Genomic DNA, 57144 nt, shown 5'->3' with positions numbered 1-57144 from the left:
ACTGGCGGCTGATCAGCCATGCGGTCGGCACCAGCGCCGCCACGCCCAATGCGCGCTTGAGCACCGCACGCCGCCCAGGTTGCGGGCGGTCGAGGCTGGCCATTGCCAGGGCCTGGGGCAAACTGCTGAAACGCTGGCGCAGGGATTGGGCTTTCTGCCAGGTCTGTTCGTGCTGCGGATGGCTGTCGCGCCAGTGCTGCAAGGCGGCGTGATCGCGCTCGGTGGCCGCACCGGACTCCAGCAGCGCCAGCCATTGGGCGGCAGCGCGGGCGACGTCGCGGCTCACAGGTCCACCAGCAGGCAGTGCTCGTAGGCCTGGGCCATGTAGCGTTTTACAGTGCGCTCTGAAACCTCCAGCCGCTCGGCAATCTCGCGATAGCCCAGGCCCTCCAGTTGGCTCCACAGAAAAGCCCGCCGCACCAGCACCGGTAAACCATCGAGCAACTCGTCCAGGGCTTGCAGGGTTTCCAGCATAAGCCAGCGCTGTTCGGGGGACGGCACGCAGGCTTCAGGCAAGTGCGCCAGGGCGCTCAAATACGCTTGTTCCAGGCTGCGGCGCTGATGAAAGTTGACCAACAGGCGCTTGCCCACCGTCACCAGGTACGCCCGTGGCTCCTGCATCTGCGCAATGGGCTGGGCACTGGCGAGTACACGCAGGAACGTGTCCTGGCTCAGGTCCGCCGCATCCCAGGCATTGCCCAGGCGCCGGCGCAGCCAGCTTTCCAGCCAGCTGCGATGGTCACGGTACAAGCTCGACAGCGTCAGTTCAGGGGCGTGCGTCGGGACAACAGCATCATTCATGGCAAGCAACCTGCACGGCGCGAGTGAGTCTCAAATGAGATTCATTCTATTTAATATCCTGCCGCGACACCATGATCTTTACAACATTGCGTTTAGAGCATCGCCGCTTTCTGCCGCAGCAAGTCCATAAACAAGCCCAATTCCCGACTCACCCCCTCGCCCTTGCGCAACAACATGCCGAAAGGTGCCAGGCGCACATCCAGGGCCACCGGCAGCGCCACCACCAAGCCCATTTTCAGGTAATCGCGCAGCGCGCTTTCGGACAGCACCATCACCGCGTCGGTCAGCTGTATCAACTGCTGCATCGAATACACCGAGCTGCATTCGATGATGTCCGCCGGGCTGGGCAGTGCCAGGTCCTGCAGGGCCTGGTCGATGCCGATACGCGCCGGGCTGGTCTGCGGTTGCAGGATCCACGGCCAGTCACGCACCAACTCGGCAAGCGATAGCTGCTCACGCTGCGCCAATGGATGGCCTGCATGCACCACCACCAGCAAGCGTTCGTTGCCCAAGGGTTCGAAGCTGTAATGCTCGCTGTCGGTGGCCGCGTTGCGCCGGGAGATCGCCAAGTCGATGCGCCCTTGTTCAAGCAATTGGATCACTTGGTCGCTGGTGTCGCCCATGATGCGGATACGCAGTTGCGGGTTGAGCGATTTGATCTGCGCGATCGAGTCCATCACCAGATCCGGCGCGGCGCCCATGATGGTGCCGATGGACAAGTAGCCATAGCCGCCCTGCTGGCGCGCCATCAAATCCTCGGCGCAGCGGTCCAGGCCGCTCAGGGCCGATTCGGCAAAACGGATCAACTCCTGGCCCAGCGCCGTCGGCCGCATGCCCCGTGGCAGGCGTTCGAACAGGTCGCAGGCAAACATGTCTTCGATTTCGCGCAGCATGCGCGTGGCCGCCGGCTGTGACATGTTCAGCGCTTGCGAGGCACGGTGCAGGTTCTGGCTGGTACTGAGCGCCACCAGCATATGCAGATGCTTGTAGCGCAGGCGGTTGAACAGGCTGCGGGAGATGACGGGACTACTCATGCGGCTCCTTGTTATCGATACCCTGAGGTTATCACTTGTAAGCGAGATTCGATTTGTAGCGCATTGCTCGCCCGCCGTACAGTCCGGCCCATAAGAACAAAACGACGGACTGCATTATGAAAACCCTGCCCGCGCCCCTGCTCGCCAAGATTTCCTGGCGGCTGCTGCCGTTCCTGCTGCTGATGTACATCATGGCCTTTCTCGACCGCGCCAATGTCGGGTTCGCCAAGCAAGCCTTCCAGGCCGACACCGGTTTGAGCGATGCCGCGTTTGCCTTTGGCGCCGGTGTGTTCTTTGTCGGCTACGCGCTGCTGGAAGTGCCAAGCAACCTGATCTTGCACCGCGTCGGCGCCCGTCTGTGGATGTGCCGCATCATGGTCAGCTGGGGCTTGATCTCAGCGGCGATGGTGTTCGCCCATAACGAAACCAGCTTCTACGTGCTGCGTTTTTTGCTCGGTGTGGCCGAGGCTGGTTTCTTCCCCGGCGTGATCCTCTACCTCACCTACTGGTTCCCCCAGGCCGTGCGTGGCAAGGCTATGGGTTTCTTCTACTTCGGAGCGCCCCTGGCATTCATCTTCGGCAGCCCGCTGTCCGGCCTGCTGCTGGAGATGGACGGTTTCGGCGGCATTCACGGCTGGCAATGGCTGTTCGCCGTGGAAGGCTTGATGGCCACCGCTGTGGGGGTCTGGGCCTATTGGTACCTGGACAACCGCCCCGCCGACGCCAAGTGGCTGAGCGCAGATGAGCGCGAGCAGATCCAGACCTTGCTAGACAGCGAAGACCAACACAAAACCTCCCATGGCCGTAGCCTGCTGAATGTGCTGTGCCAGCCGTCGGTGCTGTACCTGTGCCTGGTGTACCTGCTGATCCAGGCCAGTGTGTACGGCGTGGTGTTTTACCTGCCCAGCCAAGTGGCTGGCCTGCTCGGCACCAAGGTCGGCCTGATGGTCGGGCTGGTCTCGGCGATTCCGTGGGTCTGCGCATTGTTTGCCGCCTGGTGGATCCCCGGCTATTGCGACCGCACTGGCGAACGCCGCCGCACCGCCTGCCTGACCTTATTGATGGCCGCCGCCGGCATCGCCTGCTCGGTGACGTTCGCCAACCCGCTGCTGGGCATGCTCGCCCTGTGTTTTGCCGCCTCGGGCTTTATCGCGGCGCAGCCGGTGTTCTGGACCTTTCCGTCCAGCTACCTGGCCGGCAGTGCTGCCGCTGCGGGCATTGCGCTGATCAACTCCTTCGGTGCCCTCGGCGGCTTTATCGCGCCGGTCATCAAGCACTGGGCCGAAGGCGCCTTCCATTCCCCGGCAGCCGGTCTGTACCTGCTGTCCGCCACCACGGTACTGGCTGCGTTGCTGGTACTGGGCATCCATTCACCCGGCCGCACTGCATCGAACACGCCGGCCACTGTTTAACGCAAGGAGTCTTACCATGGGTCATCTCACCATCAAACACGTGCGCGCCTTTGTACTGCGAGGCGGCGGCGCCGATTACCACGATCAGGCCGACGGCCATTGGATCGACGATCACATCTCGACCCCCATGAGCAAATACCCCGAGTACCGCCAGAGCCGCCGCAGCTTCGGCATCAACGTGCTCGGTACCCTGGTGGTGGAGATCGAAGCCAGCGACGGCACCATCGGGTTTGCCGTGACCACCGGCGGCGAACCGGCGGCGTATATCGTCGAAAAACACCTGGCGCGCTTTATCGAAGGCGCCCGCGTCACCGATATCGAAAAGATCTGGGACCAGATGTACCAGTCCACCCTCTACTACGGCCGCAAAGGCCTGGTGATCAACACCATTTCCGGCGTTGACCTGGCGCTGTGGGATTTGCTCGGCAAGATCCGCCAGGAACCCGTGCACCAGTTGCTCGGCGGTGCGGTGCGTGACGAATTGCAGTTCTACGCCACCGGCGCCCGCCCGGACCTGGCCCAGAAGATGGGCTTTATCGGCGGCAAGATGCCCCTGCACCACGGCCCCAGCGAAGGCGAAGAAGGCCTGCGCAAAAACCTTGAAGAACTGGCCACCATGCGCGAACGGGTCGGCCCGGACTTCTGGCTGATGCTCGATTGCTGGATGAGCCTGGACCTCAACTACGCCACCAAACTGGCGATCGGCGCCCATGAACACGGGCTCAAGTGGATCGAAGAAGCCCTGAGCCCGGACGATTACTGGGGCTACGCGGCCCTGCGCAACAACGTGCCCAAAGGCATGCTGGTGACCACCGGCGAACACGAAGCCACGCGCTGGGGTTTCCGCATGCTCCTGGAAATGGGTTGCTGCGACATTATCCAGCCGGATGTCGGCTGGTGCGGCGGCCTTACCGAACTGGTGAAAATCTCGGCCCTGGCCGATGCCCACAACGCGATGGTCGTGCCCCACGGCTCGTCGGTGTACAGCTACCACTTTGTCGCCACGCGCCAAAACAGCCCGTTCGCCGAATTCCTGATGATGGCGCCCAAGGCCGATGAAGTGGTGCCGATGTTCCACCCGCAACTGCTCGGCGAACCCGTGCCGGTCAATGGCCGCATGCGTCTGTCGGCACTCGACAAACCCGGCTTCGGCGTTGACCTGAACCCGGATTGCCAACTGCACCGTCCATATAACCGCTAAGGGAACCTGCCATGAACATGCCCCGCAATGGCTTCAAGGCCGCCCTGGCGCAAGACGCCACCCAATACGGTATCTGGGCCGGTTTCGCCACCGGCTACGCCGCCGAGATCGTCGCCGGCCTCGGTTACGACTGGATGCTGATCGACGGCGAACACGCGCCCAACACCGTGCCCAGCGTACTCAACCAATTGCAGACAGTGGCGCCCTACGCCACCGCGCCGGTGGTGCGTGCGGTGAATGGCGACGCCAGCCTGATCAAGCAACTGCTCGACGTCGGTGCCCAGACACTGATGATCCCCATGGTCGAAACCGCCGAACAGGCCCAGGCCCTGGTGCGCGCCATGCGTTACCCGCCCCACGGCATTCGTGGCGTCGGCGGCGGTTTGACCCGCGCCACCCGCTGGGACGGTGTGGCGAACTACCTGCATACCGCCCATCAAGAGCTGTGCCTGATCGTGCAGGTGGAGTCGCGCCTGGGTGTGGAAAACGTCGCGGCGATTGCCGCCGTCGAAGGCGTGGATGCGGTATTCATCGGCCCCGCCGACCTGTCCATCGGCCTTGGCCACGCGGGCAACCCCGGCCACCCCGAGGTGCAGGAGCGCATCAAGTACGCGGTGGACGCTACCCTCGCCGCCGGCAAAGTCAGCGGCATCCTGGCGCCCAACGAAGACGACGCACGCCGCTACCAGGCCTGGGGTTGCCGCTTTATCGCCGTGGCCATCGACATTAGCCTGCTGCGCCAAAGCGCCCTGGCCACCCTCGCCCGCTATCGCCCGGTTGCCGACGCCACAGCGCCGTCGCGCACTTACTAAGGAGCTGCTCATGTCATCCGTTCCCGTGTACCAGAACTTCATCAACGGCCGCTTCGTCCCCAGCGAAGCCCATCTCGATGTGCTCAACCCGGCCACCGGCGCCTTGCTCTCCAAGGTGCCCGCCTCCACCGCCGCTGACGTCGACCAGGCCCTCGCCGCTGCGCGCGGTGCGCAAAAAGAGTGGGCACGCAAACCGGCCATCGAACGCGCCGGGCACTTGCGCCGCATCGCCGCCAAGCTGCGGGAAAACGTCGCGCACCTGGCGCGCACCATCACCCTGGAACAGGGCAAGGTCAGCGGGCTGGCCGAAGTCGAAGTGAATTTCACCGCCGACTACCTCGACTACATGGCCGAATGGGCGCGCCGCATCGAAGGCGAGATCATCACCAGCGACCGCCCCAACGAAAACATCTTTCTGTTCCGCAAACCCTTGGGCGTCGTGGCCGGTATCCTGCCGTGGAACTTCCCGTTCTTCTTGATTGCGCGCAAATTGGCGCCGGCGCTGCTCACCGGCAATACCATCGTGATCAAGCCCAGCGAAGAAACCCCAAACAACTGCTTTGAATTCGCCAAGCTGGTCGCCGAGACCGACCTGCCCGCTGGTGTATTCAACGTGGTGTGTGGTGACGGCCAGGTCGGCGGTGCACTCACCGCCCACAAAGGCGTGGACATGATCAGCTTCACCGGCAGCGTCGCCACCGGCTCACGCATCATGGCCGCCGCTGCGCCGAACATCACCAAGCTCAATCTGGAGCTGGGCGGCAAGGCGCCGGCCATTGTGCTGGCGGATGCCGACCTGGAACTGGCCATCAAAGCCATTCGCGACTCGCGCATCATCAACACCGGGCAAGTGTGCAACTGCGCCGAGCGGGTGTACGTGGAGCGCAAGGTTGCCGACCAATTTATCGAGCGCATCAGCGCGGCCATGTCGGCCACGCGCTACGGCGACCCGCTGGCCATGGCCGGTGCGGAAATGGGTCCGCTGATCAACCGCCAGGGCCTGGACAACGTCAACCGCAAGGTGCGCACCGCGCTGAGCCAGGGCGCGACGCTGGTCAGCGGCGGGCAGATCGCCGACCTGGGCGCGGGCTTTCACTTCCAGCCCACGGTATTGGCCGGCTGCCGCGCCGACATGGAGATCATGCGCGAAGAGATCTTCGGCCCGGTGTTGCCGATCCAGATTGTCGACGACCTCGACGAAGCCATCGCCCTGGCCAATGACTGCGACTACGGCCTGACCTCGTCGATCTACACCCGCGACTTGGGCAAGGCGATGCACGCGGTGCGTGAGATCGACTTTGGCGAAACCTACGTCAACCGCGAAAACTTCGAGGCCATGCAGGGTTTCCACGCTGGCGTGCGTAAATCCGGGATCGGTGGCGCCGACGGTAAGCACGGCCTTTACGAGTACACCCATACCCATGTGGTGTACCTGCAAAGCTGAGGTGGTGAAATGGGCCGGTGCGCGGTAGCGTGCGGGCCCTTCCTGACAGAGTCCCACAAGGATTGCGTAATGCCCCAGACGCTCTATACCGGCCCTATCATCGACAGTCATGTGCACCTGTTCGACCCGCGCCGCCCCCAGGGTATCCCGTGGCCCGAGCCGGGCAATCGCTTGCATGCCGCGCATTTGCCCAACGATTACTGGGCCGTCGCCAGCCCGCACAATGTGGTCGGCGCCATCGCGGTGGAAGCCAGCCCGTGGCGGGACGACAACCGTTGGTTGCTTGAGACCCTGCGCAGCGACCCACGCATGCTGGGCTTTGTCGGCAACCTGGACCCGCTGCACGCCGACTTCGCCGCCGACCTCGATGCCTTGGCGCAAGCGCCGCTGTTCCTCGGCCTGCGCTACGGCAACCTGTGGGACCGCGACCTGCTGCTCGACCAGACGCGCCCCGGCTTTATCGACGGTTTGCGCCAACTGGCCGCCTGCGGTCGCAGCCTGGACAGTGCCAACCCGAACCCGCGCTTGATCAAGGGTTTGTTGACACTCAGCGATGCCTTGCCCGAGCTGCGCATTATCGTCGACCACTTGCCCAACGCCCACGTACCAGCCGGTGAAGAGGCCGCTTACCACGCCGACCTGCTGCGCCTGGCAGAGCGGCCCAATGTGTTCGCCAAACTGGCGGAAATCCCCCAGGTCGGCCCGCACGGCCTGATCGTCGATACGGCGTTCTACAACGACCGCCTGGCCGTGTTGTGGGAAGCCTTTGGCGATGAGCGCTGCTTCTTCGGCAGCGACTGGCCCAACAGCGATCACCTCGCTGATTTCGCCTGCACCCTGGGGCTCGTGAAACGCTGCATGGCAGGCAAACCCGAGGCCGTGCAAGCGCAGTTTTTCCTGCACAACGCAGTGCGTATCTACACCCCGACTCATGGAGCGCAGTGATGCAGACCCGTGCCTTTCGCATGAACCTCAACCCCGCGCAGGCGGATGAATATCGCCGGCGTCACGACGAGATCTGGCCCGAACTGGCCCAGGTATTGTTGGACGCGGGCGTGGTGGACTATCGGATTTTTCTCGACGAACCCGCCAACGCACTGTTCGCCGTGCTCACCCATGAAGACGCCCACGGCCTGGATGAACTGCCTGGCACGGCGCTGATGCAACGTTGGTGGGCCTACATGCAGGACATCATGCCCAGCCATGCCGATGCCTCGCCGATCAGTGTCGACTTGCTGCCCATGTTCCATCTGTCCCGCCCCTGAATTAACCGATGCACAACAACAATAAAAAGGATTCGACTACGTGGAAATCATTCTCCTTGGTGTGATTCTGCACTTCATCGGCGGCTTCGCCTCCGGCAGTTTCTACATCCCTTACAAGAAGGTCCGCGGCTGGGCCTGGGAAAGTTATTGGATCACCGGCGGCCTGGTGTCCTGGCTGATCGTGCCGTTGATCGCGGCGCAACTGACGGTGCCGGGCTGGGTGGACATCCTGCGCAATGCCGACACCAGCACCCTGCTCTGGACCTATCTGTTCGGCGTGTTGTGGGGCATCGGCGGGCTGACCTTCGGCCTGACCATGCGCTACCTCGGCCTGTCATTGGGCATGTCGCTGATCATGGGCCTTACCTCCGCCCTCGGCGCCCTGATGCCGGCGCTGTACCGCGACCTGTTCACCGATGCCACCGAAGGCACCCTGACCTCGATGCTGGCCTCTCAGGGCGGGCATTGGGTGCTGTGGGGCGTGGCGGTGTCGCTGGTGGGTATTGCGGTGTGCGGCAAGGCCGGGTTGATCAAGGAACGGGAAGTGTCCGAAGCCGTGAAGTTCGCCAGTGTCAGCGAGTTTTCCCTGGGCAAGGGCATGCTGGTGGCGGTGATTTCCGGGGTGCTGAGTGCGTGTTTCAGCTACGGCATTTCCGCCGGCCGCCCGCTCGCCGCTGCGGCGGTGGAGCATGGCGCCAACAGCCTGTTCCAGAACAACGTGACCTTCATGGTGATCATGTGGGGCGGCCTGACCACCAACGGCATCTGGTGCCTGTGGCTGAACTGGCGCAACCGTACGTTCCATAACTACACCGATCGCAGCACGCCGCTGTTGGGCAACTACCTGCTGGTGGCCATCGCCGGCACGCTGTGGTTCTTGCAGTTCTTTTTCTACGGCATGGGCGAAAGCCGCTTGCAGAACGACGCCAGTTCCTGGGTGCTGCACATGTCATTCATCATCATTGTGTCCAACTGCTGGGGCCTGTATTTCCGAGAATGGCACGGCACCAGCGCCGCCAACAAGGGCGTGCTGGTGGCCGGCATCGCGGTGATCCTCGGCGCTATCGCCATGGTCGGCTACGGCAATTACCTCGGCTGATGCCGCTTATTTTTGAAGGAGTGTTTTTATGTTGCTTGCAGACAAAACCGTGATCATCACCGGCGCCTCCCGTGGCATCGGCCGCGCCGCCGCCCGTGAATGTGCACGCCAGGGCGCGCGCGTGGTGATCGGCCACAGTGGCAGCGGCCAGGGCACCGAGGCGGCGCATTCGCTGATCGAAGAGATCAAGGCCTTCGGTGGCCAGGCCATCGAAGTGGGTGGCGATGCCGCCGACCCGGACACCGGCGACAAGCTGGTGGCCGGCGCGGTCAAGGCGTTCGGCAGTGTCGACGTGTTCGTCAACAACGCTGGGATCTGCCCGTTCCATTCGTTCCTCGACATGCCCCGCGAGGTCTACCTGAAAACCGTCAACACCAACCTCAACGGCGCCTACTTCGCCGTGCAGGCGGCGGCCAACCAGATGAAAAACCAGGGCCGCGGCGGCGCGATCATCGCGGTCAGCTCCATCAGCGCCCTGGTAGGCGGCGGCATGCAAACCCATTACACGCCAACCAAGGCCGGGTTGCATTCGTTGATGCAGTCCTGCGCCATTGCACTGGGGCCGTATGGCATTCGTTGCAACTCGGTACTGCCAGGCACCATCGCCACCGACATCAACAAGGACGACCTGGCCGACGAGGAAAAACTCGCCTACATGACCTCGCGCACGCCGTTGGGGCGTTTGGGTGAGCCGGATGATGTGGCTGGGCCGATTGTGTTCCTGGCCTCGGACATGGCGCGCTATATCACCGGCGCGTCGTTGCTCGTCGATGGTGGCCTCTACGTAAACCTGCAGTAACCCCCGCTCACCCTCAATCACCACAGTTCCATTGTGGGAGGGGCTTGCCCCCCGATAGCAGAGTGTCAGTCAGCACAGTTGTGGCTGATACACCGCCATCGGGGCAAGCCCCCTCCCACAGGGGATCTGTGTGTGCCTGTGATTTGTGCAGTACCTAATAAAAACAACAATCCAAGGAGCTTTTCATGCGCATCACCTATCCCCTGGCCCTGCTGTGCAGCGTCCTGTCCCCCTGCGCCTTCAGCGCCCCCGCCATGCTCGGCGACTGGAACGGCCTGCGTACGCAGTTGGCCGAGCAAGGCTACGACTTCACCCTCAAATACGTCGGCGAAGTCGGCTCCAATCTTGGCGGCGGCTACAACTCCCACACCACGGCGCGCTGGAGCGACCAGTTGATCCTCGGCGTGAATATGGACCTGCAAAAACTGCTGGGCTGGCAGGACGCGACCTTTCGCATCGGCATCGGCGAGCGCCATGGCAAGGACATCACCAATGACCGCGTGCACCAGCCCAATGCCACCGGGCTGACCTCCACCATGGAAGTATTCGGCGGCGGCAATGCCTGGCGACTGTCGCAGTTGTGGTATGAACAGAAATTCTTCGAACGCAAGTTCGCGCTGAAACTGGGGCGGTTCGGCCACGGCGAAGACTTCGATCAGTTCCCCTGCGAGTTCCAGAACGTCACCCTGTGCGGCTCCCAGGAAGGCAACTGGAACGGCGTGTGGAACAGCTTCCCGATCAGCCAGTGGGCGGTGCGTGCCAAATACCAGTTCACCGATGAGTTCGCCATGCAGGTCGGCGCCTACGACAAAAACCCTGGCAACGCCGAAGCCAGCAATGGCTTCAAGCCGTTTATCAGCGGTTCCCAAGGCACCAGTTTCCCCATCGAAGCCATCTGGAAAGGCCAGATCCAAGGCCTGAATTCGGAGTACCACGCCGGTTACTACTACGCCAACGCCGATACCAAGGACATGCTCAAGGATGCCGACGGCAACTACGCCGCCAGCTCGCAAAAGCCTTACCGGATGTACTCCAGCAACAGCGGCTGGTGGTTGTCGGGCCAGCAACAGCTGACCACGGTCGACGGCAATAACAAACGTGGGCTCAATGTGTTCGCCAACCTGACGGTGAATGACCCGGACAAAAGCGTGATCAAAAACCTGATCCAGGTCGGCCTGATCTACCGTGGCCCGTTCGATTCACGTCCAGACGACACCTTCGGTCTCGGCGCCTCGAAGTTGCAGGTCAGCGACCGCTATACCCGCAATACGCAAATGCTCAATGCGGCCAATGGTGTAAGCGACATCGATGACCCGCTGTACGTGCCTGAACAACGCCGCGAATACAGCTACGAGATCAACTATGGCGTGCAGGCGACCCAATGGCTGATGGTGCGGCCCAACCTGCAATACGTGAAATACCCTGGCGGGCTCACGCAAACCAACGGCGCGGTGGTCGGTGGCGTGCAGTTCATTGCCGATTTCTAGCCCTGTGCGCCTGCGCAGCCTGTCAAAGACCGCGCTTGCGCAGCCACTGTAGAAAGCCCTTCTTGACCGGCACCACGGGTGCGTCCTGGGTCAGGGCCTGGGCCGCGTGCAGGCGGAAGTCCAGCAGGGTTTTCATGGCGTCGGCGATGTCGTGTCGTGCATCCAGGCACGGCGTCAGGTACGCCTTCTCAATGCGGTACAGCGTGCAGAACGTCTTGGCGGTGAAGTCCGCCAAGGCGGCCTGCTCGGTCAGAATCCCCGCTTCGCCGATCACCTCGCCGGGGCCCATGCGTCCCGCTTCGAAGGTGTGACCGCCCTTGATCAGCATCACCGAGACCACACCCGACTCGACGATAAATAGATGATCGCTGACCTCTCCCGCCGGCAAGATCATCTCGCCGGGGCGGTAGGTGTGCAGGGTCATGTTCTGGCTGAAGGTGTCTTTTTCCTCCTGGCGCAAGGTGGAGAAAATCGACGAACTGTCCAACAGCGCCCGCGCCGGGGACGTGGGCACTGGCGTCGCGGTTTCGACGGCAGACAACAGGCTCACACCAGCGGCTTGCAGGTGCCGGAACGCCAGGTCATAAAGCTGGTTGCGCACCTCGCGCTTGAGGGGCATGGCCGGCACGAACCCACTGATTTCGTATTCCACGCCGCCACTGGCCGAGGTCTTGAACGCCACGCTCGGCGCCGGCTTGGCCAGCAACGGCCGGCAGCCCTGCATCGCGCGCTCCAGCGCTTCAATCACGGTTTGCGGCCGCGCATGGGGGCTGACCTGCAGGCTGACCGCCAGGCCGAACATATCCGCCGGGCGCGAAAAATTGATGATCTTGGCCTTGGCCGCCAGGGAGTTGGGAATCACCGCCATGCTGCCCTGGGAGGTTTGCAGCCGCGTGGCGCGCCAGTCGATATCGGTGACCCGGCCTTCGGTGCCGTCGATGGAAATCCAGTCATCCAACTGATAAGGCTTGGTGGTATTGAGCACGATCCCGGAGAACACATCGCTCAAGGTGCTTTGCAGCGCTAGGCCGACAATGATCGCCACCGCACCGGACGTCGCGAGCACGCCTTTGACTGGCAGGTCGAGCACGTAGGCCAGCGCCGCGATGATCGCAATCAGGAAAATCACCGCGCCCATCAAATCCTGCAACAACCGCCCGGTATGCCCGACCCGCTGCATCATTAACGCCCCGAGCAACACCGTCAGCGTACGCGCCGCGAACAGCCACCACCCGATCTGCAACGCCGTGGCGGCCATGTGCAATGCGGTGTTGTCGGCGTAGGGCGCGACGAGCATGGGGTTCATACCGTCGTTGAACAGCACGGCGCTGAACACCGCAAAGATCACCAACCGCGCCGCGAGTTTCCAGTTGGCCAGGTTGGCGGAGATAAGCCGCCATACGGCGATGTCGATGAGTATCAGCGCCAGGGCGCACAACATTGGGTGATCGGAGATAAATGAGGGCATCCAGGCGACTCCAGGGCGAATGACGGGAAGATCGCATGAAATGGGGGTTGCGGGTATAGGGCAGGAAAAATATTCGGGTGATTACACAGAGATTCAAATTATCTCCCAGGCAAAGTTCTTTAGTTCAAGAGTGTCACGAAAAACTTTCTTCAGACAGTTCTGAATAGGCATCCAGGTACATCTCAAATATCTCGGAGGCACCTAAAAGCCAACCTTCAACACCCTAACAACCAAAGATATGACAAGAAATGTACTACACGCTTTTAGGACGCAATAAATTTGAAAAATCTACAATCGGTACGAAGCTTATAACAATTTTAACAGGAGGCTAATTCATGACCCTTGCGAAAGACATTGTCATTATTGGCGCAGGTCATATGGGATATGCAATCGCCTTAGGCTTAAGGCGATCATCCCAAACTCTATCCATCGCAGCTGTCGACCTCAGCCACACTTACGATAAAGAAATGAAAAACGCAGGAATTAAGGTAATCAGTAACCTGCCAAACCATTCAACCTCAAAAATTACGATCTTGGCCATTCCCCCCCAAGCTTTTGCGACGTTCGCAGAAAGCAATTTGCAGCATAAGCTGCTTACCGACATGACGGTTTCCGTTATGGCGGGGGTCAATCTTTCCGAGCTGGCGAACCATTTAAAAACCTTACAAGTCTGCAGAGCAATTCCAAATCTTCCATCGGCCATCAACGAGGGCATGTCCGTATTGGCATACACCCCACACACCACTCAAAGAAATAGGTCTCTGGTTAATGGGCTGTTCTCCAAGCTCGGCAGATTACTCATCGTACAAGAAGAATCCCTCATTGATCATGCCACAGCTCTGGTCGGTGGGGGGCCGGCTTATGTAGCCTACTTTGCACAAGCTCTTATTGAGTATGCTTTGTTGGCGGGCTTTGATGAACGTGCCGCACGCGCCATCGTAGTCCAAACTCTGCGCGGCTCCTCCGCTCTGCTTGACGCCCACCAAGAGACACCAGAAAAACTGTGTGAAAAAGTCATGACGCAAAACGGCACAACCGAACAAGCGATAAAACTATTTAACAACAAAAAAATGAAAGCAGTAATCATAGAGGGTCTTGAACACGCCTGCGCGCGCTCAAAAGAACTGGGAAGGAGACTTTAGATATGCAAGGTTTAATTGATCACGGCATAGCTGGACAGTTTCACTTGAAGATCGATCACCAGAATTGTCTCGAAGGCGTCTATAGCGTTTACTTCGGACTAGGTCAAAGCGTAAACCTAACTCATGCACCTGGAGTATTCAACGTCAGCCTCGCAGGCGTAAGACTTGGAAGCTACCTACTGCAATCATCCTATTTAAGGGATTCAGATCGTAGCTTTTTGGATATCGGCACAGGAAGTGGCGTCCATGCTTTCTTGGCACGTAAGCTTGGCGGTAACGATATTACCGCTACTGACGTCTGCGAAAAATCAATCGCGCAGGCCAGGACAAACGAACACATCAATTTTAAACAGCATGCTATCTCCTTTCTTGCAAGTGACCTATTCGATGGCATTCCTGAAAAACAATTCCATACGGTAGTTTTTAATCCTCCTGGCTGGAGAACGCCATCTCAATCATTTATCCGGCGATTGGTCGCATCTACTCAGACAGGCCAATTACCCCTGCGTGCTATGTTTTTTGGCGAGGAGGTTATTAGTCGTTTTCTTGAGGACCTTCCGAGATACCTTGCACCTACGGGCGTGGCAATTGTTGGGCTAAATTCGCTAATGGGAATACGGGACGTGCTGCACAGGTACGATCAAAAATACAACAAAAAACCTCCACTCGCCTATAAGTTAGTTGAACGACATACGTTCCCGCTCATTCACTACAGCGCCCAATGGAAAGCCCTAGACAGATACTTGAAGCTCGAATTTGAAAACTGGAACAATCTAGATCTAGCCGCCTACTCCACCGATCAAAACGGAAATATTTATTGGTCATATGAAATAATAGAATTTTCACATCGTAAGACGTGACCAATTATGAACTCATTCCAAACACCCATCTCGACACATGCCCTTCCAATAATTTTGTCTGGGCTGGCAAATATCTTTCTAGGATTATCGTCCCTTTACTGGAGATCACTCAGTGATGTTTCGCCCATCACATTGATCGCTTATCGAATTTTCCTATCAACTGCCATTCTCGCTGTGTTCGTATGTATTTTTCGAAAAATAAGTCAGATAAAAAAAATTACGAAAAATTCGATTGGCTTGCATTGTATTGCTTCGTTACTCATCGCAGCGAACTGGGGAACCTTCATCTGGGCTTCTATAAATGAAAACTTTCTAGAAAGCGGACTTGGCTATTTAATTGCCCCTTTCTTTTGCATTGCAATCGGATTAGTAATTTACCATGAAAAAATCAGCCCCCAAAAAGCCGTCACACTACTAATAACATTCAGCTCCATCATTGCCCTGATTATATCATCCAAGAATTTAAACCACTTTACGTATCTCATGATTTCTGGAACATGGGGAGCTTACATTTACATAAAAAAATACACCTCTTTAGACGCTGTAAGCGGGCTATTTATAGAAACGCTATTCCTAGCACTATGCCTAACACTAGCCAAGTTAGTATTCAGCATTCCAATTATGTATCCCAACGAACTCGACAACCCATCAAACATACTAATTTTTTTAGCAGGCGCAGTCTCCACCACACCGTTATTAATGCTATCTTACTCAGCAGGGAAAATACCACTGTCCTTAACAGGGCTGATACAATTTATACTACCTATAACGCTAATATCAATCTCAATATATACACAAAAACAACAAATATCAGACGCACCGCTCGCACCCACCTTCATAATCATTGGCATATTAATCATTCTGGGGATTTACGACACAGCAAATAACCAATCAGCTAAAAAGAGAGCCAACAAATGAAATCTCATTATGACGTTATCGTTATCGGCCTTGGAATTATGGGTGCAGCGGCTCTATGGAGAGTCGCACCAAAATGCACTAAATCATTAGGAATAGACGCCTCCAGCCCCACCCATGACTATGGTTCATCCCATGGGGCCTCCAGAATATTTCGGCGCGCCTACTGGGAGGGAAATAAATACCTTCAACTGCTTAACCATGCTGATTTATTGTGGAACGAACTGGAGCACGTTACTCAGAAACATCTATTGTTTCACACAGGGGGCGTTTTCGTCGGAACTCAATCCAGTCGCATAGTGGACGGAAGCATTCAAACTGCTAAACAAGGAGGAATTGGACATGAAGTCTGGAACAGTTCAGAGGCTAGAAAATGGATGCCGACATTCAACATGCCGGAGGAGATGCAGGCCGTATACGAGCCTGGCGCGTATGCAATTTCGGCCACCGACGCGAGGTTAGCAATGTTGGATGAGGCCGTTCTCAATGGCGCAAAAACCGAATTCGGTGACACTGTCGTAAAGCTCGAGAATCATGGCACGGGTGTGCGTGTGACGTCCAAGAGCGGACGTGTTTACTTTGCTGGCTCTGCAGTCATCACTACAGGGCCTTGGATGGCCAGCAACCTTATGCCTGAGATCTCTAGCCTCTTGGAGCCGCGTAGAGTCCCCATTTATTGGTTCAAACCAAAAACGGGTTCCGAAACTCTATTTTCCCAAGAGCAATTCCCCATTTTTCTTTACGAGCGAGAAGATGGCGGCCTTCTCTACGGCGCCCCATCAATTGTTAGTAGCGAGCCCGGTGTAAAAATTGGCTTTCATAACAGGCAGCAAATCCCATCGCTTCCCGACTGGAAAAATACCCGTGTGCAACGGCGCCATATAAAGGAAATAGCCCCAATTATTGACTCTCTATTCCCGAGGCTTGAGCCTATTCCGACACAAGCAAAGAACTGTTTCTATACGATGAGCCCTGATGATTCTTTCTTGATAGGAAAATCTAAAGCTATGAACTCAACTTATTTTGCATCTGCTTGCTCAGGACACGGTTTTAAGTTTGCACCGGCTATTGGTGATGCGTTGGCCAATATGGCTACTGGTCGACAGGCAAACTTTTCACTTTCAGCTTTTTCAGTCGATAGATTTAACACAACTATGAATAGTTGATAAAGCAAGGACGTTGACGCGACTCCAGCGCGAATGACTGCATGAAATGGAGCTGGCGGGTATAGCAACGCTAACTTTTGTAGTGAGCAGGCTTGCCCTGCGCTGGGGCGCGAAGCGGCCCTAAACCGGCTGTGTGGTTTTATCTGAAGAAACGCGGTGAAAGTAGTGGGGCTGCTGCGCAGCCCGGCGCGGGGCAAGCCCGTTCACTACAATAGGCACGCGGAATTTGGGAGATCGCCGGTCAGGCGTGCATCCGCCCGAATTGACCCGACTGAAAATCCGCAAACGCCTGGTGAATCTCCTGCTCGGTGTTCATCACAAACGGGCCATGGCCAACGATGGGCTCGTCGATCGGCTCGCCGCTGAGCAGCAGCACCATAGCATCGTCGTTTGCCTCCAGGACCAGTTGCGTGCCGTCGCGCTCGAACAGTGCCAATTGGCCTTGGCGCGCCACTTCCTCGCCGTTGACCAGCACGGTGCCGCGCAGGATCACCAGGGCAGTGTTGCGCCCGGCGTGCAGGTCCAGGGTCACTGGCTTTGCGGCGTTGAGGCGCAGGTCCCACACGTCAATCGGTGTGAAGGTGCGCGCAGGGCCTTTGGCGCCGGCGAACTCTCCGGCGATCAGGCGCAGGTGCCCGGCTTCATCGGCCAACGGCAGCACGGGAATATCACCGTCGACAATGGTCTGGTAACCGGCGTCGGCCATTTTGTCCTTGGCCGGCAAGTTGACCCACAGCTGAACCATCTCCATCGCGCCGCCTTTGCGGGCAAACGCTTGGGAGTGGAACTCCTCGTGGAGAATGCCTTTTGCGGCCGTCATCCATTGCACATCGCCTGGGCCGATGGTGCCGCCAGCGCCGGTGGAGTCGCGGTGTTCGACTTCGCCGTCGTAGACGATGGTGACGGTTTCAAACCCTCGATGGGGGTGCTGGCCGACGCCGCGTCGTTGTTCGGTCGGGGTAAATTCGGCCGGGCCCGCGTGGTCCAGCAGCAGGAAGGGGCTGATGTGTTTGCCCAGGTTGTCGTAGGAAAACAGTGTGCGCACCGGGAAACCGTCGCCGACCCAATGGGCGCGAGGGCTGGTGTAGATGCCGATGAGTTTTTTCATGGTGGTCCTCCAAAGTGCATACACCTTAAAACCGATATCAATCGAGCGCTAGACGGCTAAAACACCTTAGAGCGTCCTACTGATAGAACGACAAGCCAGCACTTAGCCATAAAACCGCGTTAATGATAATGACTCGTAGTAATATCCGCCCTCTCCCGCTCAACCTTCCGAGGGCTGCAATGCCGTTTGCCCCTGCGCCTGTCGCACCGCGTGTGCTGGTGGTGGATGACCACCGCAAAATCCGCGAACCCTTGGCCACTTACCTGCGTCGACACACCTTCGATGTGCGCACCGCCGAAGACGCGACCGGTATGTGGCAATTGCTCAAGACCCAGGCGTTCGACGTCGTAGTGCTCGACGTGCTGCTGCCGGACGGCGACGGTTTCGAGCTGTGCAACCAGTTGCATCGGCGCAGCAATACCCCTGTGATCCTGTTGACCGCCCGCGATACCGCCGCCGACCGTATCCGTGGCCTGGACCTGGGCGCAGACGACTACGTGACCAAGCCCTTCGAGCCCCGCGAATTGGTGGCACGCATCAACAGTGTGCTGCGCCGCCAAGGCCGCAACACCGGGCCTGCCGCACCCAGCAGTGGCGCGCGCGCCTATCGGTTTGCCGGTTGGCAATTCAGCGTGGCCAACGCCATCTTGCAGCGCGAGGCCTGCCCGCCGATCCAGCTCAGCACAGCGGAAAGCCGCTTGTTGCAGGTATTCCTTACCCACCCCAACACCTTGCTGCCCCGCGAACGTTTGATCGACCTTACCGCCGCTGCCGACAGCGACGTGAGCGACCGCGCCATCGACCGCCAGGTGAGCCGCTTGCGCCGCAAACTGGCCCAGGACAATACGGCGCCAGACCTGCTGCGCACCATCTGGGGTGGCGGCTACCTTCTGGCGGCCGACGTCAACGAATGCGCGCCCTGAGCCGGCTGTGGCCGCGCACCCTGGCGCGTCAGTTGAGCCTGTTGCTGCTGCTGGCATTGCTCGCCTCCAATGCCATCGCGATGCTGTTTTTGCAACGCACCGGCAGCCTGATCCACCCGCTGTCACGCAGTTTCAGCCTGGAGCGCCTGGGGATTGCGCACCACACGGCAATCGACCTGACGCCGACGGAAACCGAGCACCTGCTGGCCGGGATGAGCCACGACGACACACGCTTCTGGATCGCCCCAACGCCAGAGGTAGCGCCGTTTGAACTGCGCCCGGAAGAACAGCGGCTGGCCAACGAACTGCGCCGCCAATTACACCTGGATGACGCGGCCGCCATCGGTATGCAGTTGGAACGCATCAGCGGCGCCGACGCCCGCACCCACGTGTTCAGCCCCGCCGGTTGGGCACCGTTGCGCCTGCGCACCAGCGTGCCGCTGCCCAACGGCACCTACCTCAATGCCGTGCAATACCCCGCCGGCGCGTATGAATGGGGCCGTGTCCTGGCCTACAGCCTGCCGGTGACGACGCTGCCGGTGCTGCTGATCGTGATGTTTTTCATCGCCCGCGTGGTGCGCCCGATCAAGACCCTGGCCCAGGCCACGGAGCGCGTCAGCCGTGGTGAATGGATCGCTCCGCTGCCGGAAACCGGCCCCCAGGAAGCCCGCGATCTCACTGCCGCCTTCAACACCATGCAGGTCCATCTTGCCCGGCACGTCGAAGGCCGCACGCGGATGTTGGCGGCGGTCAGCCACGACCTGAACACGCCGATCACCGAACTGCGCTTGCAAGTGGAATTGCTGGAGCCCGGCGACATGCGCGATGACATGCTCGAAAGCCTCGCCGAGCTGAACGCAATGGTCCGCGAAACCTTGAGCTTCGTGCGCGATGACGCAGTGCAGGAGGCAAGCGCCACACTATCGTTGAGCAGCTTGCTGGATGACCTGGCCAAGCGTTATCAGCGCTTGCAACAGCCCGTGATCTGGAACGGCGCACCAGCTCTGGCGCTGACCTGCCGCCCACTGGCGCTCAAACGCGCCTTGACCAACCTGATCGACAACGCCCTGCACCATGCCGGCGATGCCCACCTAAGCCTGACTCGGGAAGACAACGGCTGGCTGCGCATCGAGATTCTCGACCACGGCCAAGGCTTGCCCGAAGACTGGCTGGACAAAGTCTTCGAACCGTTCGTGCAGCGCGGCGTCAGCGATGCAGGCGTAGGGTTGGGCCTGGCGATTGCACGCTCGTGCATCCAGGCCCACGGCGGGGAGCTGATGTTGCACAATCGCCCACCGGCCGGCCTATGCGCGGTGGTGCGATTGCCCGCAGCGCTTTAGAAGTTGTACGTGGCGCCCATCCACAGGGTGCGGCCGTAGTTCACCGTGCCGTAGGTTTCATCGTCCAGGCGCTTGTCGGTGAGGTTGTTGAGTGAGGCGTTGAGAGTCAGCGCATCGTTTACATCGTAGGAGCCGCCCAGGTCGGCGGTGGTGTAGCCCGGCGCCGGTTCGTCAGTAATGGTGTTGCCGGTTTCTTCGCCGTAGTAACTCAGCGACGCCCAGGCCTGGGTACGGTCGTTGATGCTCCACTCGGTGCGCACGTTGGCTTTTTGCTCGGGTGTGAGGGCCAGCGGTGCGCCTTTGTTGGCGCCGCTTTTCTGCTCGGAATCGGTGTAGGTGTAGTTGGCCTTGAGCAGCACGCTCGGGCTGATATCCCATTGGCCGTTGAGCTCCACGCCTTGGATGATCGCCTTGTCGACGTTGACCCGTTCCATGATGGTGTAGCCGTTCCAGCGCCGGTCGGTGGTGACGGTGGAGAGCTTGTCCTGGAAGTCGTTGTAGAACAGCGTCACGCCGCCCGACAGGTTGTCGCGGTTGCTCCACAGTGCGGAGACTTCGTAGTTGGTGCTGGTTTCGGGCTTGAGATCCGGGTTGCCGAACATCACGAAGCGGTTGCGGCGCAGGTAGGCGTAGTCCTCGACCACGGCGCGCAGTTCCGGCGCCTTGAAGCCACGGGCGATGCCGCCCTTGAAGGTCCACTGGTCGGTGGCGCGCCATACGCCATAGACGCGTGGGCTGAGGTGCGCGCCGTACTCTTCGTGCTCATCCAAGCGCAGGCCGGTGGTCAGGGCGAAGCTGTCGGTGACTGACCATTCGTTTTCGCCGAACAGGGCTTTTTGCACCACCGAGAATTTATAGTCGACGCGATCACCCAGGCCCTGGTTCCAGTCGGTCAACTCGCTTTCATTCCACTGCACGCCGACGGTGCTGACGTTATAGGCGGTGGGCACCACCAGCTTGGCGTCGAACACGGTGTTCTTGATCTCGGGCTTGCGCCCGTAGATATCGGTTTGGGCCGGGGTGGCCTTGCCTTCGCGGGTCGAGGTTTCCTGGGACAGGGCGATGTCCGAGGTCGCCCAGCCCCAGCGGCCTTGATGGGACAGCGACCAATGATCGCGGTTGTTTTCTTGCTCGCGGGTGGCCCAGTTGGCGCTCATGCCGTCGCCGTTCTTCAGGCGCGTGGCGCCGGCTTCCAGCAGGATGTCGTGGTCGATGGTCGGGGTGAAGGCCAAGCGCGCGGTGAGGTCGCGGTGGTCGGCCTTGCTGAAGCCATTGGTTTGTTCGATGTCATCGTCGGCCTGGCGGTCGAGGTAACGGCCCCATACCTGCAAGCCGAGGAAATCTTCCTTGAGCGGGCCGCTGAGGTAGAACTGGGTCTGGCGCGCATTGCCCTGGTCGCTGTGCTGGCGCGCCGAGTAGTCGTAGCCGATGGAGCCGCCCCAGGTCGGCGAGACTTTGCGTGTGATCACGTTGATCACCCCGCCGATAGCGTCCGAGCCGTACAGCGACGACATCGGGCCGCGCACCACTTCGATCCGCTCGATGGCGGCGGCCGGAGGCACAAAGCTTTGCTCGTAGCCGCTGTTGCCGTTGACCCGCGACTCCCGCGCACTCTGGCGTTTGCCGTCGACCATGATCAAGGTGTAGTCAGCCGGCATGCCACGGATGGAGATATCGGTTTCATTCGCCCCGCCATTGACCGTCACGCCTTCCACATCCCGCACTGCGTCGCCGAGGTCGCGGTAGGACTTGCGGCGCAGCGCTTCGCCGTCGATTACCGTGACCGAAGCTGGCGCGTCTTCCACGCTTTGGGCATAACCGGCTGCCGTCACCACCACATCGTTGAGTTCCAGGGCAACGGGTTCGTCGGCATGGGCGCTGAAGCTGCCGGCGACCAACAGGGCCAGGGGCGTAAAGCGAAAAGCAGGAAGCATGGGCGTGGACCTTAGGATTAGACTCAAAAGAGAATCGTAATCATCTAGCCCTGAATAACTTGGACAAAGTGTGACAACCGGTGCGTCGCTTCAGGGGGCTATGTGTCGCCCGTGCCGCCGCCATCGAAGCCTTGCCAAAGCTAGACATCTCCCACAAGTACCGGCGCCACACGCCGTTCACGCAACAGATGAAACGCCACAAAGGCCATCACCGCAAAACCCGCCTGGATCATGATCATCGGTGTGGCGCTGCCATCACGCAGTTGGCTCAGCAGCAGGCCGCTGCAGGTGGCGCCGAACATCTGCGCAAAGCCCATCAAGCCTGCCGCCAAGCCTGCGCGGTGCGCGGTGCGCGTTGGGCATCACGGCGCCCGTGACCGAGCCCGGCAATACCAGGCCGCCGCCCAACGTCGCCAAGGCGATGGGAATATCCAACCCCAGCACCGACAGGCCGAACACGCCATAAATCACCGCCGCCGAAACCCCGCCAAGGGCCACCAGCGTGACCCCCATCGTGACAATCCGCTGCGGACCCAGGCGCAGGATATTGCGCCGGGTGTACGTGGAACCGACGATCAACATCGACACGATCACGCCAAAGTTGATGCCGTACTCCAGGCTGCTCAAGCCCAGCAGGTTGATAAACACCGCCGATGAACCGGCAATCACCGCGAACATCGCGCCATAGGTGCAGGCCAAGGCCACAGCGAACGCGCGGTATGGACGGCCCTTGAGCAAGTCCAGGTACTGCCCACCCAGGGTGCGCCAGTGGCCGGCCTTGGGGTCGAGGTAAAGGTTGCTCTCGCGGAAGAACAACAGTGCCAGCAACAACACCACGCTGCCGATCACCAATGCCAGAAGGATCGGTGCATGCCAGCCGAACAACTTGATCAGCAGGCCGCCCACCATCGGCGCGAGGACGATGGCGTAGAGCATGCCGATCATCGTCAGGGCCAGCGCGGGCCCCGCTTCGGCCTTCCATACATCGCGCACCACCGTGCGTGCCAACACCAGCGCCGCGCAGGCGCCAAGGCCTTGCAGTACACGGGCGGCGATAAATTGATGCATGTCGCTGACCAGCAGCATCGACAAGGTCGCCAGCACATACAGCAGCAACCCACCGATCAACACCGGACGCCGGCCGATACGGTCCGACAATGGCCCAAACAACAATTGCCCCAGGCCAAACGCCGCGACAAACGCAGACAGCGCAATCAACGCCGAGCCCGGCGGCGCCACCAGCGCCTGCTCGATGGCGCCAAGGCCGGGGATGATCAATTGGGTCGAGACTTCGCCAAGTGCCGTAAGGGCCACCAGCAGCAACAACAAGCTTCGCGACGGGACCGGGGCATTCGACATGGGGATTATCCGGGGGCTGGATTAATTTATATTTCGACCATAATATGAGCAAAAAATTATGTCCATAATTTTTTGTCCATTGGCCATCCCCTGGAGCCCGACATGAACCCTCTCCCCCTACGTCTTCTCAAGCCCCTGGCCTTGCTGATGGCCCTCAGCGGTTGCAACAGCGAGGCCGACACCGCCGCCCAAACGCCCCAACCGCGCCCGGTGCTCGCCGCCAGGGTCGAAGCTGGCGGCACGCAACAAAGCGCCTACACCGGTGTGGTCGCAGCCCGTACAGAAAGCGATTTGGGCTTTCGGGTCAGCGGTAAAGTGATCGAACGCAAGGTCGATCCCGGCCAGCATGTGTCCCGTGGCGACACCTTGCTGGTGCTGGATATCGGCGACTTCGAACTGGCCCTGCGCTCGGCCAAAAACCGCGTCAATGCCGCTCAGGCCCAACTGCGCCAACGTCGCGATGATGCCAACCGCTACCAGCGCCTGGCCAGTACCGGCGCCGTGTCGCGGCAGATCTTCGACCAGTCGGCGACCAACCTGCGCGTTGCCGAAGCGGAGTTGGCCTCGGCGCAATCGGACGCCAGCCAGATCGAGAACCGTCGTACCTATTCGGTGCTCAAGGCCGACGGCGACGGCATCATCACCGACGTGCGCGTCGACCGTGGCCAAGTGGTCGCCGAAGGGCAGATCGTTGCACGCCTGGCCCGTGATGGCGCCCGCGAAGCCCTCGTCAACCTGCCGGAAAACCAGCGCGACCAAGCCTCGCAGAAAGCCTTGGCCTCGCCGTTCGGCGCCCCCGACCAGGCTGTCACGGCCACCCTGCGCGAACTCTCCGCCAGTGCCGATCCCACCACCCGCACCTACCGCGCCCGCTACGTACTGCACGGCGCCGTCGACCGCTTCGCCCTCGGCTCGACCATTACCGTGCGCCTGCAAGGCAACGGCCAGGCGCCGCAGACCCGTGTGCCTATCGGCGCGTTGCACGATGCCGGGCAAGGCACCGGGGTGTGGGTGATCGGCGCGGATAATAAAGTCGCGTTTACCCCCGTCAACGTCGTCAGCCTCGGCCAGGAAGATGCCTTGCTCGACAGCGGCGTGAGCCCAGGCACGGTCATCGTCGCTCTCGGCGCGCACCTGCTGCACAGCTGTGATGCCGTGCGTCTGCTGCCCGCCCAGGCACTGGCCCTCAACCGCAAACAGGACCAATGAGCATGCGCGGCATCAACCTCTCCGAACTGGCGGTCAAGCACCGCGCCGTCACGTTGTTCCTGATCATCGCGATCCTTGCCGCCGGGATTTTCTCGTTCGGCAAACTGGGGCGCGCCGAAGACCCCTCCTTCACCGTCAAGGTGATGACCATCACCGCCGCCTGGCCCGGCGCCACAGCCCAGGAAATGCAGGAGCAAATCGCCGATCGCCTGGAAAAACGCCTGCAGGAGTTGGACTACTACGACCGCGTCGAGACCATCGCCCAGCCGGGTTTTGTGTCGATGCGCATGACGTTTCTGGAGTCCACCCGCCCCAGCGAGATCCAGGACCTGTTCTACCAGACCCGCAAAAAGCTCAGCGATGAAGCGTCGAGGCTGCCCAACGGGGTGATCGGGCCGTTCTTCAACGATGAATATTCAGATGTGTACTTTGCGTTGTACGCCTTGGAAGCCGAGCACATGCCCCATCGCCAGCAGGTGCAGATGGCCGAGGAACTGCGCCAGGGCTTCCTCAATCTGCCGGGGGTGAAGAAGGTCAATATCCTCGGCGAACAGCCCCAGCGGATTTTTGTCGAGTTTTCCTATGAGCGCCTGGCGACCCTGGGCATCAAGCCCGAGCAGATCTTCGCCGCCCTTGCCGCACAAAACGCGGTGGCACCGTCAGGCTTTGTGGAAACCGCCGGTGCCCGTGCCTATATCCGTATCGACGGGGCCTTCGACAGCCTGGCGCTGATCGAAAACGTACCGCTGGAAGGCAATGGCCGGTTGCTGCGCATTGCCGATGTGGCGACCGTCAGCCGCGGTTATGAAGACCCGCCCAGCTACCGCATCCGCCATCAGGGCGACCCGGCGCTGATGCTCGGGGTGATCATGGAGAAACACTGGAACGGCCTGGAACTGGACAAGCGCCTCAAGGCCGAGGAAGCGCGGATCCACGCCGACCTGCCGCTGGGGGTGAATTTCGCCAAGGTCTCCGACCAGGCAAAAAACATCAGCCTGGCGGTGAATGAATTCATGCTGAAATTCTTCGTTGCCTTGGCGGTGGTGATGATCATCAGCCTGTTGGCATTGGGTTTTCGCGTGGGCCTGGTGGTGGCCGCTGCGGTGCCGCTGACGCTGTCCGTGGTGTTCGTGATCATGCTGGTCACCGGGCGTGAATTCGACCGCGTTACCCTCGGCGCGTTGATCATCTCCCTTGGCCTGCTGGTGGACGACGCGATCATCGCCATCGAGATGATGGTGGTCAAACTCGAAGAGGGGTTTGACCGCATTCACGCCGCCACCTACGCCTGGAGTTCCACCGCCGCGCCGATGCTGACCGGCACCCTGGTGACCATCATCGGTTTCCTGCCGGTGGGCTTTGCACGCTCGGGCGCTGGGGAATACGCCGGCAATATCTTCTGGATCGTCGGCTTCGCGTTGATCTCGTCGTGGTTGGTGGCGGTGGTGTTCACCCCGTACCTGGGCGTCAAGCTGCTGCCGAACATCAAACCGGTACCCGGTGGCCACGACGCCATCTACGCCGGCCGCCACTACCAGAAACTGCGCACCGTGGTGGAACTCTGTGTGCGCAGGCGCTGGCTGGTGACGGGGCTGGTAGTGGCTGCATTTGTGCTGTGCGGGCTGGGCATGGGGGTGGTGAAGAAGCAGTTCTTTCCCGATTCCGACCGCTCCGAGCTGATTCTGGAGGTGTATATGCCGCCCGGCAGCGCCTTCAAAAGCACTGAGGCGGTGGCGGCGCAACTGGAAAAGGCGCTGCTGCAAGAACCCCAGACGAGCATGGTCGACACCTATGTGGGCGGCGGCGCGCCACGTTTTTTCCTGTCGCTGAACCCTGAACTGCCGGACCCGGCGTTCGCCAAACTGATCGTGCAAACCCCGAATGCCCATGCCCGCGACGCGCTGAAGCTGCGCATGCGTGAGCGTATCGCGGCGGGCGAATTCCCGGCGGCGCGGGTGCGCGTCACGCAATTGCTATTCGGTCCGCCGGTGCCCTTCCCGGTGGTGTTCCGTGTGTCCGGCCCGAATCTGGAGGTGCTGCGCGGCCTGTCCGAAGACGTGCGCACAGTCGTCGCCGCCAACGCGCTGACCAAGGACGCCTTCCTTGATTGGGGCGAGCGCACCAGCGGTTACCGCCTGGTGCTCGACCAGGACCGCCTGCGCCTGCTGGGCTTCACGCCCAACGAGGTCAAATCCCAGCTCAACGCCCTGCTCAGTGGCAACCCGATTACCGAGGTGCGCGAAGGCAACCGCACGGTATCCGTGGTGGCCCGGGCCCAGGGCAACCAGCGCGAGAACCTGGGCAACCTCAACAACATGACCCTGACCAACAGCGCCGGCACGTCGGTGCCCCTGGCCCAGGTCGGGCATTTCCAGGCGGTGATGGAAGAACCGATCCTCAAGCGTCGTAACCGGGCAAGCACCGTGGAAGTGCGCGCCGATATCATCGACGGCGTCCAACCGCCGGACGTGGAAATGGCCGTGTACAAAGACCTGCAACCGCTGATCGCCAAGCTGCCCGTCGGCTACCGGATCGACATCGGCGGCCCGGTGGAAGAAAGCGCCAAGGCCAACGTCGCCCTGGCCGCGCTGTTCCCGATCATGATCCTGCTGACGCTCACGGTGATCATGTTCCAGGTGCGCTCCTTCGGGGTGATGTTCATGGTGTTTGCCACCGCGCCCTTGGGCTTGATCGGTGCGGTGCCGACGCTGCTGCTGTTCAACCAGCCGTTCGGCTTCAACGCGATATTGGGGCTGATCGGCATCGGCGGCATTCTGATGCGCAACACGCTGATCTTTACCGACCAGATCCGCCAGAACCAGGAGCACGGCATGGCGATACGCGAGGCCATCGTCGAAGCCACGGTGCGGCGCGCCAGGCCGGTGATCTTGACCGCGCTGGCAGCGGCGCTGGCGTTTATTCCGCTGACGTTGTCGGTGTTCTGGTCGTCCCTGGCCTACGTGCTGATCGGAGGGGTGCTGGTGGGCACGCTGTTGACGCTGTTGTTCTTGCCGGCGCTGTGCAGTTTGGTGCTGGGGCGGCAGAAGACGAAGGTTGTTGAACCTTCCCACGCAAGCGCCGGATAAGCTGCAGCCCACGACGCGTGCCAGGCCAATACGTCGAGCTGCAAAGCGACATAACAAGCATCGGCCAGAAAAACAGGCTCACTCATGGTGCATGAGTGAGCCTGCCAATCACCGCTTCGACAGCTCCATGATCATCCGACTCAGCAAGTAGACCCGAGGCGCGACACTCTCCACCTGCGCATACTCCTGCGCCGTATGGATATTGCCGCCCACAATCCCAAACCCATCCAAGGTCGGTGTGCCCACCCCGGCCGATAAGCTCGCATCCGCCGCCCCACCGCTGCCTTCAATGGTCAATGTCTTACCCAACTCGCCATAAATCCCCTGGGCAATCGCCACCAATTTGTCCGACTCCGCCGTTTGCGGCATCGGCGGCAGGCCGCGTTTGAGGGTGGTGGTCACTTCGGTTTCCGGGATCAGTTTGTTCGCGGAAACCCGCACCAGGTCTTTCTCGATCCGATCGAACTCCTCCGGCAGTGCCGCGCGCACATCCGCCTTGGCGGTGGCTTGGTCAGGAATCACGTTGGTGCGGTCGCCGGCGTTGATCACGGTGAAGTTGATGGTGGTTTTCTTCTCTTCATCGCCCAACTTGCCCAGTTGCAGGATCTGGTGCGCGGCTTCCATGGCGGCGTTGCGGCCCAGTTCCGGGGCGACGCCGGCGTGGGCGGCTTTACCTTTGACTTCGACCACGGCGGTGGCGCTGCCTTTGCGCCAGACCACCAGGCCGTCGGCTGGGCGCCCTGGCTCAAGGTTCAGCGTCACGTCGTGGGCCTTGGCGGTGGTGCGGATCAGGTCGGAGGCGATGTCGGAGCCGGTTTCTTCGCTGGCGTCGAGCAGGAAGGTGATCTGCGCATAATCCTTGAAGCCTTGGTTTTTGAGGACTTTGAGTGCGTAGATACCGGCGACGATGCCGCCCTTGTCATCCATCACGCCTGGGCCATAGGCGCGGCCGTCCTTGATGTGGAACGGGCGCTCGGCGGCGGAGCCTTCCTTGAACACGGTGTCCATATGGGCCATCAGCAAGATCTTGGCCTTGCCGCTGCCCTTGAGGGTGGCGATCACATGGCTGCTGTTGGCGGCCGCATCCGGCACCCGTTGGATGCTGAAGCCCAGTTGCTTGAGTTCATCGACGGCGATGTCACTAACCTGGGTCAAGCCGGGCCCGTAGCCGGAGCCCGAGTCGATGTTCACCAAGCGCTCCAGCAGTTTCAGCGCCTCGGCCTTGTACTGTTCGGCATCCGCCTGGATCTGCTTGTGGGGTTCGGCGCTGTAGGCCGGGAGTGCGAAGGACAAGGCCAGCGTGGCGGCCAGGAGGGTACGGGGGAAGGTGAAAAGCATAAACCGATCCTTGTTTTTTGTTGGGAGGGGCGGCCCCACCCTACCCCACTAAACGGACCGTAACCAACTCCCCTGCACCGCACTCACCCGGTTGCGCCCACTGCTCTTGGCTTCGTACAGCGCCAGGTCGGCATCGTTGAGCCAACCGATAGAGTCAGCATGTTCTGGTTGATACGGCGCCAGGCCGATGCTCAAGCTGGCGCGCAGGGCCGGGTCCTGGGCGTAGGCCAACGCGTTGAAGCGGTCACGCAAGGCGTCCATCACCTCCGTGGCGCGGTTGAGGGGCATCCCCGGCAGGATCACGCAGAACTCGTCGCCGCCGTAGCGTCCGGCCAGGTCGGTGGCGCGCAGGTTCTGGCGCAGTATTTTACCGAGTTGGCGCAAAACGATATCGCCCGTGACGTGGCCGTAGGTGTCGTTGATGGTCTTGAAGTGGTCGATGTCGATAAGCGCAATCGCGGCGCCCTGTTGTTCGCGGCGGCAGCGTTGGAATTCGATTTCGAGGTGGTCTTTCCACGCGCCATGATTGAGCAGACCGGTCAGGCTGTCGGTGCGGCTCAGGGCAAGCAATTCGCGTTTGTGCCGGGCCAGGGTCACCGCCTGGCGGTAGCAGATCCAGCCCAGCGCCAGCGGATACAGCATCAGGATCGGCAGGCACGCATAGAGTTGGGCCTGGGTGGTCACGGCCAGGAAGGCTGGCGTAAAGATCAACAACGAGGCGCCAATGCCCAGCGCCTGCGCCACCCACCCGGCCAACATGAAGCGCGGGCCGCCGATGGCCACGTTGTTCATGGTCATCATCGACAGGGTGGTCACGCTAGGGAGCGGATTGAAGTGCATGGCCCCGACCCAGAACCCGCCGCAGAACGAATCGAACAACAAGTTGCGGCGCTCGCTGCGCAGCGAGTTTGCAGTTCGCGAAGACAGTTGGAACGCCAGGTGCGGCCAGACAAACGCGTTGATCAGCATCCAGGCCCACACCCACAGCGGTGGGTCCAGTGGGTACATGCCAAACACCACGCATACCAAACCGAGCGTCAGCCCCAAGGTACGGGATTTGTACAAGCGGGTAGCGAGCGGAAGTCCCTTTCCTCCGTCGGCTGGCATGGTCGGATGTAATCCTGGATGAATGCCTGGAGTCTATCAGGGCGCCAGCAATTCGCCACTACCATTCATAAGCTCATCACCCGCCAAATGCCCGATCCAAAGCGCTTAGTGGGAAAAGCCCCGGGCCAGCATCAACGCCACACCCAACAACAGCACCGCAGTGACGCGCTGCAACAACACGCGGCGCTTGGGGTTTTCCAGTACGTGCTTGATGCGCTGGCCGAAGTAGCAATACAGGCAGCCGCTGGCAAATTGCAGCAACAGGAAGGTCGCGCCGAGGATGGCGATATCTGCCGCCGAACTGTGCTGCCCTGCCCCGGCAAACTGCGGGAACACGGCGCTGAACATGATGATGGTCTTGGGGTTGGAAAACCCGGTCAGCAGCCCTTTGCCGAACAGGCTGCGCGAGCCTTCCACGGCGCCGGCCTTGCCGATCGCCACGCCGCTGCTGGTCCACTGCTTGTAGGCCAGGTAGAGGATATAGGCCACGCCGACAAACTGGATGGCCTGGGTGATGGCGAGGTTGCCCTTGATCAGTTCCGAGAAGCCGACGGCAAAGATCAGGATCGAAATCAGGTACGACACGCTGGCGCCGATCTGCGCCGGGATCGAACTGCGCAAGCCGTCCTTCAGGCCCAGGCTCAGCAGCAGCAAGGTCATGGGGCCAGGGCTAAAGGTCATGGTGGCGCAGAACAGCAGGAAGTAGAGAAACGAAGACAGCGTTAACGCAGTGGTCATGGGCCTGGGCCTTGAATAAGTAAAAACGACAACCGTAGGACGGACACGCCAGCGCCCGTCCCGGCATCCATCAGGCCACCGCGATCTCGGTGGTCAGGGATTCGCGATACATCACCGCCAGTTCACCGAGGGCGGCCTTGGCGGTCTGGTTGCGGGTTTCGAACGCCACCAGGCCTTTCCAGTTGGTTTCAACGATGGCCTGCACCACATCGGCGTAGTCGCAATTGCCGTCGTGAATGCCGAAGTGCTGGTCCTGCACGCCATTGTTGTTGCTGAAGGAAATGCCCTTGATCAGGTGGTGATACTTGCGCACCACCTCGGCCGGCAGGCCGTTTTCAATGTTGGCGTGGCCGGCGTCGAGGAAGAAGTACACATTGCGGTGTTCCTGCAGGCGCTCGAACACAAAGGCGTATTCCGCTTCATGGGTAAAGATGTAGTGGAACGGCCGATAGTTGACGTAGTTGGACAGGTTTTCCAGGTAGATATCCACGCCCTTGGCCTCGGCGTAGCGCGCCAGTTCCTGCACCGACTTGAGGTAGTGCTCCAGGGCGACCTTCTTGGCCATCAGCACCATTTTTGGCTCGACGATGCAGCCACCGTGGATGATCAACGGCGCACCCAGGCGGCTGGCGATGTCCACTTCCTTTTTAACGTACTCCACGGCCGCTGCGCGAAAGGCTTCCACATCACTGCCCAAGGGCGCCTTGAAGTTGCCGTGGTACACCGGTTTCACACCCGTGGCCGCGATCTGCTCCTGCAGGCTGGCGATGCGCTCGTCGGTCCAGTCATCGACCATCTCGCCGAACAGGCTGCCGTCGATGTACCAGTGGGTGCAGCCGCCTTCGATGGCGGTGTGCAGGCCTTTTTCAGCGGCCAGGTATTTCTGGTGGGCTACGCCGGTACAGAACGGCACGCTAGCGTTGATCAGTTTGCTTTCCATGGAGCGATTCCTTTCGTGATGGAGGGTTACAGTTCAATGGCCATGAAATCAGCCTTGGTCACGCCGCAATCCGGGCATGTCCAGTCTTCTGGCACCTCTTCCCAAGGGGTGCCTGCCGGGATTCCGTCCTCGGGAATGCCCAATTCTTCTACATACATAAATCCGCAGGGCGCACACATATAAGTCTTCATGAGAATGCACAATCCATTGCTCGCGTATAGGAAAGTTCGCCGCTTCCAGGCGAGATGGCGCGCAGTCTAGGGGACTGGCATTGCACAAGGCAGGTAAAGTAATGCCTAATCCGGCCTAACTTCACCGGTAAAATCACCGGCAAACACAAGGAAGGTTTATGTTTGTATCCGCCATCGCCTTTGTGGACGGCACGCCAAAGGTGCAGCAGATCGTCGAGGCGTTCAGCCAGGCCATCGAGAACGGTGAATGGGCGCCTGGCAGCAAATTGCCATCAGTGCGCGAACTGACCCAAACCCTGGGTGTGAGCAAGTTCACCCTCAATGAAGCCCTGGACCGCCTGCGCGGGCGCCACCTGCTCACGTCCAGCCAGGGCCGTGGCTACTTTGTGGCGATGGACAGCGCACGCCCGGCCTCGGTGGCCTGGGTCGACCTGCTACCCCAGGACCTGCTCAGCGTGTTGCGTCGCCCCTTGGTCACCGCCAGCGGCGAGTTGCGCCCCGGCGGCGGCCACCTGCCGGAAGAATGGCTGGACGCCGACGCCATCCGCCAGGCCATGCGCAGCGTGGTACGCGCACCGTCGCTGCGCATCGCGGGGTTGGGCACGCCGGCCGGTTTACTGCCGTTGCGCCAGGCCCTGCAACAGAAGCTGCACGGCGAAGGTTTGTCGGTGCCGGTGGAGCAGATCATCACCACCCCCAACACCGTGCAAGGCCTGGACATGTTGATGCGCCTGCTCGCCCGGCCCGGCGACACGGTGCTGCTCGACGCGCCGTGCTACTTCAACTTCCACGCCAACCTGGCCCTGCACGGGGTCAAGGTGGTCACGATCCAACGCCGCTCGGATGGCTTCGATTTCGTCGCCCTCGAACAGCTATTGGCCGAACACCGCCCCAGCCTGTACCTGACCACCAGCGTGCTGCATAACCCTACAGGCCATTCCTTCAGCCCCAGCCAGGCGTTTCGGCTGTTGCAACTGACCCAGCAGTACCAGTGCCATATCGTCGAAGACGACCTCTACGGCGACTTGCACCCCAGCCCGCCACCGCGCCTGGCGGCCGTCGCCGGTTTGGATCAGGTCACTTACCTGTCGGGGTTCTCCAAGATTCTCAGCGCCAACACCCGCGTCAGCTTCGTGGTGGCCGCGCCGCAACTGGCGGCCAACCTGACCAACATGAAGTTGATGAGCGGCGGCGTAACCTCGGAGCTGTTCGAGCAGATCGTCTACCGCATGCTCAGCGAGGGCAGCTACGCCAAGCACCGCAAGCGCATGGTCCAACGCCTGATGGAAGCCGGCGGGCGCGTCGAGCAGTGGCTCAAGCGTTGCGGGTGTGAGTTGCCGATGGCCTATGAAGGCGGGATGTTTATCTGGGCGCGCCTGCCACCGGGGGTAAACGGCGAACTGTTGGCCCAAGAGGCGTTGAAACGCAGCATGGTGCTGGCGCCTGGCGCGCTGTTTGGCTACGACCCGGCCCATCGCGATTCGATGCGCTTCAACGTGGCCCATACGGATGAGCCGCGGGTGCAGCGGGTGTTTGAGGCCTTGCTGCTCAAGGCCGGGCGCGCGCCTTAGCGGCGATGGGCGAGGGAGCGCACGCAACGGTCCCCCAGGCTTTGTACGCCCTGCACCAGCAGCACCAGCACGATCACCGTCACCACCATGATCTGGTTGTTGAAGCGCTGGTAGCCATAACGGATAGCGAGATCGCCCAACCCGCCACCGCCGATCACCCCGGCCATGGACGAAAAACCGATCAGCATCACCAGGGTCAAGGTCACCCCGGCCACCAGCGCCGGCAAGGCTTCGGGCAGCAGCACCTTGAGGATCACATGGCGAATATCGCCACCCATCGCCACGATGGCTTCGATACGGCCCTTGTCCACTTCATCCAGGGCGGTTTCGACAATGCGCGCAAAGAACGGAAAAGCACCAATGGTGATCGGCACCACCGCGGCAGTGCTGCCCAAGGTGGTGCCGACGATCAGCCGCGTGAGCGGGATCAGCGCGATCAACATCACCACGAACGGCAATGAGCGTCCCAGGTTGATCACCCCGCCCAGCGCCCGGTTGAGGCGCGGCAACGGCAGCAGGCCGTCGCGCCGGCTGATGAACAGCAACACCCCCAGGGGCAGGCCGATCAACAGCGTAAACAGCCCGGCCAGCAATACCATGTAGAGGGTTTCACCGGTGGCGTTGAGCAGCAACTGCAGGATGTCGTTCCAATCGGTTTTCATACGGCCCTCACCACTTGCAGGCTTGGCGCCAGCGAACGACCCAGGCGCGAGGACGGGTCCGCTTGCAGTTGCAACAGCGTGCCGCTTTCCACCACGCGGCCATCGGCCAGGGACACCGCGCTGTCGCAGATCGCCTTGACCACGTCCAGTTCGTGGGTGATCAGCACGATGGTCACGCCCAGTTGCCGGTTGATGTCGCGCAACAATTCAAGAATCGACGCGGTGGTTTCCGGGTCGAGGGCGCTGGTGGCTTCATCCGACAGCAGGTACGCCGGCCGCGCCGCCAAGGCACGGGCAATGCCGACGCGCTGCTTCTGCCCGCCGGACAACTGTGACGCAAATGCCTGGGCCTTGTCGCTCAACCCCACCAAGGCCAACAGCTCTGCGACCCGCGCGGCGCGCTCGGCCTTCGGCACGTTGGCGATTTCCAGCGGCACCGCGACGTTATCCGCTACGTTGCGCGAATGCAGCAGGTTGAAGCCCTGGAAGATCATGCCGATGCGTTGGCGTTGCTGGCGCAGTTGCTTGTCGTTGAGCAGGGTCAGGTCCTGGCCATCGAGCAGGATGCGCCCGCTGGTGGGCCGCTCAAGCAGGTTCAGGCAACGCAGCAAGGTGCTTTTACCCGCACCGCTGCGCCCGACAATGCCGAAAATCGCGCCATCGGCAATCTGCAACGAGACGTTATCCAGCGCCGCCGGCTGGCCACCGCCGTAGGTTTTGCTGATGCCCTCGACAACGATCATTCGACCGCCACCGGGATCACCGAGCCGGCGTACTTCTCGGTAATGAACTTGGCCACCGCTGGCGAGCGCAGGTCGTTGGCCAGTTGCTGGATGCGCGGGTCTTGCGCCAGCTTGGGCGTGGTGACCAGGATATTTGCGTACGGGTTGCCCTTGGCCTGCTCCAGCCCCAGCGCATCCTTGGACGGCTCCAGTCCGGCTTCCAGGGCGAAGTTGCCGTTGATCACGGCCAGGTCTACATCATCCAGGGCGCGAGGAATTTGCGGCGACTCAATCTCCAGGATCTTCAGGTGCTTGGGGTTTTCGGCAATGTCCTTGGGCGTGGCCTGGTCCTTGGCGGCATCGTTGAAGCCGGGCTTGAGTGTGATCAAGCCGTTGGCTTGCAACAGGTACAGCGCACGGCTGAGGTTGGTGACGTTATTGGGGACGGCGACCGTGCCCTTGTCCGGCACTTGGTCAAAGCGGGTGTGACGGCGGGAGTAGATGCCCAGCGGCTCGATATGCACCGTAGCGGCCACGGCGAACTTCTGGCCGAGGGCCTGCTCCTGGGAGTTGAGGTACGGCAGGTGCTGGAAGTAGTTGGCGTCGACATCGCCATGGGCCAACAGCTCGTTGGAGTTCACGCCGCTGGGGATTTCGATGATCTTCAGCTTCAGGCTCGGGTCGAGCTTTTGCACGTACTCAAGGATCTGCGCGTGGGGGATAGGGTCGGCGGCCACGCGCAATGCATCGGCGGCCGAGACACTGAGTGAGGCCAGCAAGGCCGCCAGGGTAAGTGCGGTTGTTTTCAACATAAGTGATCTCCTGATCAGGCGGACAGTGCTTGGGGTAGCGTGGCGTCGGCATAGAAACGTTGGGCGACATCGGGGTGCGAGCGCAGGCGGCCCTTGAGGTAGTTCCAGCCCACGTCACGCAGCAACGGGTTGCGCGGATCGCTCTCGGGGCCGTGGGCATCGCGCAACAGCTGGGGCGCCAGTTGGTACACCGGCACCACCGCATCCAGTTGCGCACCGAGGAAAAATGCCAGGGACAAGCGCTCGCTGCCCACTGGTGGCGACACTACGCGGTGCACGGTGGCGCGCAGATAACCGTTGCTGGCCAGTTCGAGCAGTTCGCCGATGTTCACCACCAACGTGTCGGGGCGCGGTGACGCATCGATCCAGCGGCCCTCTTCCACTTCCACCTGCAAACCGGCCTGCTGGTCTTGCAGCAAAAAGCTGAGGAAACCGGAATCCTTGTGCGCACCGACGCCTTGGCGGCTTTGCTGGGCGTGACGGCCGGGGTAGCGGATCAGCTTGATATGTTCGTTGGGTTTGTCGCCGTACAGCGCGTCGAAGGCATTTTCCGGCAGGGACAAGGCCTGGGCGAAGGCGCGCAGCAGGCGCAGGGCCATCTGCGTCATCGCTTGCTGCCAACCGAGCACCAAGGGCTTGAGTTGAGGCAAAGCCGCCGGCCATTGGTTGGGACCTTGCAGCCGTGCCCAGGCGGCCGGGTGCCCGGCCACAGCTAGGGGCTCGCGCTCTGCGCCGACGTCGAACTGCTCGCGCAGGTCCGGCTGGCCGCGGGTGATCTCTGACGCTGCACGGTTGTAGCCGCGAAAATGCGGCGAGTTGAGCATGCCCACCGCCAGCTTGTCGGCCTCGGGCAAGGCAAAAAATGCCCGCGCCTGTTGCTGCACCTCGGCCAGCAGCGCCGCGTCGATGCCGTGGCCGGTGAGGTAGAAAAACCCGATATGCCGCGCCGCCAGGCGCAGTTCGTCGAGAAACTGCTGGCGTTGCTGCGCGGTGCCATCGAGTTGCGACAGGTCCAGCAACGGCAAGGTGGTGATTGACTGCACGTGGGCCATCGGTGGCTCGCTCCTTGAACAGAATCCTCTAGAAGCGTCCAAGCTAAACGATCTTAAAAACCTCCAATAAATATCTTTTTAGAATTAGCTTAGGCGCACGGCAAAGGCGCTGCGTAGGCACTGCCCCCTGCGACAGTCGATCCGTTCTTGTTCGTTGACCATCGTTGTTACACACCATATAGTGTGCCCACAAACAGAACAGACCACTACATAGTGTGCAGCATCGGTATTTACCGACCACACTACGCGCACTATTTCAATGCCTAATAGCCTGCAAACCGCATATTTTTGGACGGTTTCATACGCCGTCAGACCAGAACAGAAGGGAGTATTTCAATGCTGAGTTGGGATGAAGTCGACAACGAAGACACCGGTGCAGCGGTGATCAAGGGCGCCAACGCAGGCCACGCCAGCGAAGCCAACATGGACCGTCTCGACGGTGCCGGGGCCGCCGCCGCGCTGGAAGCACGCAACGTGACCGCCAACGACTCCGCTGCCATCATCCGCGCCAAGGCCGCCCTCGACAAACTCGACGTCGCCGAAGGCCTCGCCGAGCTGGAAGGCTCCGCCGCCCGTGTCGCCGTTGACGAAAAGCGCATGATCAACTGCCGCGCCGACCTCAACCAACTCGTGCCCTTCAAGTACGACTGGGCCTGGCAGAAGTACCTCGACGGCTGCGCCAACCACTGGATGCCGCAAGAGGTCAACATGACCGCCGACATCGCCCTGTGGAAAAACCCCGAAGGCCTGACCGACGACGAGCGCCGCATCGTCATGCGCAACCTCGGCTTCTTCTCCACCGCCGACTCCCTGGTTGCCAACAACCTGGTGCTGGCCGTGTACCGCCTGATCACCAACCCGGAATGCCGCCAGTACATCCTGCGCCAGGCCTTCGAAGAGGCGATCCACACCCACGCCTACCAGTACTGCATCGAATCGCTGGCCATGGATGAAGGCGAGATCTTCAACATGTACCACGAGATCCCGTCGGTCGCTAAGAAAGCTGCGTGGGGCCTGAAGTACACCCGCTCCATCTCCGATCCGAAGTTCGAAACCGGCACCGTCGAGACTGATAAAGAGCTGCTGCGCAACCTGGTCGCCTACTACTGCGTCCTGGAAGGCATCTTCTTCTATTGCGGCTTCACCCAGATCCTGTCCATGGGCCGCCGCAACAAAATGACCGGCGTGGCCGAGCAGTTCCAGTACATCCTGCGCGACGAGTCGATGCACCTGAACTTCGGTATCGACGTGATCAACCAGATCAAAATCGAAAACCCACACCTGTGGGATGCCGAGATGAAGGAAGAAGCGACCCAGATGATCCTGCAAGGGACCCAGCTGGAGATTGAATACGCTCGCGATACCATGCCGCGCGGCGTGCTGGGCATGAACGCGGCGATGATGGAGGACTACCTCAAGTTCATCGCCAACCGTCGCCTGTCGCAGATTGGCTTGAAAGAAGAGTATCCAGGCACGACCAACCCGTTCCCTTGGATGAGCGAGATCATGGACTTGAAGAAAGAGAAGAACTTCTTTGAGACCCGTGTGATCGAGTACCAGACCGGCGGCGCGCTGAGCTGGGACTGATTAACAACACAGATCCAATCGCTACCCTTTAAAGCACACTGCAAAACCAATGTGGGAGCAAGCCCGCTCCCACATTTTGATTTTCTTCGGTCATCAGGTCCAGGACGGCTCGCGATCGCTCTGCAACGCGTACCGCTCAATCGCCTCTTGGCAAACCTGCCTGTCCAATCCCCCCTGCTCCACCAACGCCGTCAGCGCTGCCAATACGATGTGGTAACGATCCACCTCAAAGAAATCGCGCAACGCCGCCCGCGTATCACTGCGTCCAAAACCGTCGGTGCCGAGCACGGTATAGCTGTCGCCCAGATAGGACGCGATCATCTGCGGCACTGCACGTACGTAGTCGGACACGGCAACCACTGGCGTACCGCTCGGCAAACAGTTATTGAGGTGACTGACGCGCTTGCCGGCCCCTGGGTGCAAGCGGTTCCACCGCTCCACGTCCCGCGCCTCCCGCGCCAGTTCGCTGAAGCTGGTGACGCTGTACACCTCGCTCGCCACCTGCCAATCCTCTGCCAGCAGCTGCGCGGCCGCCTGGGCTTCACGCACCAGGGTGCCTGAGCCGAGCAAGCGCACCTTGGCCTCAGGCGCACCTTCCAGGCGGTACATACCTTTGATAATTGCTGCTTCCACACCCTCAGGCAGGCTCGGCTGCGGGTAGTTTTCGTTCATCAGGGTCACGTAGTAGAACTCGTCCACATCGTGTTCCAGCATCTGGCGCATACCGTGGTCGAGGATCACCGCGAACTCGCCGGCAAACGCCGGATCGTAGGCCCGGCAGTTCGGCACCGTGGCGGCCGTGAGATGGCTGCTGCCGTCCTGATGCTGCAATCCTTCGCCGCCCAGGGTGGTGCGCCCGGCGGTGGCGCCCAGTAGGAAGCCGCGGGCGCGCTGGTCGGCGGCGGCCCAGATCAGGTCGCCGACACGCTGGAAGCCGAACATCGAGTAATAGATGTAGAACGGCAACATGCGCAGGCCATGTACCGAATAACTCGTCGCCGCCGCAACCCAGCTGCTGATGGCGCTGGCCTCGCTGATACCTTCTTCGAGGATCTGCCCGTCGGTGGCTTCGCGGTAGCTAAGGATCGAGCCGATGTCTTCCGGCTCATAGCGCTGGCCGACGCTGGAATAGATGCCTATCTGCTTGAACAGGTTGGCCATGCCGAAGGTACGCGCCTCGTCTGCGACGATGGGCACGATGCGCGGGCCCAGCGCCTTGTCCTTGAGCAGGTGGGTGAGCATGCGCACGAAGGCCATTGTGGTGGACATTTCCTTGCCCGCCGCGTGCGTGGCAAACCCGGCGTAGCCCGCCACCGCTGGCACGCTGACGGGCGCAGCCGCCTGGCTACGGCTCGGCACATAACCACCCAGCGCCTGACGCCGCTGGTGCAGGTAGCGCAACTCCAGGCTGGCTTCGTCCGGTTTGAAGAAACTCAGGGATTGGGTCTGCTCATCCGACAGCGGCAGCTGGAAACGATTGCGAAAGGCGATCAACGCGTCACGATCCAGTTTCTTCTGTTGGTGAGTGGTCATCTTGCCCTGCCCGGCTTCCCCCATACCGAAACCCTTCTTGGTCTGGGCCAGGATCACCGTGGGCTTGCCCTTGACCCCGCGAGCCGCGTGGTAGGCGGCGTGAATCTTGACCATGTCGTGACCACCGCGTTTGAGTCGGTCGATCTGCTCATCGCTCATGCCCTCGACCAGCCGCGCCAGTGACTCGCTCTGGCCGAAGAAGTGCTCACGGTTATAGGCGCCGTCCTTGGCAGCGAAGGTCTGGAATTGCCCGTCCACGGTGTTCGACAAGGTGTTGACCAGCGACCCGTCGGTGTCTTTGGCCAGCAACGCATCCCAGTCCGAGCCCCATACCAGCTTGATCACGTTCCAGCCGGCGCCGACGAACAATGCCTCCAGTTCGTCGATGATGCGCCCATTGCCACGCACTGGGCCGTCGAGGCGTTGCAGGTTGCAGTTGACCACCCAGGTCAGGTTGTCCAGGCCTTCGCGGGCTGCCAGGGTGAGGGCTGACATGCTTTCCGGCTCGTCCATTTCACCGTCGCCGAACACGCCCCACACGTGACGCTCGGTGGTGTCCTGCAGGCCGCGATGCTGCAGGTAACGCATAAAGCGCGCCTGGAAAATCGAGCTGATGGGACCGATACCCATTGAACCGGTGGGGAACTGCCAGAAGTCCGGCATCAGCCAGGGGTGCGGGTAGCTCGACAGCCCGCGCGCGCCGGCCTTGGGACCGCCGAGTTCCTGGCGATAGTGAGCCAGGTCGTCTTCACTCAAGCGCCCTTCCAGGAAGGCCCTTGCGTAAATGCCAGGCGCGCAATGGGGTTGGTAGAACACCAGGTCGCCGCCATTGCCGTCATTGCGCGCACGGAAAAAATGGTTGAAGCCCACTTCAAACAAATCCGCGGCACTGGCGTAGCTGGCGATATGGCCGCCGAGTTCGCCATAGGCTTGGTTGGCGCGCACCACCATAGCCAAGGCGTTCCAGCGCACCAGCGAGGCCAGGCGTTCTTCGGTGGCCAGGTCGCCGGGAAAGGCCGGCTGCTGCGCGACGCTGATGCTATTGATATAGGGCGTGCCGTGGCGCGGTTTCCAGTCGATGTGCGCGGCGCTGCCCTCACGGGCCAGCAGGTCAAGGACTTGGCGCGCGCGCTCAGGGCCGGCGTTGGCCACCAGCGAGGCCAGGGCGTCGCGCCACTCGTCCAGCTCGGGCTGGTCCAAGACTGTGTGATTCACTGCATTCGCGAAACCGTTCATGGCAACCTCTGGGCTTTTTTCCAGTTTATGTCGGCAATAAAGGATTTATTGCCTGTTTTATGGCGGCTGTAACAGTATTTTGAGCATGTATCGCTGCCAATCAGACGTTTCTCAGCACGTTGTGCTCAAACCCCCGCAAACCCTGTCAGTGTGTTTAAAATGCCGCCCGCTCAACGACCGACGCTCAACGATGAACCCAGACGCACTCGCTACCCTGCACGCTCACCTGCTCACCGCCCTGGCCAGCGCCCCCGCTGAAACCCGCCGCCTGTTTCACGGCCGTGGCCGCTGCTGGCCGGGCCTGGAGCAACTGACCGTGGATTGGTTGCAAGGCGTGGTGCTGGTGGCCTTGTTCAAGGAAACCGAATACCTGGACGCCTTGAAGCAGCAGTTGTTGCAGATCGACTGGGCGCAGTTCGGCGCCCACACCGTGGCGCTGCAACATCGCTACCTGCCGCAAAGCACCACCGAGTGGTTGGTGGGCGAGCCCATCGATGAGCTGACCATCACCGAAGGCGGCCTGCGTTTCCTGATTGATCTGGGTAAAAAACAGAACAGCGGGCTGTTCCTCGACATGCGCTACGGCCGCAACTGGGTGCGCGAACAGGCCAAGGGCCAGCGCGTGCTCAACCTGTTTGCCTATACCTGCGGGTTCTCGGTGGCGGCCATCGAAGGCGGCGCCGAGCACGTGGTGAACCTGGACATGGCCCGGGGCGCCCTGAGCCGTGGCCGCGACAACCATCGGCTGAATGGCCATGACCTGGGCAAAGTGACGTTCCTGGGCCATGACCTGTTCAAGTCGTGGGCCAAAGTGACAAACAGCGGCCCCTACGACCTTGTGATCATCGACCCACCGTCCTTCCAGAAAGGCAGCTTCCTGCTGACCAAGGACTATCAGCGCGTCCTACGTCGCTTGCCGGACTTGCTCACGTCACAGGGCACGGTATTGGCGTGCATGAACGACCCGGCCTTTGGCGAAGACTTCCTGATCGACGGCGTCACCCGCGAGGCGCCAGGCCTGCGCTTTGTGGAACGCCTGGAAAACCCAGCGGAATTTCCGGATATTGACCCGCAAAGTGGCTTGAAGGCCTTGGTGTTCCGCCAGGGCTGATGCTGAAACGTCCTACCCTTGCTACGATTAGTCATACACCGGGGCGGTGAACCTTATCCCCCACTTCCCGGTCGATACCTGCATTCCCCGGCCAGACTCGACGGCGTCACGTTGTCGGCTGCCCCGTTTCACCCTTTGGAGAACCGCCCGTGATATCGACCCTGCATGTAGCCAGAATAAAAGCCTGGGGCGCCCACGGCTTTACCGCCACGGGCGTAGTCCTGGCATTCCTGGCCACCCTGGCGCTGCTGGAGAACTCACCCAAGGCCTGCCTGTTGTGGCTGGGCCTGGCACTCGTGGTAGACGGCGTCGACGGCTCCCTGGCGCGCCGAGTGAATGTCAGCACGGTCTTGCCCAGCTTTGACGGCTCGGTACTGGACTTGGTGATCGACTACCTCACCTATGTGTTCATTCCGGCATTGTTTATCTATCGCTACATCGACCTGCCGGAATTTACCCACCTGTTTACGGTGTCGGTGATCCTGGTCTCGTCGTTGTTCTGCTTCTGCAACGTCAACATGAAGAGCAAGGACAACTACTTCGTCGGCTTCCCCGCCGCCTGGAACGTGGTTGCCTTGTGCGTGTACATCATCCAGCCGGACGCCTGGGTGACACTGCTGACCGTGATCGGCCTGGCATTGCTGACCATCACGCCCATGAAGTTCCTGCACCCGTTCCGGGTCAAGCGCTTCATGCCGATCAACATCGCCGTGACCACGATCTGGTTACTGTGCAGCTTTTTGATGGTGGTGGACTACCCGAATACCAACCCGTGGACGTTTGGGTTGTGGTCGCTGATGTCGGCGTATTTCCTGGGGATTTGCATCTGGCGCACCGCGCTGGAGTGGCTGGGAACCCACAAATAATCCGGTCAACACAGCACAAATGTGGGAGAGGCTTGGCCCCTCCCACATTGAGAGCTGCATACATTTGGAACTCTGTACATCTGGCAGTAAGATGGCGGCCTTTCGCATAGCGCCCCGCCAACAATAAGCCCTGCCCATGCCCTTCGAACTCAGCGTTGACCTCACCACCCTCGCCATTCTCGCCGCCGTGGCCTTTGTCGCCGGCTTTATCGACGCCATCGCCGGCGGCGGCGGCCTGCTCACCACGCCCGCCCTGCTCACCGCCGGCATGCCGCCGCACCTGGTGCTGGGCACCAACAAGCTCAGTTCCACGTTCGGCTCGGCCACCGCCAGCTTTACCTTCTACCGCCGCAAGCTGTTCCATCCGCGCCAGTGGGTGCATGCCATCGTTGGCACGTTGATCGGTGCGTTGACCGGTGCGGTGGTCGCCCATTACCTGCCCGCCGAAACCCTGAACAAGATGCTCCCGGTGATCGTCTTCGGCTGCGGCTTGTACCTGCTGTTTGGCGGCACGCCCAAGGCGGCGCTGGATAACGACGCGCCGATCAAGAAGAAATGGCAGTCCACCCAAGGCTTCGGCCTGGGGTTCTACGATGGCGTGGCCGGCCCCGGCACCGGCGCGTTCTGGACCGTCAGCACCATGCTGCTGCACCCCATCGACCTGGTGAAGGCCAGCGGCGTGGCGCGCAGCATGAACTTCGTCAGCAACGCGGCGGCGCTGTCGGTGTTTATTTTCAACGGTTCGGTGGACTGGATCGTCGGCCTGGCGATGGGCGTGTCGGTGATGTGTGGCGCGTTCTTTGGCGCACGCAGCGCAATCAGCGGCGGCGCCAAATTCATTCGTCCGGTGTTTATCACCGTGGTCCTCGGCCTGACAGTGCGCCTAGCCTGGCAGCACTGGTTCAGCGTGGCCTAAGCGACGGGCCAGGTACAGGTCGATCAGGTAGCGCGCAATCGAACGGGACGCCGGCAACGGCGGCAGGTCGTGGATGTTGAACCACTGCGCATCCTCGATTTCGTCGGCCTGGGGCACGATATCCCCGCCGGCATATTCAGCGTGGAAACCCAGCATCATCGAATGGGGGAACGGCCAGCACTGGCTGCCCATGTACTGGATGTTCTTGACCTCCACCTGCACCTCTTCGCGCACCTCGCGAATCAGGCAGTCTTCGGCCGACTCGCCCGGCTCGGCAAACCCGGCCAACGTGCTGTACACGCCGGTGACAAAGCGCGGCGAACGGGCGAGCAGGATCTCGTCGCCACGGGTCACCAGCACGATCATGCTCGGCGAGATCCGCGGGTAACTGCGCAGGTCACAGGCCTGGCAGAACATCGCCCGCTCCCGTGGCACCTGGACCATCGCTTGGCCGCAACTGCCGCAAAACCGATGCTCGCGCGCCCAGGTGCCGACTTGGGCGGCGTACCCGAGCACTTTGTACAGCGTGTGATCGCCTTGCAGCATGAAGCCGCGCAGGCCCTGCCAGCTGCAGCCGGGTACTTCGCCCGCCGAGTTGAGTTCCAGCAAGTACACCGGCTCACCGTCGAGGTGGCCAATGCCATGTTCGGCGAACACCGACAGGTCCTGGCGCTTGAGCCACTCCCGAGGGAACAGCGGGCCGTTGGTGTCATGCAAAAAGCCGTCGCGGCTGCGGGCAACGGCCCAGCCGCCGGGGGCGTCGTTGTCTAGCAGCGTTGTAGTGATCCAGCCTGGGGTCATGTCAGTCAATCCACGAATTCGGGTGTCTGCTTACTCATATGGGCCGCGATGGCCACGCGCAGGTCGTTGGATTGCAACATAGCCGAGTTCCAGGTGGCAACGTATTCCAGACCGTCATTGACCGTGTGGTCACGCATGTAGCTGATCATGGCCTTGGTGCCAGTCACGGCAATCGGCGACTTGGCGGCGATCTGATGGGCGATTTCCAACACACCGGCCAGCAATTGCGCGTGATCGGGATAGACCCGATTGACCAGGCCGATGCTGCGCGCTTCCTCGGCGCCGAACTGGCGGCCGGTATAGGCCAACTCACGCAGCATGCCGTCGCCGATAATGCGCGGCAGGCGTTGCAGAGTGCCAACGTCGGCGGCCATGCCGATGTCGATTTCCTTGATCGAAAACTGCGCGTCCTCGGCGGCGTAGCGCATGTCGCAGGCGCTGATCAGGTCGATGGCACCGCCGATGCAGTAGCCGTGGATCGCCGCCAACACCGGTTTACGGCAATTATCGACCGCGTTGAACGAGGCTTGCAGTTCCAGGATCTTGCGGCGCAACAGGCGCGCGTTACGGCCGACGTCCTTGCCAAAGGCATTGGCCACCGAAGCCAGCATCATCAGGTCGATACCCGACGAGAAATGCTTGCCGGCGCCGCTGAGAACCACGGCGCGCACGGCGTCGGTGTCGTCGACCCATTGGAAGATATCGATGATCTCGGTCCAGAACGCCGCGTTCATCGCGTTGATCTTTTCCGGACGGTTGATCTGCACATGGGCAACGTTGCCAATGACTTCGACGACGAACGCTTGGTATTCGGACATGGCAGTGATCCCTGACTGGCGAGTGATAAGGCCCGAACTATATCAAGGGTGCACCACGGCGCATCGGCCAAAAGCGGGACTGGCAAAAAACCGTGCCAGGCGCCATCCTTGGCGCTTTAAGCCGCCCTACCCGCGGCGCTCGACGTTTTAAGGAAATGCCATGCACGCCCATCCCCTCGCCGCCGCCGATTTGGACTTCATCGAAGAAACCCTGCTCAAGTACGGCGATGACCATTCGGTGCTGAACCTGGCCGAGCTCGACGGCTACTTCACCGCCTTGGTGTCCAGCCCGGTGCAGGTGGATGTCGCCGAATGGTTCCCGGCGATCTGGGGTGGGCAGAACCCGCAGTGGGACAGCATGGAGGACGCCCAACGTTTCCTGCAATTGTGCGTTCGCCACAGCAACACCCTGGCCGCCCAACTGGCGACCGATGCGCAAGGCTTCAAGGCACGTTTCGACGACACTGAACATCAAGGCCAGGCCGTGACCCTCGCCGAAGAATGGTGCTTTGGTTATATCCGTGGCGCAGCGATCGGCAACTGGCCAGAACTGCCCGCCGCACAGGCCGCGTTGCTGGAGAAGATCTCCTGGTGCGCCGAGCAGGACAACTTCGAGTTGCCGGCCGACCTGGACATACCGGCCCATCAGCAACGCGTCAGCGCGATCGAGCCGGCGGCGCGCGCCCTGCATGATTACTGGTTGAGCCAGCGCTAAACCTCGACAAGCACCGCACCTTTGGCCGATTATTCGGGTCCGCCCGTCGGCCACTCCGTACCACCTTGCCTTGATCAGGAGCCTTGTACCTTGAGTTCGCAGAAAACCGTGACCGTTACACCGCCCAACTTCCCCCTGAACGGCAAGGTCGCACCGCCCGGCTCCAAGTCCATTACCAACCGCGCGCTGCTGCTGGCCGCGCTGGCCAAGGGCACCAGCCGCCTCAGCGGTGCGCTGAAAAGCGACGACACCCGCCACATGTCGGTGGCCCTACGCCAGATGGGCGTGACCATCGATGAGCCAGATGACACCACCTTTGTCGTCACAGGCAGCGGCAAGCTGCAATTGCCTGCGCAGCCGCTGTTCCTCGGCAATGCCGGCACGGCGATGCGTTTTCTCACCGCCGCCGTCGCCACCGTCGAAGGCACCGTGGTGCTCGATGGCGACGAGTATATGCAAAAGCGCCCGATCGGCCCGCTGCTCGCCACCCTCGGCCAGAACGGCATCCAGGTCGACAGCCCGACCGGTTGCCCACCGGTGACGGTGCACGGCGTGGGCAAGGTCCAGGCCAAGCGCTTTGAGATTGACGGCGGCTTGTCCAGCCAATACGTCTCGGCCCTGTTGATGCTGGCCGCGTGCGGTGAAGCCCCGATTGAAGTGGCGTTGACCGGCAAGGACATCGGTGCCCGTGGCTACGTGGACCTGACCCTCGATTGCATGCGTGCGTTCGGCGCACAGGTTGACGCCGTCAACGACACCACCTGGCGCGTGGCCGCCACCGGCTACAGCGCCCATGACTACCTGATCGAACCGGACGCATCTGCCGCCACCTACCTGTGGGCCGCCGAAGTGCTGACCGGTGGCCGTATCGACATCGGCGTCGCCGCGCAGGCCTTCACCCAGCCCGACGCCAAGGCCCAGGCCGTGATCGCGCAGTTCCCCAACATGCAGGCCACGGTGGTGGGCTCGCAGATGCAGGACGCGATCCCGACCCTTGCCGTGCTGGCTGCGTTCAATAACACCCCGGTGCGTTTCACCGAACTGGCCAACCTGCGGGTCAAGGAGTGTGATCGCGTCCAGGCGCTGCACGATGGCCTCAATGAAATCCGTCCAGGCCTGGCCACCATCGAAGGCGACGACCTGTTGGTGGCCGCTGACCCAGGGCTGGCGGGCAGCTCGTGCAATGCACTGATCGACACCCACGCCGACCACCGCATCGCCATGTGCTTTGCCTTGGCCGGGCTGAAAGTCTCGGGGATCCGCATTCAAGACCCAGACTGCGTGGCCAAGACCTATCCTGAGTACTGGAAGGCCCTGGGCAGTCTTGGGGTCGCGCTCAGCTACTGAGTCAGCCGCGTCGGTTTGGGGAGGGCAAGCACATGACCATTCGCCAACCCTGCCCACCCGGCGCCTGTGACTGCAACCGCGAGCAATTGCTGGAAGCCCCTGGCGCCGACCTGCGTATCCTCAACCTCACGCGCCAGGAAGAAAAACGCCTGCTGGAACGCCTCGAAGACCTCAAGAGCCTGCAGGACCTGGAACGCATGCAGCAGCTGATGTACCAGCAATTGGGCATTCGCGTGCAGGTTGCGCCGGGGCACACCGAGGTCAAGAGCATGCGCGGGATCCAGATCGTCATCGACGAACTGCCCGGGCTGTGCCGCAAGACCCGGCAATCGATCCCGGCAGCGATTCGCCGAGGGATGGAGAAACGCCCGGAAATTGCCTACCGCCTGTTGGATGCCCACGACCTGTTTCGCGAGGGTTGACTCAACCGGTGACCGTCTCGGCCTCGAACAGTCGCTGCCCCACGGCTTTCGCGGTTTTCAGATGCGCCTCGGCCGCGCCGCCTTCCGAATCCAACAGCAGCTCGGACGTCACTACCTTCGCCCCACAGTAATCAAAGATGCCGTAGTCGATTTGTGTACGCATTGCCTTGGCATAGCCGTGGCGGTCAAACGCGCTGTCGTCCGCGCCGCCCAGTGCCAGCAGGTGCACCTGCAGGTGCCGCAGTTTTTTCACCACCGGGGTATCCGGGGCGTAATCGATTGCCCAACCGTTGACGAACACGCGGTCGACCCAGCCCTTGAGCAGGCCCGGCAGCGACCACCAGTAGATAGGAAACGCCAGCACCAGGGCGTCGGCGCGGTCCAGGCGCGCCTGCTCGGCCAGCACATCGGCGGGCGGCGTGGCGCGTGTGCGGTGCACCAGATGGTCGGCGGCGGTGTAGCGTGGGTCAAACCCTTCAGCGCAGAGGTCAGCGATTTCGTAGGTGTGGCCGCAGGCGCGCAGGCCAGCGGCGACTTGCGTGGCGATGCCGTGGGTGAGGGATTGCGGGTCGTGATGAGCAACAACGATCAATGCGTGCATGACATGGACTCCCTTTTCGGTTTAGGCTGGGCTTAAGTTACGAATAGTAAGTTACTTTTGGTATATAAGCATGTCAAGCAGTGAATCCCCTGCCCCACGTCGCCGTTTGTCCCGTGAAGATCGTATGAGGCAATTGTTGGAAATGGCCTGGCAACTGGTGCGCGAGGAAGGCACCGACGCCCTGACCCTGGGCCGCCTGGCAGAACTGGCGGGCGTGACCAAGCCGGTGGTCTACGACCATTTCGTCACTCGTTCGGGTTTGTTGGCCGCGTTGTACGAGGATTTCGACGGACGCCAGAACCAGGTATTTGCCGACGCCATCGAAGCCAGCAGCGCGACCCTGGCAGACCGCGCCTGGGTGATCGCCGCGTCCTATGTCGATTGCGTGTTATTGCAGGGCCGGGAAATTCCGGGCGTGACCGCCGCGTTGAGCGGCTCACCGGAACTGGACGCTCTGAAGCGCAAATACGAGGCAATCTTCCTCGACAAATGCCGCGCCGCACTGGTGCCGTTCACCCCCACCGGCACGCTGTCCCAGGCCAGCCTGCGGGCCATGCTGGGCGCGGCGGAAGCCTTGTCCCATGCAGCGGCCGACGGTGAAATCAGCCGCGAAGAAGCCCAGCACGAACTGCTGGCGACGATATTGGCGATGGTTAACCGCGCGCCCGTGTTGCTGCCTCAGCCATCGCAGCCTCGTTGACGCGCGACAAAATTCACTCAACGGTGGAAGGGGGCTTTTTTGTACACATAACTCTGCGGTGAGCGCGTTTTTTTCTGTGGTGAGCGGGCTTGCCCCGCGCTGGGCTGCGCAGCGGCCCCCATAAAGGCAACGGGATTTTTCTGTTAGAACTCAGCGCCCTGGTTTTGGGGCTGCTGCGCAGCCCGGCGCGGGGCAAGCCCGCTCACCACAACAGCTTGTTTGGCAGGGGTTCAGCATCCATTGGACGTTGTGTAGATACCCATGTCCATCGGGGCAACCTCCCTTCCACATGGGCGGCAAGGCCAACCTTTTGATTGCCTGAACCACCGGCATCGCCGCCTCGCTAGAGCGCGACAGCTCCTACGAGGGGTCGATGGTTGGCGCTGTGTTTCAGCCCCGCGCCTGCACGAACAGCCGGGCTTTGCGCGTCAGTTGGTCCAGATGTCGATCACGCTGCTTCTCCGCGTCGACCATCGCCCGCTTGCCGTGTTTTTGCAGCAGGTAGGTGTGGATCTGCCGCACCTCCAGGGAGCTGTAGATCGCCGCCACATCGAGCACGCCCATCAAGCCATCGGTGCCGTAGTCCCGGGTGTTCATCAGCACCTGGGTGCCGCGTGCACCGCGCACTTGAAAGCCCAGTGCCTCGAACGCGGGCACCTTCTCTACCGCACACGCCAGTTCGGCATGGGGGTAGCGCGCCAGCACGTCCGCCATCATTGCCCGCGCCACGCCCTGGCGGCGCAAGCCGGCTTGCACGGCCATGAAGGCGATGCCGCAGGCCTCGGGATCGTCCTTAACCGGCAGGCACAGCAAGAAGCCGATGACCTTGTCGGCATCCTGTGCATCGGTGGCGACGACCAGCTCAACGGCAATCCCCTTCTCGCCATTGAGTGCTTCAAGGTACAGGTGCACCTCAAAGCCGATCGCGTACTGGTAGATGTTGTAGAGCAGGTTGCTCGGCGCCAGTGCCACGCTGCTGATGTCAGTGAGGTTGTCCACCACCATCTGCAGGATCTGGCCATTGATGGGCTCGGGGCACGGCGTGGTGTAGCGGGTAAGGCTGAACATGCACATTCCTGGGTTTTGCATTAAGGCTGCGCGGATTGTACCTGTTGCACGCGAGTTATTGCCCACACACCTCACGCAAACAGCCACGCAGCCAGCGGTGGGCCAGATCCGCGTCCAATCGAGGGTGCCAGAGCATCGCCACGGTGAAGGTCGGCAACGTCAGCGGCAGGGCAAAACAGAACAGGTCGCGCCGGTTGACGGTGTAGCACTCGGGAACGCTGGCGATCAGGTCAGTGTCGCGGGCCAGGGCCATGGCTGTGGAGAAACCGGCGACGATACTGGTGATCTGCCGCGTGAAGCCAACGGTTTCAAGCGCCTCATCGATCTGGCCACGGTCTTGCCCGCGCCGCGAGACGTAGACGTGCTGGCCTTGGGCAAACCGCGCTGCGCCGATGTCGCCCTTGCTCAGGGGGTGCCCGCGGCGCACCACGCCAACCAAACGGTCGCGGAACAGCGCCTGGGTCAGGATTTCGGGGCTGGTGGCGGGGTCAACCACGCCGGTTTCCAGATCAACCCTGCCTTCGCGCAGCAGTGTGCTGTCCTTGTCGGTTTTGTTCACGAACCGCAGGCGCACGCCGGGGGCCTCTCGGGCGATGCGCACCAGCAAGGCCGGGGCGAAGCGTTCAACGAACTCCTCGCTGGTGCGCAGGGTGAACGTGCGCACCACCCCTGCCATGTCCAGGGACCGTGCCGGGCGCAGTACCGCGTGAGCGTCCTGCACCAGGCAACTGACCTGTTCGCGCAAGGCCATTGCCCGTGGCGTGGGCACCAGCCCGCGTCCGGCGCGCACCAGCAGCGGGTCGCCGGTGGTTTCTCGCAGGCGCGCCAGGGCACGACTCATGGCTGAGGCGCTCAGGCCAAGGCGTCGGGCTGCACCTGCGACGCTGCCTTCGGCGAGCAACACATCGAGGGTGATCAACAAATTGAGATCGGGCATCCGCACTCCTTATCAGGCGTTATACGCAGGTATCACCTGCAATCCATGCGTCTTCCGCCATACTAGGCGACGCCGTAGAGTTGGGACAGCTGCATTCATTCAAGGAAATTGCCCATGCCCTCCTCCCCACGCGGCGGCCTCGTCAGCCTGTCGTTGTCCATGCTGCTGGCGTCCCTCGGCACCAGCATCGCCAATGTCGGCCTGCCCAGCCTCGCACTGGCGTTCGATGCAGCCTTTGATGCCGTGCAGTGGGTGGTGCTCGCCTACCTGCTGGCGATCACGCTGGTGATCGTCAGCGCGGGGCGCCTGGGAGACCGCCTGGGACGTCGGCGCCTGTTGCTTGGCGGCTTGCTGTTGTTCACGCTGGCTTGCGGATTGTGCGCCCTCGCACCGTCACTCAATGGATTGATCGCCGCCCGTGTCCTGCAAGGACTGGGTGCGGCCAGCATGATGGCCATGGCCTTGGGCATGGTCGGCGACACTGTACCCGCGGCACGCACGGGCCGCACGATGGGGTTGCTCGGCACCCTATCGGCGGTAGGCACGGCCATGGGGCCCAGCGTCGGCGGCTTGCTGCTGAGCCTGTGGGGCTGGCAGGCATTGTTTCTGGTGGGCATGCCGCTGGGGGTGCTGGCGCTGGTTCTCGCCTGGCGCTACCTGCCACTGGATCAACGCTATACGCCGGTCGCCGGGCGGTTGAGCTTCTGGTCACCCCTGACCGACGCGTCGTTACGCGCAGGCCTGGCCATGAGCGCCTTGATCGCCGCCGTAATCATGGCCACCTTTGTGGTCGGCCCGTTTTATCTGTCCCGTGGCCTGGGGCTCAATGCGCAGTGGATGGGCCTGGCCATGGCCGTCGGGCCGTGTGTTGCGGCGCTCACAGGGGTGCCGGCCGGCCGCCTCACCGACCGCCTTGGCAGCCAACGTGTGACACACGCCGGGCTGGGCGTTTTGCTGTGCGGCGCCCTGCTGCTGTCGCTCGCCTCGGGGCTGGTCGTCTATCTGGGCGCGCTGATTGTGCTGACGACGGGCTACAGCCTGTTCCAGGCCGCCAACAACACGGCCGTGATGCGCGATGTCGATGCACAACGACGCGGCACGGTTTCGGGACTGTTGAACCTGTCCCGCAACCTCGGCCTGATTTTCGGCACCTCGGCACTGGGTGCGGTATTCGCCTGGGCAACCCCCGATGTGACCTACGCCACCGCGCAATCCGTGGCAGATGGCCTGCACACAACCTTCGCCGTGGCATGCGGCCTGATCCTCCTCGCCGGAATGATGGCATGGGGCCGCAACCGTGCCGTGAACGGCCATCACAACCTCCGTTGAGCCAAAAAAACAAAAAAGGCGTTGCGCCAGACCGGGTTACATCGCGCATCATGGGCACTTTCAAGCTCAAGGGTAACGTCCATGCGCGTTCTGTCATTGATGATGGGTCTTACGACGCTGGCCGCCAGTACGGTGTTCTGCGCCAGCGCGATGGCGAATGAAGAAAGTCAGCTAGTGCAACAGATCAACGAGTACCGCAGCCAGGTGCAACGCTGCGGCGACCAGGGTTCCCAGGAACTGCCACCGCTGGCCAGCGACACACGGCTGGTGCTGCCGGCCACCAATGTCGGTGATTTGCAGCAGGCACTGGCTCGGGCGGCGTACCCGATGGTGAACGTGCAGGCCATCAGCCTGTCCGGTCCCAAGGATGCCCAGGCCGCGATGAAGGCCGTGCGTGAAAGCTTCTGCCGAGTGGTGCTGGACCCCCAATTCGTTGACATCGGGGTGAGCAACAGTGGCCAGGACTGGCGCATCGTGCTGGCCCGCCCACTGCTCTCCAGCGGCCTCGGCGATTGGCAGACCGAAGGCCGGAAACTGCTGGACCTGATCAATGCCGCCCGCACCCAAGCGCGCCAATGCGGCACCCAGGCGTTTACCGCGACCACTGCGCTGTCGTGGAACGACACCCTGGCCAGCGCCGCCAACAGCCATACACGCAACATGGCCAACGGCAACTTTTTCGACCATCTGGACCATGACGGCCGTACCCCCGGCGACCGTGCTGAACTGGCCGGTTATATTGCGAAGAACATCGGCGAAAACATCGCTGCCGGCCTGGACACGCCGCGCAAGGTGGTCGACGGCTGGCTCGCCAGCCCCGGCCATTGCGCCAACCTGATGAACCCGCAATTTCGTGAAGTGGGCGCGGCCTATGCCATGGACCCAAAGAGTGACGCGGGCATTTACTGGACCGGTTTGTTCGGCACGCAATGAGGGTTGGGCATGCGCCCGACCCCGCCGAATCAACCTATCCAAACGAATAGAGCATCAAATTGCCATCTAGCGGATAATTACGCTGAACCGGCAGCGCTCAAGCGGGTCTGTAGCTTTGCGCCAGAAATTCCAGGTGCATTGCAGACTCTGGCAAACAAGGTGTTCTCCCAATGATGAATTGGCTGCAAAGCAGCAGCGATATGGCCGAACGGGTGCGTGAGCATGATTGGGCCAGCACGCCCCTCGGTCCGCTGGAGCACTGGCCGGATGTGCTCAAAACCACCGTCGCACTGTGTTTCGCTTCGAGCTTCCCCCAGGCCATTGTCTGGGGACCGCAGTTGATCACGCTGTACAACGACGCGTTTATTCCGATCCTGGGGAATAAGGCGTACGCGTTGGGACGGCCTTTCAACGAAATCTGGAGTGAGGTGTGGGAAGACATCAGCCCCATCTCTGACGCGGCCTTCCAAGGCCACGCGACGTATATCGAAAACTTCCCCTTGGTGATCGAACGCGGCCATTCACGCGAGCAGGCGTACTTCACTTTCTGCTACAGCCCGATCCGTGATCCCGACGGCAAGGTGGTCGGCATCCTCGACACCGTGTCCGAAACCACTGCCACAGTATTCCTCGCCCGCCGCCTGGCCGTGCTGGATGCCATTGGACTCGCCGTGACCAATGCCGCCGATGCCGAAGCCATCATGACCAGCACCACCCGGCTACTGGCCGAGCACCTGCAGGTGAGCAACTGCGCCTACGCCGACATGGATGCCGATGAAGACGGCTTCACCATTCGCGACAATTGGACTGCGCCCGGCTCGCCCAGCATCATCGGCCGCTACAGCCTGGCGGCGTTCGGCGCAATGGCTGTCAACTGCCTGCGCGCCGGCGAGCCCTTGGTGATTCACGATAACCTGCGCGAGCTTGCGCCCGAGGAATCTGCAAGCTTCCAAGCGCTTGGCGTGACCTCCACGATTTGCATGCCGTTGATCAAGAATGGCCGCCTGACTGCCCTGATGGCCGTGCACGATAAATCTGCGCGACCGTGGTCGCCCTATGACCTGGCGTTGCTGCGGGAAGTCACCGAGCGTTCCTGGGCCCATATCGAACGGGTGCGCGCCGACGCCGATGTGCGTGAAGGTCTGGCCGCCTACGCCGAGTTGAACGCCAGCCTGGAGCAGCGGGTCGAAGAACGCACCCTAGCGCTGGCCCAGGCCGAGGCGGCGCTGCATCAGTCGCAGAAGCTTGAAGCCATCGGCCAATTGACCGGCGGCGTGGCCCATGACTTCAACAACCTGCTGACGATCATTCGCTCGTCGGTGGATTTCCTGCGCCAACCGGGCCTGTCGGAAGAACGCCGTGAGCGCTATATGCGCGCGGTCTCCGATACCGTGGAGCGGGCCAGCAAGCTGACCAGCCAGTTGCTCGCCTTCGCCCGCCGCCAGCCGTTGAGCCCGGAGGTCTTCGATGTAGGGCTGCGCGTGCAGAATATTGGCGAGATGCTCGAAAGCGTTACAGGCGCGCGCATACATGTGCAGGTCGAACTGCCCTCGCAAGCGTGCTTCGCGCGCATCGACCCCAGCCAGTTTGAAACCGCAACGATCAACATCGCCCTCAACGCCAGGGATGCGATGGACGGCCAGGGCACGCTGACGCTTCGGGTCACCGGCCTGCAGGCCTTGCCGCGTATCCGTGGGGATGCCGGTTCCCACCAGCCCTATATCGCGATCTCACTCGCCGATACTGGCCCCGGGATTGCGGCGGATGCGGTCGAGCGGATTTTCGAGCCGTTTTTCACCACTAAGGCGGTCGGCAAAGGCACGGGCCTGGGCCTGTCGCAAGTGTTCGGGTTTGCCAAGCAGTCAGGGGGCAATGTCGATGTGGTCAGCGCGCCTGGCCAAGGGAGCGTGTTCACCCTGTACCTGCCACAGGTCGAAGCCCAGGACATGCCGTCACAGCCCCCCCAGGAAGCCCGGATTGCGGACCATGACACGACCCAGTGTCATGTGCTGATCGTGGAAGACAATCTGGAAGTGGGGCGTTTCGCCAACCAGATTCTTCAAGACCTGGGCTACCAGACCACCTGGGTGACGGATGCCGAACAGGCGCTGAGCGTCGCGGGCGAGGATGCAATGGGGTTCGACGTGGTGTTTTCTGACGTGATCATGCCCGGCATCACGGGCGTGGTCATGGCCAAAGTGCTGCGCCAACGGCGGGCTGACCTGCCGGTGGTGCTGACCTCGGGATACAGCGACGAACTCGCAGACGACGGCTACGAAGGCTTCGAGTTCCTGGCCAAGCCCTACTCCGCGGACCAGGTCTCACGCGTGCTGCTGAAGGCGATGCTCAGGCACTGAGCCACGCCCTACTCCGCCACCACCACTTGATTGCGCCCACGCGCCTTGGCCAGGTACAGCGCTTTGTCGGCAGTGTTCATCAAACCGTGCAAGTCCTCGTCCTGGGCATGGGTGGAGGCCACCCCGAGGCTGGCGGAAAGCCCCTTGACCGGCTCGGCTGCCAAACCAGAGATGGCCTTGATCAACTGCTCGGCGATATGCCGCGCCGTTTCCACCGAAGTATTGGGCAGCAACACCGCAAACTCCTCGCCCCCCAAGCGGCCGTATACATCGGCCTGGCGGAACGACGCGCTGATCACCCCGCCAATCTGGCGCAATACCTGGTCGCCCGCCTGATGGCCATAGGTGTCGTTGATTTGCTTGAAGTGATCCATGTCCATCATCAACGCACACAGCGGCTGCTGGTGATGCCGGCACTGCGCGTACAGCAACTGGGCGTGTTCGAAAAATGCGCGGCGGTTCATCAGGCCGGTCAGTTCGTCGGTCTGTGCGGCGCGGTTGGAAATGTTATGGGCACGTTCCATTTGCCGGGTCAGGCGAAAGGCTTTTTCCAGTGCATCGGACAATTTGCGCGTGGCGCTGACCACAAAGGTGGAGAACACCAGTACGGCGATGGCCACGCCCACCTGCATCGGCGACGGCTGAAACAACAACCACAACGTGCACGGCAGCAACACCAGGGCAATGGACACCAGCGTCATGTAGCGATAGGCCGAATAGCATGAGACCGCGCTGACCGACATGCCGACGGTGAACAGCATCACCAGCACCTGGGACAGACGGTCATCCGGCGGCATCACCGCCCAGGCACCGGCGCCCCAGACCGCCGCGGAGAGCGTCAGCGTGAACCAGTAGCGGCGCTCCCAACGG

The 57144-nt window shown here is 61.4% G+C and carries 51 protein-coding genes and 1 pseudogene (2 of these 52 only partly in view); 29 read left to right on the top strand and 23 right to left on the bottom strand.

Annotated features, from left to right (window positions below):
• The 3 genes from PspS35_RS13410 to PspS35_RS13400 all read right to left on the bottom strand — a co-directional run.
• Window positions 1-286, bottom strand: the 5' portion of a protein-coding gene (locus PspS35_RS13410) for a FecR domain-containing protein (RefSeq protein WP_159935198.1). The gene continues 635 nt to the left of window position 1, outside the view; only the first 286 of its 921 coding nucleotides appear in the window; its start codon is at window positions 284-286; its stop codon lies off the left edge, out of view.
• On the bottom strand, window positions 283-801 hold the full coding sequence (locus PspS35_RS13405) for a sigma-70 family RNA polymerase sigma factor (protein WP_159935196.1): 519 nt from the start codon (window positions 799-801) through the stop codon (window positions 283-285). The genes PspS35_RS13410 and PspS35_RS13405 overlap by 4 nt, the downstream gene beginning before the upstream one ends.
• Before the next feature lie 92 nt (window positions 802-893).
• On the bottom strand, window positions 894-1835 hold the full coding sequence (locus PspS35_RS13400; protein WP_159935194.1) for a LysR family transcriptional regulator: 942 nt from the start codon (window positions 1833-1835) through the stop codon (window positions 894-896).
• A gap of 116 nt (window positions 1836-1951) precedes the next feature.
• Here PspS35_RS13400 and PspS35_RS13395 point away from each other — a divergent pair, with 116 nt between their 5' ends.
• The 9 genes from PspS35_RS13395 (at window position 1952) to PspS35_RS13355 (ending at window position 11354) form a co-directional block, all read left to right on the top strand.
• On the top strand, window positions 1952-3247 hold the full coding sequence (locus PspS35_RS13395) for an MFS transporter (RefSeq protein ID WP_159935192.1): 1296 nt from the start codon (window positions 1952-1954) through the stop codon (window positions 3245-3247).
• Between the two features lie 16 nt (window positions 3248-3263).
• Window positions 3264-4448 (top strand): L-rhamnonate dehydratase, encoded by a 1185-nt coding sequence (rhmD, locus tag PspS35_RS13390; RefSeq protein ID WP_159935190.1) that lies wholly within the window; start codon window positions 3264-3266, stop codon window positions 4446-4448.
• 11 nt (window positions 4449-4459) lie between these two features.
• The gene (locus PspS35_RS13385) at window positions 4460-5260 is read left to right on the top strand and encodes an HpcH/HpaI aldolase/citrate lyase family protein (protein WP_159935188.1); all 801 of its coding nucleotides are present in this window, start codon (window positions 4460-4462) and stop codon (window positions 5258-5260) included.
• A 10-nt stretch (window positions 5261-5270) separates the two neighbouring features.
• A complete protein-coding gene (gene aldA, locus PspS35_RS13380; RefSeq protein WP_159935186.1) occupies window positions 5271-6704 on the top strand; it encodes an aldehyde dehydrogenase in 1434 nt (477 codons plus the stop codon).
• Between the two features lie 69 nt (window positions 6705-6773).
• Window positions 6774-7649 (top strand): amidohydrolase family protein, encoded by an 876-nt coding sequence (locus PspS35_RS13375; RefSeq protein ID WP_159935184.1) that lies wholly within the window; start codon window positions 6774-6776, stop codon window positions 7647-7649.
• On the top strand, window positions 7649-7969 hold the full coding sequence (rhaM, locus tag PspS35_RS13370) for an L-rhamnose mutarotase (protein WP_159935182.1): 321 nt from the start codon (window positions 7649-7651) through the stop codon (window positions 7967-7969). Before PspS35_RS13375 ends, rhaM begins: the two co-directional genes overlap by 1 nt.
• Before the next feature lie 40 nt (window positions 7970-8009).
• A complete protein-coding gene (gene rhaT / locus PspS35_RS13365) occupies window positions 8010-9068 on the top strand; it encodes an L-rhamnose/proton symporter RhaT (RefSeq protein ID WP_159935180.1) in 1059 nt (352 codons plus the stop codon).
• Window positions 9069-9096: 28 nt separating this feature from the next.
• Entirely contained in the window at window positions 9097-9867 is a 771-nt protein-coding gene (locus tag PspS35_RS13360) for an SDR family NAD(P)-dependent oxidoreductase (RefSeq protein ID WP_159935178.1), read from the top strand.
• 185 nt (window positions 9868-10052) lie between these two features.
• The gene (locus PspS35_RS13355; RefSeq protein WP_159935176.1) at window positions 10053-11354 is read left to right on the top strand and encodes a carbohydrate porin; all 1302 of its coding nucleotides are present in this window, start codon (window positions 10053-10055) and stop codon (window positions 11352-11354) included.
• A 22-nt stretch (window positions 11355-11376) separates the two neighbouring features.
• Here the strand turns inward: PspS35_RS13355 and PspS35_RS13350 are convergent, their stop codons facing one another.
• Window positions 11377-12822, bottom strand: a complete 1446-nt coding sequence (locus PspS35_RS13350; RefSeq protein ID WP_159935174.1) for a mechanosensitive ion channel family protein — start codon at window positions 12820-12822, stop codon at window positions 11377-11379.
• Window positions 12823-13157: 335 nt separating this feature from the next.
• On the opposite strand from PspS35_RS13350, the gene PspS35_RS13345 reads away from it, so the two are divergent.
• Genes PspS35_RS13345 through solA form a run of 4 tightly spaced genes read left to right on the top strand, consistent with a single transcriptional unit; the run spans window position 13158 to window position 16905 of the window.
• Window positions 13158-13964, top strand: a complete 807-nt coding sequence (locus tag PspS35_RS13345; protein ID WP_159935172.1) for a pyrroline-5-carboxylate reductase — start codon at window positions 13158-13160, stop codon at window positions 13962-13964.
• Between the two features lie 2 nt (window positions 13965-13966).
• Window positions 13967-14824: a methyltransferase gene (locus PspS35_RS13340; protein ID WP_159935170.1), complete on the top strand. Its 858-nt coding sequence runs from the start codon at window positions 13967-13969 to the stop codon at window positions 14822-14824.
• A 6-nt stretch (window positions 14825-14830) separates the two neighbouring features.
• Entirely contained in the window at window positions 14831-15742 is a 912-nt protein-coding gene (locus PspS35_RS13335; RefSeq protein ID WP_159935168.1) for a hypothetical protein, read from the top strand.
• Complete coding sequence (gene solA / locus PspS35_RS13330) at window positions 15739-16905, top strand: N-methyl-L-tryptophan oxidase (protein WP_159935166.1); 1167 nt, start codon at window positions 15739-15741, stop codon at window positions 16903-16905. The genes PspS35_RS13335 and solA overlap by 4 nt, the downstream gene beginning before the upstream one ends.
• A 241-nt stretch (window positions 16906-17146) precedes the next feature.
• Here the strand turns inward: solA and PspS35_RS13325 are convergent, their stop codons facing one another.
• On the bottom strand, window positions 17147-18013 hold the full coding sequence (locus tag PspS35_RS13325) for a pirin family protein (protein ID WP_159935164.1): 867 nt from the start codon (window positions 18011-18013) through the stop codon (window positions 17147-17149).
• A 179-nt stretch (window positions 18014-18192) separates the two neighbouring features.
• Between PspS35_RS13325 and PspS35_RS13320 the strand changes: the two genes are divergently transcribed.
• Both PspS35_RS13320 and PspS35_RS13315 read left to right on the top strand, forming a co-directional pair.
• Window positions 18193-18936, top strand: coding sequence for a response regulator transcription factor (locus PspS35_RS13320; RefSeq protein ID WP_159935162.1), 744 nt, complete (start codon window positions 18193-18195; stop codon window positions 18934-18936).
• 20 nt (window positions 18937-18956) lie between these two features.
• On the top strand, window positions 18957-20276 hold the full coding sequence (locus PspS35_RS13315) for an ATP-binding protein (protein ID WP_174244872.1): 1320 nt from the start codon (window positions 18957-18959) through the stop codon (window positions 20274-20276).
• On the opposite strand, the gene PspS35_RS13310 is transcribed toward PspS35_RS13315, so the two are convergent.
• Entirely contained in the window at window positions 20273-22210 is a 1938-nt protein-coding gene (locus PspS35_RS13310; RefSeq protein WP_159935159.1) for a TonB-dependent receptor, read from the bottom strand. The two genes, PspS35_RS13315 and PspS35_RS13310, sit on opposite strands and share 4 nt — an antisense overlap.
• Window positions 22211-22350: 140 nt before the next feature.
• A pseudogene (locus PspS35_RS13305) lies at window positions 22351-23569 on the bottom strand (MFS transporter).
• Window positions 23570-23671: 102 nt separating this feature from the next.
• Here PspS35_RS13305 and PspS35_RS13300 point away from each other — a divergent pair.
• Window positions 23672-24778 (top strand): efflux RND transporter periplasmic adaptor subunit, encoded by a 1107-nt coding sequence (locus PspS35_RS13300; protein WP_159935157.1) that lies wholly within the window; start codon window positions 23672-23674, stop codon window positions 24776-24778.
• A gap of 2 nt (window positions 24779-24780) precedes the next feature.
• Window positions 24781-27864, top strand: coding sequence for an efflux RND transporter permease subunit (locus tag PspS35_RS13295; RefSeq protein WP_159935155.1), 3084 nt, complete (start codon window positions 24781-24783; stop codon window positions 27862-27864).
• A gap of 108 nt (window positions 27865-27972) precedes the next feature.
• Here the strand turns inward: PspS35_RS13295 and PspS35_RS13290 are convergent, their stop codons facing one another.
• The 5 genes from PspS35_RS13290 to PspS35_RS13270 all read right to left on the bottom strand — a co-directional run bounded on the left by PspS35_RS13290 (window position 27973) and on the right by PspS35_RS13270 (window position 32178).
• Window positions 27973-29202, bottom strand: a complete 1230-nt coding sequence (locus PspS35_RS13290) for a M20/M25/M40 family metallo-hydrolase (RefSeq protein ID WP_159935153.1) — start codon at window positions 29200-29202, stop codon at window positions 27973-27975.
• Window positions 29203-29250: 48 nt separating this feature from the next.
• On the bottom strand, window positions 29251-30309 hold the full coding sequence (locus PspS35_RS13285) for a diguanylate cyclase (RefSeq protein WP_159935151.1): 1059 nt from the start codon (window positions 30307-30309) through the stop codon (window positions 29251-29253).
• Between the two features lie 105 nt (window positions 30310-30414).
• Entirely contained in the window at window positions 30415-31047 is a 633-nt protein-coding gene (locus PspS35_RS13280) for a LysE family translocator (protein ID WP_159935149.1), read from the bottom strand.
• Between the two features lie 70 nt (window positions 31048-31117).
• Entirely contained in the window at window positions 31118-31987 is an 870-nt protein-coding gene (locus PspS35_RS13275) for a sugar phosphate isomerase/epimerase family protein (RefSeq protein WP_159935147.1), read from the bottom strand.
• 26 nt (window positions 31988-32013) lie between these two features.
• Window positions 32014-32178 carry a rubredoxin gene (locus tag PspS35_RS13270; RefSeq protein WP_016968943.1) on the bottom strand — a complete coding sequence of 55 codons (165 nt, stop codon included), beginning with the start codon at window positions 32176-32178 and terminating at the stop codon, window positions 32014-32016.
• Window positions 32179-32336: 158 nt separating this feature from the next.
• Between PspS35_RS13270 and PspS35_RS13265 the strand changes: the two genes are divergently transcribed.
• The gene (locus PspS35_RS13265) at window positions 32337-33749 is read left to right on the top strand and encodes a PLP-dependent aminotransferase family protein (protein ID WP_159935145.1); all 1413 of its coding nucleotides are present in this window, start codon (window positions 32337-32339) and stop codon (window positions 33747-33749) included.
• Here the strand turns inward: PspS35_RS13265 and PspS35_RS13260 are convergent.
• From PspS35_RS13260 to PspS35_RS13245, 4 genes are read right to left on the bottom strand one after another with little or no spacing between them, the layout of a single operon-like run.
• Window positions 33746-34411, bottom strand: a complete 666-nt coding sequence (locus PspS35_RS13260) for a methionine ABC transporter permease (protein ID WP_159935143.1) — start codon at window positions 34409-34411, stop codon at window positions 33746-33748. The two genes, PspS35_RS13265 and PspS35_RS13260, sit on opposite strands and share 4 nt — an antisense overlap.
• A complete protein-coding gene (locus tag PspS35_RS13255) occupies window positions 34408-35154 on the bottom strand; it encodes an ATP-binding cassette domain-containing protein (protein ID WP_159935141.1) in 747 nt (248 codons plus the stop codon). Before PspS35_RS13255 ends, PspS35_RS13260 begins: the two co-directional genes overlap by 4 nt.
• Window positions 35151-35945 carry a MetQ/NlpA family ABC transporter substrate-binding protein gene (locus PspS35_RS13250; RefSeq protein WP_159935139.1) on the bottom strand — a complete coding sequence of 265 codons (795 nt, stop codon included), beginning with the start codon at window positions 35943-35945 and terminating at the stop codon, window positions 35151-35153. Before PspS35_RS13250 ends, PspS35_RS13255 begins: the two co-directional genes overlap by 4 nt.
• Before the next feature lie 14 nt (window positions 35946-35959).
• Entirely contained in the window at window positions 35960-36997 is a 1038-nt protein-coding gene (locus tag PspS35_RS13245) for an isopenicillin N synthase family oxygenase (protein WP_159935137.1), read from the bottom strand.
• A 336-nt stretch (window positions 36998-37333) separates the two neighbouring features.
• On the opposite strand from PspS35_RS13245, the gene PspS35_RS13240 reads away from it, so the two are divergent.
• Window positions 37334-38584 carry a ribonucleotide-diphosphate reductase subunit beta gene (locus PspS35_RS13240; protein ID WP_005788524.1) on the top strand — a complete coding sequence of 417 codons (1251 nt, stop codon included), beginning with the start codon at window positions 37334-37336 and terminating at the stop codon, window positions 38582-38584.
• 93 nt (window positions 38585-38677) lie between these two features.
• Here the strand turns inward: PspS35_RS13240 and mdeB are convergent, their stop codons facing one another.
• Window positions 38678-41353: an alpha-ketoglutarate dehydrogenase gene (mdeB, locus tag PspS35_RS13235; protein WP_159935135.1), complete on the bottom strand. Its 2676-nt coding sequence runs from the start codon at window positions 41351-41353 to the stop codon at window positions 38678-38680.
• Window positions 41354-41543: 190 nt separating this feature from the next.
• Here mdeB and PspS35_RS13230 point away from each other — a divergent pair, with 190 nt between their 5' ends.
• The 3 genes from PspS35_RS13230 (at window position 41544) to PspS35_RS13220 (ending at window position 44246) form a co-directional block, all read left to right on the top strand.
• Window positions 41544-42464: a class I SAM-dependent methyltransferase gene (locus PspS35_RS13230; protein WP_159935133.1), complete on the top strand. Its 921-nt coding sequence runs from the start codon at window positions 41544-41546 to the stop codon at window positions 42462-42464.
• Between the two features lie 149 nt (window positions 42465-42613).
• Window positions 42614-43330 carry a phosphatidylcholine synthase gene (pcsA, locus tag PspS35_RS13225; protein WP_159935131.1) on the top strand — a complete coding sequence of 239 codons (717 nt, stop codon included), beginning with the start codon at window positions 42614-42616 and terminating at the stop codon, window positions 43328-43330.
• Window positions 43331-43466: 136 nt separating this feature from the next.
• Window positions 43467-44246, top strand: a complete 780-nt coding sequence (locus PspS35_RS13220; protein ID WP_159935129.1) for a TSUP family transporter — start codon at window positions 43467-43469, stop codon at window positions 44244-44246.
• Here PspS35_RS13220 and nudC read toward each other — a convergent pair.
• Together nudC and PspS35_RS13210 are read right to left on the bottom strand one after the other, a co-directional pair.
• Window positions 44214-45047, bottom strand: coding sequence for an NAD(+) diphosphatase (nudC, locus tag PspS35_RS13215; RefSeq protein ID WP_159935127.1), 834 nt, complete (start codon window positions 45045-45047; stop codon window positions 44214-44216). The genes PspS35_RS13220 and nudC overlap by 33 nt on opposite strands.
• Window positions 45048-45052: 5 nt before the next feature.
• On the bottom strand, window positions 45053-45865 hold the full coding sequence (locus tag PspS35_RS13210; protein WP_159935125.1) for a crotonase/enoyl-CoA hydratase family protein: 813 nt from the start codon (window positions 45863-45865) through the stop codon (window positions 45053-45055).
• Window positions 45866-46025: 160 nt separating this feature from the next.
• On the opposite strand from PspS35_RS13210, the gene PspS35_RS13205 reads away from it, so the two are divergent.
• From PspS35_RS13205 to PspS35_RS13195, 3 genes are all read left to right on the top strand, one after another.
• Window positions 46026-46580, top strand: a complete 555-nt coding sequence (locus PspS35_RS13205) for a UPF0149 family protein (protein WP_159935123.1) — start codon at window positions 46026-46028, stop codon at window positions 46578-46580.
• A gap of 90 nt (window positions 46581-46670) precedes the next feature.
• Complete coding sequence (aroA, locus tag PspS35_RS13200) at window positions 46671-47927, top strand: 3-phosphoshikimate 1-carboxyvinyltransferase (RefSeq protein WP_159935121.1); 1257 nt, start codon at window positions 46671-46673, stop codon at window positions 47925-47927.
• A 32-nt stretch (window positions 47928-47959) separates the two neighbouring features.
• Complete coding sequence (locus PspS35_RS13195; RefSeq protein ID WP_159935120.1) at window positions 47960-48349, top strand: hypothetical protein; 390 nt, start codon at window positions 47960-47962, stop codon at window positions 48347-48349.
• A 1-nt stretch (window position 48350) separates the two neighbouring features.
• Here PspS35_RS13195 and PspS35_RS13190 read toward each other — a convergent pair whose 3' ends face one another.
• A complete protein-coding gene (locus PspS35_RS13190; protein ID WP_159935118.1) occupies window positions 48351-48950 on the bottom strand; it encodes an NAD(P)H-dependent oxidoreductase in 600 nt (199 codons plus the stop codon).
• Window positions 48951-49020: 70 nt separating this feature from the next.
• Between PspS35_RS13190 and PspS35_RS13185 the strand changes: the two genes are divergently transcribed.
• Window positions 49021-49650 (top strand): TetR/AcrR family transcriptional regulator, encoded by a 630-nt coding sequence (locus PspS35_RS13185; RefSeq protein WP_159935116.1) that lies wholly within the window; start codon window positions 49021-49023, stop codon window positions 49648-49650.
• A 390-nt stretch (window positions 49651-50040) separates the two neighbouring features.
• Here PspS35_RS13185 and PspS35_RS13180 read toward each other — a convergent pair whose 3' ends face one another.
• Both PspS35_RS13180 and PspS35_RS13175 read right to left on the bottom strand, forming a co-directional pair.
• Window positions 50041-50718, bottom strand: a complete 678-nt coding sequence (locus PspS35_RS13180; RefSeq protein WP_159935114.1) for a GNAT family N-acetyltransferase — start codon at window positions 50716-50718, stop codon at window positions 50041-50043.
• Window positions 50719-50773: 55 nt separating this feature from the next.
• Window positions 50774-51655 (bottom strand): LysR family transcriptional regulator, encoded by an 882-nt coding sequence (locus PspS35_RS13175; protein ID WP_159935112.1) that lies wholly within the window; start codon window positions 51653-51655, stop codon window positions 50774-50776.
• A 114-nt stretch (window positions 51656-51769) separates the two neighbouring features.
• Between PspS35_RS13175 and PspS35_RS13170 the strand changes: the two genes are divergently transcribed.
• The 3 genes from PspS35_RS13170 to PspS35_RS13160 all read left to right on the top strand — a co-directional run bounded on the left by PspS35_RS13170 (window position 51770) and on the right by PspS35_RS13160 (window position 56274).
• Window positions 51770-52984, top strand: coding sequence for an MFS transporter (locus PspS35_RS13170; protein ID WP_159935110.1), 1215 nt, complete (start codon window positions 51770-51772; stop codon window positions 52982-52984).
• A gap of 81 nt (window positions 52985-53065) precedes the next feature.
• Window positions 53066-53917 (top strand): CAP domain-containing protein, encoded by an 852-nt coding sequence (locus tag PspS35_RS13165; RefSeq protein WP_159935108.1) that lies wholly within the window; start codon window positions 53066-53068, stop codon window positions 53915-53917.
• A 170-nt stretch (window positions 53918-54087) separates the two neighbouring features.
• The gene (locus tag PspS35_RS13160) at window positions 54088-56274 is read left to right on the top strand and encodes a GAF domain-containing protein (RefSeq protein WP_159935106.1); all 2187 of its coding nucleotides are present in this window, start codon (window positions 54088-54090) and stop codon (window positions 56272-56274) included.
• An 8-nt stretch (window positions 56275-56282) separates the two neighbouring features.
• Here the strand turns inward: PspS35_RS13160 and PspS35_RS13155 are convergent, their stop codons facing one another.
• Window positions 56283-57144, bottom strand: partial view of a GGDEF domain-containing protein gene (locus PspS35_RS13155; protein ID WP_159935104.1) — the 3' portion only. 305 nt of this gene lie beyond the right edge of the window; 862 of the gene's 1167 nt are visible here — the last part of the coding sequence; its start codon lies beyond the right edge, outside the window — the gene reads right to left on this strand; its stop codon occupies window positions 56283-56285.

Source organism: Pseudomonas sp. S35 (genome assembly GCF_009866765.1).
In the GTDB taxonomy this organism is placed as follows: Bacteria; Pseudomonadota; Gammaproteobacteria; order Pseudomonadales; family Pseudomonadaceae; genus Aquipseudomonas.
This window is presented reverse-complemented; position numbering and strand designations above follow the sequence as displayed.

Excerpts from the sequence above, each read along its gene's own strand:
- PspS35_RS13405 (WP_159935196.1), bottom strand. The coding sequence starts at position 801 with ATGAATGATGCTGTTGTCCCGACGCACGCCCCTGAACTGACGCTGTCG.
- PspS35_RS13400 (WP_159935194.1), bottom strand. The coding sequence starts at position 1,835 with ATGAGTAGTCCCGTCATCTCCCGCAGCCTGTTCAACCGCCTGCGCTAC.
- PspS35_RS13395 (WP_159935192.1), top strand. The coding sequence starts at position 1,952 with ATGAAAACCCTGCCCGCGCCCCTGCTCGCCAAGATTTCCTGGCGGCTG.
- rhmD (WP_159935190.1), top strand. The coding sequence starts at position 3,264 with ATGGGTCATCTCACCATCAAACACGTGCGCGCCTTTGTACTGCGAGGC.
- PspS35_RS13385 (WP_159935188.1), top strand. The coding sequence starts at position 4,460 with ATGAACATGCCCCGCAATGGCTTCAAGGCCGCCCTGGCGCAAGACGCC.
- aldA (WP_159935186.1), top strand. The coding sequence starts at position 5,271 with ATGTCATCCGTTCCCGTGTACCAGAACTTCATCAACGGCCGCTTCGTC.
- PspS35_RS13375 (WP_159935184.1), top strand. The coding sequence starts at position 6,774 with ATGCCCCAGACGCTCTATACCGGCCCTATCATCGACAGTCATGTGCAC.
- rhaM (WP_159935182.1), top strand. The coding sequence starts at position 7,649 with ATGCAGACCCGTGCCTTTCGCATGAACCTCAACCCCGCGCAGGCGGAT.
- PspS35_RS13360 (WP_159935178.1), top strand. The coding sequence starts at position 9,097 with ATGTTGCTTGCAGACAAAACCGTGATCATCACCGGCGCCTCCCGTGGC.
- PspS35_RS13355 (WP_159935176.1), top strand. The coding sequence starts at position 10,053 with ATGCGCATCACCTATCCCCTGGCCCTGCTGTGCAGCGTCCTGTCCCCC.
- PspS35_RS13350 (WP_159935174.1), bottom strand. The coding sequence starts at position 12,822 with ATGCCCTCATTTATCTCCGATCACCCAATGTTGTGCGCCCTGGCGCTG.
- PspS35_RS13345 (WP_159935172.1), top strand. The coding sequence starts at position 13,158 with ATGACCCTTGCGAAAGACATTGTCATTATTGGCGCAGGTCATATGGGA.
- PspS35_RS13340 (WP_159935170.1), top strand. The coding sequence starts at position 13,967 with ATGCAAGGTTTAATTGATCACGGCATAGCTGGACAGTTTCACTTGAAG.
- PspS35_RS13335 (WP_159935168.1), top strand. The coding sequence starts at position 14,831 with ATGAACTCATTCCAAACACCCATCTCGACACATGCCCTTCCAATAATT.
- solA (WP_159935166.1), top strand. The coding sequence starts at position 15,739 with ATGAAATCTCATTATGACGTTATCGTTATCGGCCTTGGAATTATGGGT.
- PspS35_RS13325 (WP_159935164.1), bottom strand. The coding sequence starts at position 18,013 with ATGAAAAAACTCATCGGCATCTACACCAGCCCTCGCGCCCATTGGGTC.
- PspS35_RS13320 (WP_159935162.1), top strand. The coding sequence starts at position 18,193 with ATGCCGTTTGCCCCTGCGCCTGTCGCACCGCGTGTGCTGGTGGTGGAT.
- PspS35_RS13310 (WP_159935159.1), bottom strand. The coding sequence starts at position 22,210 with ATGCTTCCTGCTTTTCGCTTTACGCCCCTGGCCCTGTTGGTCGCCGGC.
- PspS35_RS13300 (WP_159935157.1), top strand. The coding sequence starts at position 23,672 with ATGAACCCTCTCCCCCTACGTCTTCTCAAGCCCCTGGCCTTGCTGATG.
- PspS35_RS13295 (WP_159935155.1), top strand. The coding sequence starts at position 24,781 with ATGCGCGGCATCAACCTCTCCGAACTGGCGGTCAAGCACCGCGCCGTC.
- PspS35_RS13290 (WP_159935153.1), bottom strand. The coding sequence starts at position 29,202 with ATGCTTTTCACCTTCCCCCGTACCCTCCTGGCCGCCACGCTGGCCTTG.
- PspS35_RS13285 (WP_159935151.1), bottom strand. The coding sequence starts at position 30,309 with ATGCCAGCCGACGGAGGAAAGGGACTTCCGCTCGCTACCCGCTTGTAC.
- PspS35_RS13280 (WP_159935149.1), bottom strand. The coding sequence starts at position 31,047 with ATGACCACTGCGTTAACGCTGTCTTCGTTTCTCTACTTCCTGCTGTTC.
- PspS35_RS13275 (WP_159935147.1), bottom strand. The coding sequence starts at position 31,987 with ATGGAAAGCAAACTGATCAACGCTAGCGTGCCGTTCTGTACCGGCGTA.
- PspS35_RS13270 (WP_016968943.1), bottom strand. The coding sequence starts at position 32,178 with ATGAAGACTTATATGTGTGCGCCCTGCGGATTTATGTATGTAGAAGAA.
- PspS35_RS13265 (WP_159935145.1), top strand. The coding sequence starts at position 32,337 with ATGTTTGTATCCGCCATCGCCTTTGTGGACGGCACGCCAAAGGTGCAG.
- PspS35_RS13260 (WP_159935143.1), bottom strand. The coding sequence starts at position 34,411 with ATGAAAACCGATTGGAACGACATCCTGCAGTTGCTGCTCAACGCCACC.
- PspS35_RS13255 (WP_159935141.1), bottom strand. The coding sequence starts at position 35,154 with ATGATCGTTGTCGAGGGCATCAGCAAAACCTACGGCGGTGGCCAGCCG.
- PspS35_RS13250 (WP_159935139.1), bottom strand. The coding sequence starts at position 35,945 with ATGTTGAAAACAACCGCACTTACCCTGGCGGCCTTGCTGGCCTCACTC.
- PspS35_RS13245 (WP_159935137.1), bottom strand. The coding sequence starts at position 36,997 with ATGGCCCACGTGCAGTCAATCACCACCTTGCCGTTGCTGGACCTGTCG.
- PspS35_RS13240 (WP_005788524.1), top strand. The coding sequence starts at position 37,334 with ATGCTGAGTTGGGATGAAGTCGACAACGAAGACACCGGTGCAGCGGTG.
- mdeB (WP_159935135.1), bottom strand. The coding sequence starts at position 41,353 with ATGAACGGTTTCGCGAATGCAGTGAATCACACAGTCTTGGACCAGCCC.
- PspS35_RS13230 (WP_159935133.1), top strand. The coding sequence starts at position 41,544 with ATGAACCCAGACGCACTCGCTACCCTGCACGCTCACCTGCTCACCGCC.
- PspS35_RS13220 (WP_159935129.1), top strand. The coding sequence starts at position 43,467 with ATGCCCTTCGAACTCAGCGTTGACCTCACCACCCTCGCCATTCTCGCC.
- nudC (WP_159935127.1), bottom strand. The coding sequence starts at position 45,047 with ATGACCCCAGGCTGGATCACTACAACGCTGCTAGACAACGACGCCCCC.
- PspS35_RS13210 (WP_159935125.1), bottom strand. The coding sequence starts at position 45,865 with ATGTCCGAATACCAAGCGTTCGTCGTCGAAGTCATTGGCAACGTTGCC.
- PspS35_RS13205 (WP_159935123.1), top strand. The coding sequence starts at position 46,026 with ATGCACGCCCATCCCCTCGCCGCCGCCGATTTGGACTTCATCGAAGAA.
- PspS35_RS13195 (WP_159935120.1), top strand. The coding sequence starts at position 47,960 with ATGACCATTCGCCAACCCTGCCCACCCGGCGCCTGTGACTGCAACCGC.
- PspS35_RS13190 (WP_159935118.1), bottom strand. The coding sequence starts at position 48,950 with ATGCACGCATTGATCGTTGTTGCTCATCACGACCCGCAATCCCTCACC.
- PspS35_RS13185 (WP_159935116.1), top strand. The coding sequence starts at position 49,021 with ATGTCAAGCAGTGAATCCCCTGCCCCACGTCGCCGTTTGTCCCGTGAA.
- PspS35_RS13180 (WP_159935114.1), bottom strand. The coding sequence starts at position 50,718 with ATGTTCAGCCTTACCCGCTACACCACGCCGTGCCCCGAGCCCATCAAT.
- PspS35_RS13175 (WP_159935112.1), bottom strand. The coding sequence starts at position 51,655 with ATGCCCGATCTCAATTTGTTGATCACCCTCGATGTGTTGCTCGCCGAA.
- PspS35_RS13170 (WP_159935110.1), top strand. The coding sequence starts at position 51,770 with ATGCCCTCCTCCCCACGCGGCGGCCTCGTCAGCCTGTCGTTGTCCATG.
- PspS35_RS13165 (WP_159935108.1), top strand. The coding sequence starts at position 53,066 with ATGCGCGTTCTGTCATTGATGATGGGTCTTACGACGCTGGCCGCCAGT.
- PspS35_RS13160 (WP_159935106.1), top strand. The coding sequence starts at position 54,088 with ATGATGAATTGGCTGCAAAGCAGCAGCGATATGGCCGAACGGGTGCGT.